This is a genomic window from Telmatobacter bradus (assembly GCF_048629425.1).
Classification (GTDB): domain Bacteria; phylum Acidobacteriota; class Terriglobia; order Terriglobales; family Acidobacteriaceae; genus Telmatobacter; species Telmatobacter bradus.
Window position 1 is genome coordinate 3281499 of sequence record NZ_CP184532.1, and the last position, 57671, is coordinate 3339169.

Consider the following 57671-nt stretch of genomic DNA (forward strand, 5'->3'; position numbering starts at 1 on the left):
TTCATGCAGGCGCAGGGCAGCGACGAAGAAGAAGCCGCCGTGGTGCTGGGCGCAGGCGGTTGGAGCCTCTTCTGGCGCGTGACCCTGCCCAACATCAAGTGGGCACTGCTCTACGGAACTATTCTTGCCGCATCGCGCGCCATCGGTGAGTTCGGCGCGGTCTCAGTGCTCAGCGGACACATTCGCGGCCGCACCACCACACTGCCGCTGGAAGTGGAGATGCTCTACAACGAGTACAGCTTTACGGCCGCCTTCGCCGCGGCCACGCTCCTGTCGCTGGCTGCGGTGGTCACGCTGGTGCTGAAAAAGATCATCGAAGCAACGTCGGGCATTCATGACCGGCACAAAGAGGAACAGGCATGAGCATTCACGTTGAAAAGATCGCCAAATCCTACGGCAGCTTTGAAGCACTCAAAAACGTCTCGCTGACCATTGAAGGCGGCGAACTGGTGGCGCTGCTGGGCCCCTCGGGATCAGGCAAAACCACGCTGCTGCGCATCATCGCCGGCCTGGAAACACCCGATGCCGGCTCCGTCGAACTGCACGGCGAAGAGGCCACGCACTTGAGCGCCGCCCGCCGTGGCATCGGCTTCGTCTTCCAGCATTACGCGCTCTTCCGTCATATGACGATCTATGAAAACGTGGCTTTCGGCCTGTGCGTGCAGCCCCGCTCGCTGCGGCTTGGCCGAAACGAGATCAAGGAACGCGTCAGCGAACTACTCTCCCTCGTGCAGTTGGATAGCTATTCCCGCATGTATCCTGACCAGCTCTCCGGCGGTCAACGGCAGCGTGTGGCACTGGCCCGTGCGCTGGCCGTTAAGCCCCGCGTGTTGCTGCTCGATGAGCCCTTCAGCGCGCTCGACGCCAAGGTCCGCAAGGATCTGCGCAACTGGCTGCGCCGCATCCACGACGAGCTGCATGTAACCACGGTGCTCGTCACCCACGATCAGGAAGAAGCGCTCGAAGTAGCCGACCGCGTGGCCATTCTGAATCGCGGCGCACTTGAGCAGTTCGGCACACCCCAGTCCATCTACGATCAGCCCTCTTCGCCCTTCGTCTATAACTTCCTCGGCAACGTGAATCTTTTTCACGGCCGTCTGCTGGCCGATCTCACGCCCTCGGCGCAGAATTCCGGCAAGGAAGATGAAAACACCATCGGCTTTGTGCGTCCGCATGAGTTTGAGATTCTGCGCGCCCAGCCCACCGGTAGCCAGGCGCTGAAGGCTCGCACCCTGCGCATCCATGCCGCCGGACCACTGGCCCGCATTGAATTGAGCGTCGCGGGCGGCCACAATCCCGTCACCGTGGAGCTGGCTCAGTCTGCTTATCGTGAATTGCAATTGAAGGAAGGCGAAGAGGTCTACCTGCAGCCCAAGGAGATTCGCGTCTTCAACGATTCCACCACCGGCGGGCTGCTCGAACAGGGTGCGGGAATTTAGTGGATTTGTCTCTGAAGACAGACCCTGCAGGCGGAATTCAATCTACCGTTTTTCGTCGCGCACAAGCTGGTAGCGGAACTGCATCTGCGCTCCCGCCGGAATGCGCTCCAGCCAGAACTCGTAGTCGCCGCTGCGGCTTTTGCGCGTGACGGTAACAAAGGGCCTGCTCTGCCAGCTTGTGCCGCCGGAAGAGACGGTTGAGTTATAGCCAGGGCCTATCAACCAGTGCGGCTTGACGGCCCACTCCATCTTGCCGCGATCAATGTCAAAGCCGTAACTCTGCGTGCGGTCCAGCGGCAGGGTCGGATAGCAGACCATCTCGGCGGTCAGATGCCTGCGCAGCTTGAAGTCGACGACCGTCCACAGCCACATGGAGCGCTCATTGTGGCTTCCCTCGCCCGCCGCCTGCGCCAGATAGATCTCCTGGCTCCAGTCGTAGTGGGAGTTGTGCAGCAGATCAGCGCCGCCGCCCACAAACCAGAGCTGATTCCGACCGTACCCAGTGTCGTAGTAGCCAATGTCGGGCAGAATCCAGCGGCCACGCATCTGCGCCCACTCGGCCATGCGATAGCCGATGACGCGCGGAGACTGCAAGGTCCCGGAGCCGCGCAAAACAAAAATGTCGGTGGTAGGCTGGCCAGACGCAGAGACTGGGGCCGGAGGTGGATGCGGAACCTCTGGTTCAGCAGCTAAAGGAAGAGCTGAAGAGAAGCAAAAAACGAAAATGCTACAGAAAAAACAAAGCCACTGCACAGACGGAAAAAACCTCACAAACCTCAAGGATTATATCGGTTCCTGCCGTATTGAATGGTGGGAAAATGCGCCTCTTCCCCTGACGCAAGTGCCGTCAAAAAAAGGAGTGTCCGAAATATGGACATTCGGGCAGAAATAGGGGGAAAACACAACCTGTTGGACCCAGCCTACCCCGTCCGCTTGCTCAGAAGCGAATCGCCACAGGAGGACCGATGAAGCGTGCTGAATCGGTTACAGGCAATGCATTAAGATGGCTGCATGCGCTTCTTCGCAATGCTTTCTCTGGCCGCACTTGTTCTGCTCTCCGGCTGCGGCTATCACACGCTGGGGCCGTCGGCTCACCTGCCAGCGGGCGTGCAAACGCTCGCGGTACCGGTCTTTGCCACCCACACCGATGCCTACCACACCGAAACCGCCATGACGCAGGCCGTCATTCGCGAATTCGTGCAGCGCACCCGGCTGCGCGTGACGGCCAGTGACTCAGCCGAGGCCGACGCCACGCTGCATGGCACCATTCTGAAGGAAGCCATCCTGCCCTACACCTACAATGCTTCCACCCAGCAGTCGTCGAGCTTTCTGATCACCGTGGTGGCCTCGGTCAAGCTGACAGCCCGCGATGGCCGCGTGCTCTATCAGAACGACAACTACGTCTTCCGCCAGCAGTATCAATCCACCACAGATCTGGCCACATTTTTGAAGGAAGATCCAGCCGCCACCGACCGGCTTTCGCGCGAGTTTGCGCGGCAGCTGGTGGCCGATGTGCTGGAAGGGTTTTAACGACAGAGAGCAGAGGACAGAGAGCAGAAACCTTGTGGACAGACCAACCGTACAAACTTTGCCAAGATAGGGTAATCAGGGTAGATCAAGGTGCTTCGGGATTGGTGGTTCCCAGGTCTGAAGATCCAGACCTGGGGCACCCAGTTTCAGAGGTCGATTCAGAGGTACTCTGCTCTCTGTCGTCACGCCTGCCCGGTCGCCATCAACGCCAGTAGCCAGACGTTCAGCGCGGCAATCAGGATGGCCGCAGCCCAGCCGAGGCGCTTCATCCAGGCGGTGTTGACGAACTCGCCCATCCATTTGCGGTCGCTGGTAAACAGGACCAGCGGAATGACCGCGAAGCTGAGCTGCACACTCAGAATCACCTGACTGAGGATGAGCAGCTTTTCACTGCCGGCCTCGCCGTAAAGCATCACCACCACCACGGCGGGCACAATCGCCAGCCCACGGGTGATCATGCGACGCAGCCAAGGCTGCACCTTCATGTGTACAAAGCCTTCCATCACTACCTGCCCGGCCAGCGTGCCGGTAATCGAGGAGTTCTGTCCGGCGGCCAGCAGCGCCACGGCAAAGAGCGTGCTTGCTCCGGCCGCGCCCACCAGCGGGCTGAGCAGCTTGTAGGCATCCTGAATGGCGGCTACGTCAAAGTGTCCGCTGCGATGAAAGACGGCTGCGGCCACAATCAGAATCGCACCGTTCACAAACAGGGCCAGGGTGAGCGCCAGAGCAGAATCAATGTTGCTCATCTGAATGGCTTCGCGTTTGCCCTCGGAGGTGCGCTCGTAGTTGCGGCTCTGCACCAGCGAGGAGTGCAGATAAAGGTTGTGCGGCATCACCGTCGCCCCCAGAATGCCGATGGCGATGTAGAGCATGCCGGGATTAGTGAAGATCTGGCTGGATGGCACAATAAAAGCCTTCATCGCCGTCCAGTGCTCAGGATGGCAGAAGAAGATCTGGATGGTGAACAACACCAGAATCGTGCCGATCAGCGTAATCACCAGAGCTTCCAGCGTGCGCATGCCGCGCTTCTGCAGCAGCAGCAACAACAGAACGTCGGCTCCGGTAATCAGCACACCCCAGACCATGGGAATACCGAAAAGCAGCTCCAACGCGATGGCTGAACCTATCACTTCCGCCAGATCACAGGCGGCAATGGCAATCTCCGCACCAATCCAGAGAAAAAAGCTGACCCTCTTGCCATAAGCCTCGTGGCAGATCTGGGCCAAGTCGCGTCCTGTGGCAATGCCCAGCTTCAGGCTCAGGCTTTGCAGCAAGACAGCCAGCAGATTCGAAACCATGATGGCGAAGAGCAGCGTGTAGCCGTAACGCGATCCACCAGCAATGTCGGTGGCCCAGTTGCCGGGGTCCATGTAGCCGACTGCGATCAGAAATCCAGGTCCCAAAAAACCAATCAGTCTGCGCCAGCCAATCAGAGACGGCGTAATGCGCACACTGCTGTTCACTTCCGCCAGCGAAGGCTCAGTCAGGAGCAGCGGGGCGGATTGCCGCCTCCTGAACAAACGGGCCGGGATGGGAAAGGGGATACTGCTCATACACAGGAGTATAGCGCAGCTAGTTAACCGAGGTTAACTAAATTATCTTACTTTTAATTATTTTATAATCTCCGCCCTGAGCCAGACCGCCTCGGCAGCCAGTCTTCCCAGCGTGCAACAACCTGTATCCAATTCAATCGCAAGAGTTTCATCGTAATTACGACGCACCACGCGCACCCGTTTCCCAGGTCCTATTCCAGACTCGTGCAGGAACTCCAGCAGCTTCGGGTCGCGCTCATGCAGACTGGCAATGCTGTAGTCGTGGTCAAGTTCAGCCTCACTCAGCCGCCGCTCGCCGCGTTTTTCCTTCACCGCAGGACTTTCGGGCAGCACTGGGTTGCCGTGTGGACAATTGCCGGCATCGCCCAATTTTTCTCGCAGCTTGGCCTCGAAGGCCGGGGAAACGGCATGCTCCAGCCGCTCGGCCTCCTCGTGGATCTCATGCCACTCCATGCCAAAGATTTCATTGAGCATGCGCTCAATCAGGTGATGACGCAGGGCGGTACGGTAGGCGGTTTCATGGCCAGCGGGGGTAAGCCGCACAATGCCGTCGCTGCCCACCTGTACAAAGCCATCGCGTTTCAGGCGCTTAAGGGCGTTGGTCACGGCCGGAGCACTCACGCCAAGCCAGTGCGCAAGAACGGCGGGAATGACCTCGCGCCCCTCGGCTTCGGCCTCCAGAATGGCCTTCAGGTAGTCTTCAGTCGATGTGGAAGTTGCTTCTTTCATACGCGTTGCTCAACCAGTCTAACGCGAACGGGGAAGATGGGTGGGATTGGCAGGGTTAGCAACACTGGCAGAAGGACAGATCCGCAGGGTAAGGTCACCCCGGAACCAAAGAGACTCTCTTCGGGTATGCGCCCAGGAAAGAAAATCCCCACGAAACAATTGCACTTGCAGGGGCCGGATGCGAGAATGGCAGCGCTATGCAAACTGCTGTACGACCCAGACTTGTGCCAAAAATCTGTCCGCATTGCGACGCGCTTTATCCTTCCCGCTTCACCATCTGCCCGGAGCACGGCTGTACCCTGGTGGAAGCCGGGCGTACCGTCCTGGTGATGCCACGCAGAAAACATTCAATGCTGAAGCAGTGCGCAGCCTTTCTGCAACAATTCAATCTCTCCCTTTGGCAGACCCTGCAGGGCGCGCTGCAGTGGCTGCGCAAGACCGCCTGAGACTCTTGCTCCCGCTTTGAAGAAGCGTCCCTCGGGATGGGCAGGAGTGGGAAAAGAGCGGTGTTCTTTCCGCCCAAAACAGGAAAACTTCCCACAATAAAACTTCCCTTCCCGCAGCAAGAAGCTTTCTCTCCAGTTTTCAGAAAAATTGTCGAACCGACAGTCTTTACTGGTTGAAGAACAGAGTCAGTTCCTGAATGAGTGTCTAAAAATCATACAGTCCTGCTCTTGCCATCTTGAACATTGGGGAGTTTGTTTCACACATGCGCAAACACTGGATTCGCCCGGAATTCCGCATACTTCTGGTTGCTGCATTTGCGTTCCTCCTTCTTGCCCGCCCTCTGTCTGCACAGGACAAGGAACCCTCCGCCAGCAGCGGACATTCCTGGGGCTACGTCTTCTCTTACCTTGGCGGCGCAGCCATTGGCGCAGCGGTTGGCATGCTCGGCAACGGCTCGCAAGACACCGCCAAGGCGAGCTTGATCGGCGGTGGTGCCAGCTCTGCTTTATATCTGATGAGGCACGACAGAGAAGACCCCGGCTATATGAAGGAAAACCTGTTTACCTACTCTACCCTGGGCCTTGGACTCGGCTGGGCTGTCTCCGGTAACTCCACCGGCGCCATCGCAGGCGGACTGGCCGGCGGTGGCGGTGCTTCGGTCTGGCTGACGCTGACGCGGTAGAACCGTTCTTCGAGCATTTTCGGAATATACGTAGACTTTTTAGGGGGCTTGCTAAGTGCCTTTTTCTTAATGAAAAAGGCACTTAGCATCCAGCTTTTGATCTACAGCAATTCCGAAGATGCTATCACCCCCTATCCTGCACGGATAGAGGGTGTAACAAAAAAGCGCGTCTGCCCCCAAACCTGGGAACAGACGCGCTTTTGCTTGCCTGGATTTTGCTCTACATCGCCTCGGGGCTTTCAATACCCAGCCAGCTGAGGGCCAGCACCAGCTCCCGCAGAGCAACTGCCGCCGTCGCCAGCAGGAAGGTGCGCCGCGCCGGATTCTCTTCGGTGAGGATGTGGTGATGGTGGTAGAAGTTGTTGAACTCCTGCGCCAGTTGGAAGGCATGCTTGGCCACGAAGGCCGGCTCGCTGGTGGCAATGCACTGCTCCAACACCTGGGTACGGCAACCAATGGCCAGCCACAGCGACCAGATAGAGGTGTTTTCCTCACCTTCAAGGAAGCGGTTCAGCACTGCCGCAGGCTGACCTGCTGACGCGCTGACTTGCTGACTCGCGAACTCTTCCAGCACGGCTTCGGGCGTGGTGCCAGCCTTGCGGAAGATGTTGCGGATGCGCACGCTGGCGTACTGAATGTACGGACCGGCCTCGCCCTCAAAGCTGAGCGCGTCCTTGAAGTCAAAGGCGATGACCGAGTTGCGCGTGAACTTGAGCATGAAGTAACGCAGCGCGCCAATGGCGATCTGCACGGCAATCTTCTGGCGCTCTTCTTCGCTGCGGCTGGCCTGGCGCTTGTTCACCTCTTCGAGCGTGGCGGCAATCAGCTTGTCGATCAGGTCATCGGCCTTGACGCCAAAACCCTTGCGGCCACTCACTTCAATGTAGGCGCGGCTCAGGTCCTCTTCCGCCACGGTGTAGCCAAGCTCAACGGCGCAACGCGGGGTGAGCGCCACCATCTCATAGCTGAAGTGGGTGTAGCGGTTGGCCTGATCCACGTGGCCCATACCGCGCAGCGCCTGAATCACGTTGGCCTGCGGGTCGCTCTGACGGGAGTCGATCACGTTGTAGATGGCGTTGGCTCCGCCAAAGTGGGGATGCTCGGCCTCGCCACTCTCGGTCGAAATCCAGCACTCATGCTTCGGATAGGTAAAGAACTTCTGGTAGCCAAAGTCCTTGCCAAGCAGGCCAAACTTCCACAGGTGGTAGGCAATGTCCTTGCCGACGTAAGTCACGGTGCCATTCGAGCGCACGATGACCTTGGCGTCTTCATTGGGACCATCTGCTTCAGCGGCTTTAGCCTCGTCGCCGGGGCGGGTCATCACCCAGCAACCTTTGTTTTTGCCGTTTTCCTCAAAGTAGAGCACACCGGTTTTCTTGAGCAGCTCAAAGGCTGAATCCCAGAACTTCAGGTGCAGAATCTCGCTCTCGCGGGGCAGGAAGTCGTACTCAATGTCGAGGCGCAGCATGGTTTCCAGATGGCGGCGCAGAACGGCGGTCGAAATCAGCTCAGCCAACTCGGCGGTTTCGTTGCCACCATGCTCGATCAGGTGCAGCGTCTCATAGCGCTTCTGCTTGCGCGCGGCGTTTTCTTCCTCGCTGCCGCTGGTGTACCACTGCGAGGTCTTGGCGTACAGATCCCAGCAATAATAATCAAAAGTCTCGGCCACATTGCCATTCACTGCGGCTTTTTCGCAACTCGCGATGAGCGCCTTCACATCGGCCGGCGACTTGCCAGCCAGATGCTGGAAGCCGACCACCACGTCCGCCACCTGCACACCGGTATTGTCAATGTAGTTCTGCACATCCACCTTGTAGCTGGCGGCACGCAGCAGGCGGACAAAAGTGTCGCCCAGAATGGCGTTGCGCAGATGGCCGATGTGGGCAGCCTTGTTGGGATTGATGCTGGTGTGCTCCACCAAAGCATGGCCCGCAGCACCTACGGTGGGAGTATGCTTGTCCGCATCGGTAAACTCGCGCACCGCCGCGCCGCGATCGAGCCGGGCATTGATGTAGCCCGCTCCGGCCACCTCAAAGGCGGCAAAGCCCGCCGGCTGGCCAAGGGCTTCAACGATCTCAGCAGCGATGACCCGCGGAGCCTTGCGCAGGCTGCGAGCCAGCTGCAACGCTACAGGCGTGGAAACCTCGCCGAACTTGAGGTCGGGCGGCGTTTCCAGCGGAATGGACTCTACGTCCAGATCGTACTTCTGCTTCAAAACGCCACGAATGAGTTCACCTAGCTGCTTTTGCAATTCCAGATACACGTCGAATGCCTCAAAAAATCCTGATCTTTCCCTCCGTATTCTACCAGCAGGCCAGTGCGGGCCAAGGTGGTGGCAGAGATTGTCCTGGGAGTGGAATATTGCACTGAAACCAGTGTTCATTCTGGGGCGAATCGGTTACATTGACTGGAATCAGGCAAGAGACTATTGCCGGTAAATGGCAGGCCGATATACGGTTTTGAAACGGGGCACAATGCGACCTGTCAGACTCAGATATACATTAATCGGAGTACTGGTCCTCTACGCCTGCCTGTTGATCGGCATCGTAATGTCCTATGCGATTGCCCGCGAGCAGGTGATTCACTCCGCCCAAAAGGTACTGTTCGACCTGAGCGCGCATAGCCTGCTCCAAACCAATCAAGACGCCCAGGAAATGGATGCCGCTCTCGATGCGGCCAACCGTCTGCCCACCGTCCGGTGTTCGGAAAAAGATCTGGAAGAACTACGCCGTCTGGTTTTTGACTCGGCCACGCTGAAGGATGCGGGAAGGTTTAAAGATGGCCAGTTACTCTGCTCGGCCGAGATTGGCCCGACGCATCTGGCTGCATTACAACTGCATCTTTTGCTGCGAACCTGGGATGGCATCGAAATTTACACCAACGGCGGCAAAGAGAATAGCCCACACATGCCCACCAGCATCGCGCACAAGGGCGATGCCTACATCTATGCCGGAGCAATAAACCCCATAAGCATGCACCCTGGCGGCATTGAAATTTTCGATGTGCTCTGGGATGCCGGTGGACATGCCGCGGGCATACCCGATCCTGCATTAAGCCGGATCTTCACCCAAACCGGCGTCTATCGCAACGCCAACAATCTCTATGCCACCAACTGCTCGACAGAAAGAAGACGCTGCCAGACGGCAGTGGAAACTGTCGCCATGGCCCTGCACGATGGGAGGCCGATGATGGAGACAGCCGTCTTCAGCGGCGGTGCGGTCGGCATTCTGCTCGGTCTGGCGCTGATTCTGTGGCGGCTGCGCACCCGCACCATGGAAAACCAACTGGCCCGCGCCATACGCAACAACGAACTTTATCTGGAATATCAACCCATCGTCCACATGAAAGACCACCGAATGCAGGGCGTTGAGGCGCTGTGCCGCTGGAAGGACGAGCAGGATGAGTCCATCTCGCCAGAGTTGTTCATTCCCATCGCTGAAGCCCGGCAGTGGATCCATACGCTGACGCGAAATATTTTCCGGCAGGCTATCGAAGAGTGGGCGGCTTTTCTGCAGCGCACCCCTGACTTCAAGATCAGCATCAACCTTTCGGCTTACTGTCTGCACGAGCCGGGCTTCGTGGCCTTTCTGCACAAGCTGCTGACGCGCTATGCCGTGCAACCGCAGACCATCGTGATTGAGATTACCGAGAGCGCCACGGCCAACGATCCCCGCATGATCGAGCAGATCCAGCAGTTGCGCTCCATGGGCCACGCCGTGCGGCTGGACGACTTTGGCACCGGCTACTGCAGTCTTTCCTATCTGCATCAGCTGAAGGTGGACGCCATCAAGATCGACCGCATCTTTACCCGCGCCATCGGAACCGATTCGGTAACCACGGGGATTCTGCCCCAGATTTTGTCCATCGCCGATAGCCAGGGACTGGACGTAATTGTGGAAGGCGTGGAAGAAGAAGCACAGGCCACCTATCTGAGCACCCTGTCCTTTCACGGCAAACTGATGGGGCAGGGCTGGCTCTTCGGTCGCCCCACTTCGGCGCAGAATATACGGACAATGCTCCTACGCAAACGGGAGAAGGCCGAAGAAAATGCTCCGGTCGGCGAACAGCCCCTCCCATAAAGACACTCTGGGCGGAATCGTGCTCAGCCCTGCTCCCCATCATGCCGTAAGATAGATGGAGCGCACGCCAGTGGAATGAGTAAGCCGCGCGCCCCCCATCCCATGAGCAAGACGAGCATAGAACGCTACTACCTGACCACGCCCATCTACTACGTGAATGCGCGGCCGCACCTTGGCCATGCGTATTCGACGATCGTCTGCGACGCCATTGCCAGACGCAAGCGGGCGCTGGGCATTGAGACCTGGTTCCTGACTGGCACTGACGAGCACGGGCAGAAGATCGAACGCTCGGCGGAAAAAGCCGGCCGCACCCCGCAAGAGTTCGCAGACGCCCTCAGCGCCGAGTTCCGCGGCCTGTGGGACAAGTTCGACCTGAGCTACGACGATTACATCCGCACCACCAGTGAGCGCCACAAGCGCGGTGTGCAGAAGCTGTTTGCCACCCTGCGCGACCGTGGCTACATCTACAAGGGCAGCTACACCGGCCAGTACTGCGTAAGCGACGAGGCTTATGTGGAGGGTCCGGCAGGCACCATCTGCCCCGACTGTGGACGCCTGACCGAGACGGTGAGCGAAGAGAACTACTTCTTCAAGCTCTCAGCCTTTGAAAACCGCCTGCTGAAGTTCTACGAAGAGAATCCCGGCTTCATCGCGCCCGAATCGACCAAGCGCGAGGTGATTTCCTTCGTGCGCGGCGGGCTCAAGGATCTCTCTGTCAGCCGCACCACCTTCCAGTGGGGCATTCCGGTTCCCGGCGACGAAAAACACGTAGTTTACGTGTGGCTGGACGCGCTGGCCAACTATATGACGGCGCTTGGCTACGGCTCGGAAAACGTCCAGGACCAGGAAAAATTCAAGAAATTCTGGCCCGCCGATGTGCATTTGATCGGCAAGGAAATCAGCCGCTTCCACTGCGTCTATTGGCCAGCATTTTTGATGGCTGCGGGCCTGCCCACGCCCAAAAGCGTGCGCGCCAACGGCTGGCTGATGTTTGATCAGAGCAAAATGTCCAAGTCCAAGGGAAACATCGTCCGTGCTGAGACGGTTCACGCCGTGCTGGGTGCGGACGCCCTGCGCTACTATCTGCTGCGCGAGATTCCCTTCGGCCAGGACGGCAATTTCAGCTTCGACGCACTGGTCCAGCGCTACAACGCTGACCTAGCCAACGGCTACGGCAATCTGGTTAGCCGCGTGGTCAATATGATGCACAAGTACTTTGGCGGCGTGGTGCCGGCTGCCGGTGCGCTGACCGAAGCCGAAATCGCCCTGCAAGCCTCCGCCGAGCGCACCTTAGCCGCATTTGGCCCGGCCTTTGACGCCTTTGACTTTGCCGAGGCACTCAAGAGCATCTGGACACTGGTGGCCGACACCGATGGCTACCTGACCGCCAACGCCCCGTGGAAGAAGCCCGCCGAGCGCTCCGACGAGGAACACACCGCTCTGCAGGCCCGCGTGCTGGCCACAGCCGCCGAGGCCATCCGCGTGATTACCGCGCTGGTATACCCGATTCTGCCCGCTTCGGCCGCCAAGGTCTGGCTGCAGATCGGCCAGGGCGAGATCAGCGAAGCCTCCAACACCGCATTCCTGACCAATGTTGCCTGGGGTGGACTGAAGCCCGGCACGACCTTTGCCGAGCCCGCGCCGCTCTTCCCCCGCGCCGACAAGGACGCTGTAGCCCGCATGGTCGCCCTCGAAGAAGAAGACAATCGCAGCGCAGTAGAAAGTGCCACGGCTGCCCCTTCGACAGAATCCACATTGGCTGCAACGACCAGCAAATCCGAAAAGAAGATCGAGAAGAAAATGGAAAATACGCCTGTTGTTCCCACGCCTGAAGTACTCTCAGCAGTCGGCCAAAAGTTAGCCCCACCGCAGGTGGCGCAGGCAGCCGAAGGCCAGTTAGCCCCACCGCAGGTGCCTCTGACGCCCGCTGATTTGCTGGCCGTCACGCCGGAAGCTCCCGCCGTGCAGGTGCTACCCGAAGGCTTTCCGCCTGCCGCGCCGCAGATCACCATCGGCGATGTGCTGAAGGTAGACCTGCGTGTGGCCCAGGTGCTGGTTGCCGAGCGTATTCCCAAGGCCGACAAGCTGCTGCGCCTGGAAGTCGATCTCGGCTACGAAAAGCGCCAGATTCTGGCCGGCATCGCGCAGTATTATGAGCCGGAACAGCTGGTAGGCCGCAAGATCGTCATCGTGGCCAACCTGGCTCCGCGCAAGCTGCGTGGCCTGGAGTCGAACGGCATGCTGCTGGCCGCCTCGCTGGAGAACAGCTCGCCGGTGCTGGCTGGCTTCCTTGAGGATGTGCCGCTGGGCGCACGCCTGAAGTAGTTTTTTCATGGCCCTGAAGCTTTTGCAGCCCGGCTGCGAAGGCTTCGGGGCCTTTTCTGTTCCTGCACTCCGGAGTGCCGGAACAGAAAATTCCGCCAGGAAGAGCCGACGATTCGATCTTTGGTCCTTCGTCACAGAACACCCTTGCACGAGGCTGATAAGTTCAAACCATGAGCGACCCCATCCATCCCAACGGCCCAAACGAACCAAATATGCCCCCCGAACCAAACCAGCCAACCCATCCGATTGCCGAGCTGACGGTGGACGATCTGGACCACATGCTGCACAACGCCCTGCTGACGACCATCGTTTTGGGCGTGCTGGGAGCGGTAGTGGCAGCCATCAGCGCGGGCTGGCGCAGTGGCCTGATGCTGGTGGTTGGCGCTGCCATCTCGGCGGCCAGCGTCCTTGAATGGCAGCGGCTGATGCGCGTCATCAATGCCCGTATGGATTCTAAGAAAACCCCGGCCAGTGCCCCAATTGTGGGCATCTTCTTTGTGCTGAGGCTCACCGTCTTTGCCCTGGCCATTTATGGTAGCCTAGTCTGGTTCCGGGGATCCGTGGCAGCGCTTCTTTGCGGCTTGGCGCTGGCGGTCATCGCCGTGGGGTGGCAGATTCTCAAGCTGCTGCGCGGTTGATCGCGGTAGTTTCCATCCGCCCCTAATTTGCCCCGGGCAGAAAGATTCTTCTCTTCATGACCGAATCGCTTGCTTTGACGCGCTTGTTGAATTCGCTCTTTGGCGGAGTAGTTGCTTCGCTGCTGCATACGGTAGGAATCCAGGTGGACGCCAAGTCTGCCATCAGCGACGCCTTTGCTTTGGAGCTGCTGGTGGCCGTCTGTCTGATTGCCTATTTTGCGCTGGTACGCGCCACGCTTTCGGTGGAAAAGCCCGGTGCTGTTCAGCAGGTGGCTGAAATGCTGCACGAGTTTATCGGTGGTCAGGCTGAGCCGATCCTGGGGCACGACGCCAGCCACTTCCAGGCCTTCTGCACCTGCATCTTCCTCTTTGTTCTGTTGAACAATCTGCTGGGCCTGATCCCGGGCGTACCCGCCCCCACCACCTCGCCGGTGGTGCCGCTGGGCTTGGCCGTGCCTACTTTCCTGCTTTACAACTTCATGGGCTTCAAACGGAATGGCTTTGGCTACATCAAGCAATTCTGCGGACCAATGCCAGCGCTGACGCCGCTGATGTTCCCCATCGAAGTGGTTTCGCACCTCGCCCGCGTCATGTCGCTCACCATCCGTCTTTACGCGAACATGTTCGCCGGCGATCTGGTCACCCTGGTCTTCTTCTCGCTGATCCCGGTAGCCATTCCCTGCGTCTTTCTTGGACTTCACCTGTTCGTTTCGATCGTGCAGGCCTTCGTCTTCACCCTGCTGGCGATGATCTACCTCTCGCTGGCCGTGGCGCACGAGCACTAGAAAGCAGCTTTCAGCTTCTAGCCAGATCGTCTGGGCTTGAGCAAGAAAAAGCTGGGAGCTAGAGGCTAGCAGCTAGAAGCTAAAACACATCCCGCCGGAGTCGCTTCCGCTCCGGGCCAACGGTAGCCGCAAAGTGTGAGGGGGCCAGCACGGTGAGCCTCAACCACCCACTGGCGGCAATTCAAAGGAATGCAGGAGAACACATGAAGAAGCTTCAGTATCTGTTCATGGCTCTGGCCGCTCTGCTGCTGGCCACCCCGGTTTTTGCTGATGGCGGTTCCGCCGCCCTGAGCCTGATCCCGGTGGGCGCTGGCCTCGGCATGGGTCTGGCTGCTGGCCTTTGCGGCCTCGGTCAGGGCAAGGCTGTGGGTTCGGCCGTTGAGGCTCTGGCCCGCAATCCTGGCGCTCGCGCCGGCATCTTCACCTTCCTCATCCTCGGCCTGGCCTTCATCGAGTCTCTGACCCTGTTCACGCTCGTCATCGTCTTCGCCAAGATGTAGTTCACCGCCCCTTCGGGGCAACAAGAAAGGCTCCCTTCGGGGAGCCTTTCTTATTGCCTTCAATTTCTTGTTTACCTACCGGTTCAACTCCGCCAGCAGCACCTTGGCCTTAGAAGCCAGGGTGTGGGCTCCGTCCACATCGCCCGAAGCCAGCGCCTGACGGGCCTGCTTCAGGAAGTCGCGAATGTGGGCCACGGTACGCTGGTCCTGGTCACTGAGCGAACGGTTGATGGAGCGCAGGCTGCGTTCGTCGGCGGCAATCTGCTCTTCGGTTTGGCGGCGATAGTCGCCCGGATTCCCCGAAGAAAGCTGCCCGATGGCGCTCACCCCATTGTTCGGCACAAACGCCATCTGCGGATGCTGATTGACGGGCTTTTTATGGTGCACGGGCGGCTTGGGCGTTTCCGCTGTCTGCTGCGCATTCTGTGCCTGGCTATTTTCCGCAGGCTTTTCCGGCTCTTGAGCAACCGGCGCGGGCGTACTCTCCAATCTGCCCAGCGCGGGCTCAGGAGCAGGCACGGGCTGACTGTTCACAGGAGGAGCAAGCGATTGCGTCTGTGCAGGACGGGAACGGTGAAAGCAGCCCGTCAAGACAAACGGCAGCACACACACGGCAAACCAACCTGGCAACCTCATCCAGCAAATCCTTCCTTATGTTTCTCATCCGCCGGTCGAGGATGCCGGCGTCCCCAGTCTGCGGCGGTAAGAGGAATTCTCAACTGGAACTCCGAGCCACAGTTCTTTTCTGATTGTACTTCGATACTCCCGTGATGTAACTGCAGAATGCGGTAGCTCATGGCCAAACCAATGCCGCTACCGCCGGTTTTCGTGGTGAAGTAGAGGTCGAAGATCTTCTCGCGAATCTCCTCCGCAATACCAGATCCCTGATCGTGGATGCGCAGCAAGGCAAACTTGCCCTCCTCCTCCAGGCTGACGTTCAGATCGCCGCCCTCGGGCATGGACTGAGCACCGTTCTGAACGACGTTCAAAACCGCCTGCTTGATCAGATCCGCATCGACGTTGGCGTGCATCGCCTCATCGGGCAGATGGCTGGCCAGATGCACCCGGTGCATGCGCAGTTCGTCGGTGGCCAGCGCCAGCACATCGCCCACCACGGAGCGCAGATCGTGCTCCCGCAGATCCAGCTCCACCGGACGCGAAAAGTCCACCAGCGTCTGCACCACGCGGTCCAACCGGCGAATCTCGGAGTCGATCACCTCCAGATGCCGCAGGGCCGGTTCGCCCGCCTCGCCAAGCTTGTTGCGCAGCAGTTCCAGATGCACCACGATGGCGTTGATCGGGTTCTTGACCTCGTGGCCCACCCCCGAGGTGAGCCGCCCGATGGCCGCCATGCGGCGCGAAAGCTCCAGTTCGGACTCAATGGCTTCCGCCGACTCCAGATCGTGCAGCGTGACCAGCGCGCCCAGTCCCTGGCGGTTTTTGTCGTCCTGAATAAAATCGAGTGAGGCCTGAATGCGGCGGCCAGTCTCGGTGCGGATCTCCACCTTGGCCAGCGGCTGACGGCTCTGGAAAGCATCGTCCAGCGTGCGACCGAGCACCGTCGTACGATCGAAGATTTGCCCGGCAGGCTGGCCCAGAATCGCCCCGGAGTTCTTTTGCAGAAAGCGCCGTGCGGCCTCGGAAACCAGCACAGCACGGCCATCGGCGGTAAACAGCAAAATGCCGTCCTGCAGGTTGCCGAGGATCTGATCCAGATTCTCCTTCAGCGCGGAGAAGACCTCCTCCACATTGCGCATGCGCTGGCCAATCTTTTCAATCTTGGTGGAAACCTGCTCGGCCAGTTCCTGTCGCGGCGCAGGGCTCTCCTCCTCGGCAGCCGGACTGATCAGGTCCAGCTGTTTGCTGATCTGCTCCATGGGGCGCAGAGCCAGATTGGAGAGCAGAAAGGCCGCCAGCAGAGCCAGCAGCAGCACAGCACCCATCAGCGTAACCGCCTCCGCCAGCCAGGGAGCATAAAAGGCCCGCAGCAGCGTGGTGCGCACGCCCACATGCACGCTCACAAAGGGGTCGCCATTGCGAGTTATATCCACCACCACGTCAAAGACGCGCGGCTCGCCAAAGACCCCGGTCGTCAGCGTGAGCGGATTGGCCGTAAGCAGCTGCTGGTAGTCGGGCCGGGGCTGCATTGGGCGGTCTTCAAAATCAGGGTTGGTGCTCAGAATGATGTTCTGCTGGCTGTCGACGATGTTCACGTCGTAGACGGTGAGCGAGTAGCGATTGACGGCCTCCATGACGGCCTGCAGACCGGCGTCATCGCGCACCACCTGGGCAGTCAGCCGCCGCAGCTCTTCCGGCTTGTTGGGGTCCACGCGGCGATTGCTCAGGCCATTTTCCAAAGCCTGCTTCAGAGCAAACTGCACCTGGTTGGCCACCATGCGATTGGTGTCGTAACTCTGCTGCACGGCCGCATGCAGCAACTGGCTGACGTAAACCAGCGACAGCAGCCCGGCAATCAGAAACACCAGCGCCGTAATGGCAATCACCAGCTTGGTCTTTAACCGCATTGGCCTTCTCTTCCTCGCAATTCGAAAATAGCTATCAGCTTTCAGCCCTCAGCTCATCATGCAAAGCGAAGCAGCATAACCTGCCACGATCTCCGTACAGTCAAGCAAAGCAGTTGGCCCCACCGCAGGTGGCGAAGCAGTTAGCCCCACCGCAGGTGGTGCCTACTCCTGGCCGCGGGCGTACTCCTTGAGCTTGTTGTGCAGGGTCTTCAGGCTCACGCCCAGAATTTCTGCGGCCCGCGTCTTGTTCTGCCCAGTGGCTTCGAGGGTGCGCTGAATCAGCATCCGCTCGGCCTCGTCCACCGTGGTGCCCACATGCAGCGGAATCGTCGCCTCATCGTAGCGAACGACCGTCGTAGCCTTGTCGCGACCAAAGCCCGGCGGCAGGTGGCCTGCGTCCAGCGGAGCCCCGTCGGGGCACAGAATCACGGCACGCTCGATGGCATTGCGCAGCTCACGCGCATTGCCCGGCCAGGTGTAGGTCATCAACCGGTCCAGCATCGACGGAGCTACGCCCGCCACCTTGCGGCCATGCTTCTGGTTCATCTGTTCCAGCATCGCCTCGGCCATCGGCGGCAGGTCTTCCAGGTGCTCGCGCAGCGGCGGAATGTGGATATTGAAGACGTTCAGGCGGTAGAAGAGATCAGCGCGCATGTGTCCACTGGCCACCGCGTCCTTGGGGTCGCGATTGGTGGCGGCTAGCACGCGCACGTCCACATCCTGCTCGCTCCGCGCGCCCAGTCGGCGCAGCTTGCGCTCTTCCAGTACGCGCAGCAGCTTGGCCTGCGTGCCGATGGGCATTTCGCCAATCTCGTCCAGCAATAGCGTGCCGCCGCTGGCCAGCTCAAAGCAGCCCGCCCGCCGCTCGGCCGCGCCGGTGAACGCGCCCTTTTCATGGCCGAAGATCTCGCTTTCAATCAGCGTTTCAGGAATGGCCGCGCAGTTGACCGCGACAAAGGGCCGCGTCTTGCGCGGACTCAGGTTGTGCAGGGTGCGCGAAACCAGCTCCTTGCCCGTGCCGCTCTCGCCGGTCACCAGCACCGACACATTCGAGGGCGCAACCTGCTCAATGAGCGCAAAAATCTCGCGCATGGCCTTGGAGCTGCCCACCATCGAGCCCAGCACGCCGCTCTCGCGCAGGCGGCGGCGGGCCACTTCCAGCTCGATTTCTGTCTCGCGCTGGCGGGTGGCGTTGGCCAGAATCGTCTTCAGCCGCGTGGAATCGACCGGCTTCTGCAGAAAGTCGTAAGCGCCCAGCTTCATGGCCTCCACGGCCTGCTGAATTGAACCCATGGCGGTGAGCACCACCACGGCCACCTTGGCGTTCGGCCCATCATCGCCGAGCCGGGTCAGCAACTCGATGCCATCCATGCGCGGCATCTTCAGATCGGTCACGATAATCGCCGGATCCCAGGCCAGAGCCTTTTCCCAGGCCTCCTGCCCATCGCGCGCCGTCTCGGTGCGATAGCCCCAGCCGCTAATCAGCTCAGCCAGACCCATCAGTGCGTGCGGTTCATCCTCAACGATCAGAACCTTCAGAGCCGTATCCATGCTTTTTCCTTCACTGCAATTCTAGCGGCAAAGGCAGGCCACAGCGAGTGATAGAGAGTGTGTCGCAAAGAGAAAACCAGCTTTCCCATCTCTCGCTTCTGAGAGATGGGAAAGCTGGTTCCCTTCCTGCCTGTCGAAGTTCTGCGGAATCCCAGGTCTGAAAATCCAGACCTGGGACACCATCTTCCGTGAAAATGTGGAAGGAGCCTTCCGCTTACGCTTCCCCGACTTTTTCGCTCAGCTCGGCCCAGCGGGCGTAAAGGATGTGGCTCTCCGTTTCGGCCTCTTCCAGCTCCTTAAGCGCAGACGAGAGTGCGGCGGCGTCGCAGGCTACCTTTGGATCCTCCACCTGTTCCCTGGCTGCGGCAAGGCGCTCATCGCTCGCCTCCACCTTCTCTTCAATCGAGGCAAACTCGCGAGCTTCCATGTAGGAAAGCTTCTTCTTCGCCGGTTTAGCAGAGTTAGATGGGGTCGCAGACTTTGCAGCCTTGCGGGCGCGAGTTTCTTCGTCTTCATCGAGTGAACGAATCCACTCTTCCCACTGCGCGTAGTCTGCAAAGCGGCCATACTTGCCACGTCCATCCAGACCGAGCACCGTGGTAGCCACGCGGTTCAGCAGATAGCGATCGTGCGTGACGAGCACCAGAGCTCCGGGAAATTCCAGCAGATTTTCTTCGAGTATTTCGAGCGTGGGAATGTCCAGATCGTTGGTCGGCTCGTCGAGCAGCAACACATCGGCCGGTTCCAGCATGAGCTTGGCAATCAGCACACGAGCCCGCTCACCACCCGACAGATTCTTGACTGGCTGATTCAGCTGCTCGCTCGTGAAGAGGAAGCGCGTGGCCCAGCTGGCCACATGCAGCACGCGGCCCTGATGAATCACCGAATCGCCTTCGGGAGCGAGGGCGCGACGCAGGGTCAGCTCCTCGTCCAGCTCGCGCATCTGGCTGAAGTAGACAATGCGCAACTGCTCAGCGCGGCGGATGGAGCCGGAGTCGGGCTCCAATTCCCCGCGCAACAGGCGCAGCAGCGTGGTTTTACCGCTGCCGTTGGGGCCCACAAGACCCACCTTGCTGCCCGCCGCCAGCAGAAAGTTGAGGTTCTCGACGATCTTCTGCGGCGCAACGCCCGCTTCCGTCGCCGGAAAGCTGTAGTTCATCTGCTCAAACTCAACCAGCCGCTTGGTCTTGCGCTCGCTGGCGTCAAAGTCGATGCCAGCGCTGTTCACAGTCGAGCGGGAGTCCATCTGGGCCAACTCGGCAATCAAGGCGTTGGCCGAGTCAATGCGGGCCTTGGATTTGGTGGTGCGGGCCTTGGGGCCACGACGCAGCCACTCGACCTCGGTGCGCACCTGGTTGCGCAGGCTTTCCTGCTGGCGGCTCTGCGCCTCCAGAAAGGCCTGTTTGTCTTCGAGGAATTTGCTGAAGTTGCCTTTGGCGCGGAACATGCCGCCCGCAAAAACGCGGTTCAGTTCCACAATCTGGCTGCAGGTGGATTCCAGAAAATAACGGTCGTGGCTGACCGTGACCACAGCAAAGTTGGCCGCGGCCAGCAGCTCTTCCAGCCACTCGATTCCGGCCAGATCCAGATGGTTGGTAGGCTCATCAAGCAGCAGCACATCGGGTGAGCAGACCAGCGCCTCCACAATGGCCAGACGCTTGCGCCATCCGCCGGAGAGGTTGGCGGCCTCGGCAGCCATATCGCTAAAGCCAGCGCGGCCGGAAAGCTCGTGCATGCGGCCTTCGCGCTCGTTTTCGTCCACATTGGCAGCCTTGAGCGCGTTCAACAGCACCTCGCGCACCGTCAGGCCGGCGGCAAAGCACGAATCCTGCGGCACATAGGCGGCGCGAGCCCGCTTGCGCACGGCCACTTCGCCCTCGTCCGGCGAAATCTGGCCGGCAAGAATGGCCAGCAGCGTGGACTTACCGCTGCCGTTGGGGCCGATCAGGCCGATGCGGTCACCCTCTTCAACACCGAGGGAGACGTTTTCGAACAGCGGCTTGGCGCCGTACTGCTTACGGAGAGACTGAGCATTGAGAATCGGGGGCATTCGAGATCGTTTCTGGTAGAGCGCTTGACTGCGGCACTCCCTGTTTTCAGGCTAACAGAAACGGCAAGTTGCCTGAACCGGGCAGAATTGCGCTCTTCCTTTTTCCGGGCAAAAGAAAACGGCAGACCCGAAGGCCTGCCGTCTGGTTGAAGCGGATTACTGATTGAGCGGTCGATCCGTCCAGAGCGCCTTGTCAGCCAGCGTCTGCACCGGGTAGAGGCGACCGGCCAGCAGCTGCTCCACCTTGGCCTGATTGGTGTCCTGGGCAAAGATCCACTTGCGGTTGCCAGTGCCCCACATCTTCGAGAGTTCATCCTCGCTGACGTCGATCTTGGGCGCATCCGGGTAGCAGGAGCCCCACAGAAGGGTAGAGCCCTCGCCGTGCTGTCCGCAGGGCTGAGTGACGATCAGGGCCGGCTTGCGACCGAGGAAGGTGTGGGTGTAGAAGATCACGCTGGAAGCGTCGGACTGATCCCCGTAGATGATGAAGGTATCCGTCGGCGCGCCCTGGGCGATGATCGTGTCCGCCATGCGCTTGGAACCAAGCATGGGATTGAAGCGGGCAAAGGCAATGTGCGCCGCCACCAGAAAGAGCGCGGTGGTAAGCGCCACGCTCACGGTGGCCTGCAAGTGCTTGCCCTTCATACGCAGCACCAAACCTACCAGCGGGCCAACCAGCAGAGCGAAAGCCGCCACTCCGGCAGGCAACCGCAGAGCGGCAAAGGCCGGACCGGTCAGGTCAAAGAGGTGCGACATGGCCAGCGTGTAGTCGCCTACGCCACGATGGGCCAGCAGGGTTCCAATATCGTCCACGTAGGGCAGGTTGCGGCTGGTCCACAAGCCCCAGAGGAGGGCGATGGAGGCCAGAATGCCCACCACGGCAAAGATCGCCTGTGCGCCGGTCAGCCATGCGGTGGAAAGCACCGAGGGGCTGCCATCGGCGGAGCGCTGGCGTTCAATGCAGGTAACAATCGCCGAAATCATGATGATCAGCGGTGCCCACACCATGAAGGTGTAGTACTCCTGGTTCGACGAAAGGGCGAAGAAGAAGAGCGTCCAAGCCGAGAAGAGGCTGAGCAGCCAGATAGTGCGTACGCGGAACTTGTGCTGGGCCATGACCGCACCGGGATTGTCGCGCATGGCGTTATCCAGGTAAAAGTCGATGGTGGTTCCAGCGTCGCGGTGCAGGTGATGCATCCAGCGGCCGCGCGTGCGCCATGCCGCCACCAGAGCCGCAGGCACAAACAGGCTCCAGGGGAAGATCCACACCAGGTGCAGCAACCAGTAGGCAATGTGCGGCAACTTGTTGTAGTCATGCGGGTAACGCATGGAGAAGAAGCGCAGCACGTGCTCGTTGATGAAGTAGAAGTAGAAGAAGCCGTGCACGTTGCCGAGCGTGGGATGGTTGCCCAGCGGATGGCCCTGATCAGGGTTGGCCAGCCCACACAGAATATGCCACGGAGCAGCAATGGCCAGATAGACCAGCAGCCCGGTGAAGGGCTTGACCTCACGCCAGCGACGCCACAGACCGGTCAGCGCCAGATAGGGGATGATTGCGCCAAAGAAGAAGACCGGGGCAATCAGACCCTTGGTGAGGGTAGCCAGCGCCACACAGGCCCACGCCCAGTAGAAGCGGCTCGGCTTGTTGTCCTCGAATCCCGTCAGGAAGCCGTAGAGCGCAACCAGCAGGAAGAAGCTCATGATCGCTTCGGGAATAATGAAGCGGATAAACAGAAATGCGCCCACACTGGTCAGCACGCCCAGGCCTGCATACAGGCCGGTACGTTGATCCCAGGCGCGGCGGGCCCACAGCCAGCTCAGCCAGGCCAGGCCAAGCATGGCCAGCGCGTTGGGCAGGTGGGTGGCAAAGGTATTCTGCCCGAAGATCTTGTAGACACAGCCGATTATCCAGTAAGGCAACGGCGGCTTCTCAATGTAACGAATGCCGTTGATGTAGGTGGTAACCCAGCTGCCCCCTTCCGAAATCGTCTGCGCACACTGTGCATGGGCGGCGTCAACGTCGTCCATCAGTGAAGGCGAAAAGAGGCTGGCAAACTGCACGGCGGCGAAGATTGCCGCTAAAAGCAGCCAAACGGTCAGCGTCGAAGGATTCTGCTGAGGACGTGAGTGCGTGTTTGTGTCAGTAGTCATGGGCATTTTTTCTATCGATAACAGGATAACAGCCTGATGGAAACCCTTAATCCCGCGAAATCATTCCCCGCAAAGAAAATTCACGGGTTGGACCACGGAATGAAACAGGGGAAACCAGGAACGTTCCCCTGCAAACGAAAGCCGGACGACTTGGTTTAAGACACTCAGCCGGCAGCAGCTTCGTGTATTGTGACGTTGGGTTGTTTTTTACCCTTCCGGTCCCCGTGCCGGACTCGTCCCGTTGCAAACAAAGGAAGAAAATGCCTACATTTGCCGCCATCGACATCGGATCAAACTCCTGCCGCCTGAAGATTGCCAAGGTTATAAACCACCAGCTACGCACGCTCGCCGAAGACCGCGAGGTCACGCGACTGGGCGCCAGCGTCTTTGAGAGCGGACTGGTTTCCCCCGAGGCCATGGCGCTGACCATCCGCACCCTCAAGCGCTTTCAGCGGGCCATCCAGTCCCACGGTGTGGACCAGATTCGCGTGGCGGCCACCGCGGCCCTGCGCGACGCACGCAACGGCGCGGCCTTTCAGGCCTGGGTCAAGGCCGAAACCGGCTGGACGCTGGAGATCATCTCGGGACTGGAAGAAGCCCGCCTGATTCATCGCGGCGTAATCGGCACGGAACCCGGCGCGGGCGGCCGCGTGCTGATGATCGACCTGGGCGGCGGCAGCTGCGAGGTCACGCTCAGCGAGCACAAACGCATTCTGGATACGGTCAGCCTGCCGCTGGGCGCGGTGCGCCTGACCGAGCAATTTCTGTCGAGCGATCCCGCTCCGGCCGACGGACTGGCCCGCATGCGGCAGATGATCAGCCGCGAGTTGCGCCAGGCCAAACGCAGAATCAAGCCGGAAGAAGTGGGGTTGGTGCTTGCCACCAGCGGCACAGCGGCAGCACTGGCGGCAGCCTGCGCTGAGGCAGCCAAACAGCCCTTCGTGCCTGCGGCAGTCAAGGTTTCCGCCAAAATCAGCGGCAAAATCGCCCCCAAAAAGCCCAAAAAACGCGCTGCAAGGCTGGAAAGCGCGGCCTCGCTCGATCTGGCTCCGGCCACAGCCGTGCGACGGCTGGCCAACCGGCTGGCCAAAATGACGCTGGCAGAGCGCGAGGCGGTTCCCGGCATTGGTCCGCGCCGCGCCGAAATCATCGTGGCCGGCTCCATGGTCTATGCCGAACTGCTGGAAACCTTCGAGTTGCACGGCTTCCGCTACTCCCAGCAGGGATTGCGCGATGGCATTCTGGCCCAGATGCTGGCCGAACAGGATCAGCGCGCCAGCGAACATCGCGCCTTTGAAAACGAGCGCTGGCAGAGCGTGCTGTTCACGGCCAACCGCTACGGTGTAGAAATGAAGCAGGCCGAGGCCGTGCGCGACCACGTCGTACAGCTCTTCCACGATTTGCGGCCGCTGCATGAGTTGCCTGCCGAGTACGAGAGCTGGCTCTCCGCCGCCGCCGTCCTGCGCGACACGGGCAAGTTCATCAACCACCAGGGCCACCACCGGCACACCCAGTACATCATCTCCAGCTCAGAAATTTACGGCTACACGCAGTTGCAGCGCACCGTCGTTTCGGCCATTGCGCGCTATCAGGGCAAAAGCCGTCCCCAGCCGGGGGATCGCGCCTTGCGCAACATCCCGCTTGAGGAGCACCGCAACGTGCATCGCGCCGTGGTACTGCTGCGGCTGGCCGTGGCCCTCAATCAGGATCGCGCCAGCGATGTACTGTGCGTAAAGGTCAGAATCCAGCCCAAACGGGTCTATCTGGAGCTCCAGCCCGGACGCTCGGGGGCCGAACTGGAACTCTGGTCGCTGCGCCGCGAGGACAATTACTTCCGCGAGGTCTTCGGCCGCGAGCTTTTTCCCACGATCGAGTAAAGGCCGCGCACCGTGCGAGGGTCCATGTGCCACTGCAGACGTGGTGGATGATGGTCCAGATCCACGCGGGCAATCGCGCCCTTGCGCATGCGGATGGCTGCGCCTCCATTGCCGGTAATCAGCTTGCCCAGAAACTGGAAGACGTTGGGATTGTGCCCGACGACCAGAATCGCCTCACGATTGGCGTACTTGGCCAGCATGGTCTGAAAGTCGCCGTAGCTGGCGTGGGGATTGAGCGCCTCGCTGATCTCCACCCGAGCATCGTAGCCCAGTTCGGTGCCCACAAATTGGGCCGTCTGCAGGGAACGCTTGAGCGGGCTCGACACGATCAGGTCCACCGAGACATTCATCGCGTTGAGGGCGCGCGCCATCAACATGCACTGTTCCTTGCCTTCTTTGATCAACCCACGCCGAGCATCGAGTACGGGATTTTCCCGCACCGTGCCAGCGCTGGCGTGCCGCATCAGATAAAGGATCATAAGTTATTGAACGGCAAGCAGTAAGAACTGCCCGTCCGGCTCCGAGGAATTGATTTTAACACGATTTTAATAAACACCCCCTCGCGAAGCTGACGGCAAGGAGTACGAGAGTGCAGAATATTGGCGTTAATCATTTACCGGTTTTGCAGCGTCTAAGTTATGTAGTGCTGCGCCAGGGCTGGACGGCAAACCAGCCTTCCGGCGTGGAGAAAGAAGCCTCCATGAAAGCTCGCAATCTGTTTCTGGCATTGGCTCTGGTTCTGTCGGCGGGCGGATTGGCCACGGCCCAGAACGAGAAGCAGGGAAAGGCCGTGGTGACGGTGCTGCCCAAACAGGAAAACGCACCTCCCGTCGCTGTAGCCGGACTGGATCTGGCCCTCTCCGTCGACAACCACAAGGCAAAAGTGACGGGCTTTCTCCCCTACAGCGCTCCCAATAACAAGATTGAGCTGGTGATTCTGCTCGACAGTGCGCAGCGCGGAACGCTGGGCCGGCAGCTGAATGAACTTGAGCAGTTCATCAAGGGATTGCCGCCCAACATCAGCGCGGCCTTTGCCTACATGCAGAACGGCAACGCCGCAATGGCCAGCCCGCTCAGCAACAATCCGGCTGAAACGCTGAAGGGGCTACATATGCCCGGCGGTTCATTGGGCTCCAGCGCCAGCCCTTACTTTTGCCTTTCGGATCTGGCCAAACGCTGGCCCTCGCAGGACGGAACCGCCCGTCGCGCGGTGCTGATGATCAGCGATGGCGTTGACCCTTACCACCCGGAAATCGACGATGAGGATCCGTATCTGGACAAATCCACCGAAGATGCCGCACGGGCCCATCTGGCCGTCTACTCCATCTACTGGAGAGATAACGTACATGTGAGCCTCACCGGCCATGACAGCTTTGTAGGCCAGAACATGCTGGCGCGGGCGGCTCAGGAAACCGGCGGTAAAAGCTTTTATATGGGAAGCGGCAATCCCGTCACATTTACCAGCTATTTTGACGAGCTTCTGCGCCGCTTCCGCAATCAGTACGAACTAAGCTTTACGGTGCCCGCTAACGGCAAGCAAGACGTAGGCGACCTGCGCCTGAAGCTGCATATTCACGATGCTGAGGTGGACACGCCGGAGAAGGTGCTGCTCACTCCGGTAGCAAAATAGCGCATGGAAAGCTGAAAACGTCCCCGGCAAAACGAATGAGAGAGGAAAAGCTCGTTGCGGAGGGAGCCGGGGCCTTCAGGCCCCGGAAGAGTCAAGCCTCTAAGGGAGGGCCTTCAGGCCCGGGCTTTTTTTAGAAAACAAAATCAGAAAACGTAATCAAAGAGCCCGCGGTTAAAGCCACCTACCGTAACAATCTCGCATTCATGGGCCTGAAGGCCCATGCTCCCTCCGTGACCCGCCCGACCTGCACGCAGGGACCCAAGCCAGATAAGATACAGACGATGGCGAAAGTTTCCCAGCACCTCATGGCCGACCCAACCAGCGGTCCGATTCCTCTGCCGAACAGAAGCGGTTTGGGCGCGGCGACGCTTCTGTTTTTTGCGCTTTTGGCTCCCCTGACGCTGGCCGCGCAGGCTCCGCCGGTTCCCGGCGCGGGCTTTGGCACACGTTACGTCGTCGTGCTGGACCCCGCGCATGGCGGCCAGGATGCAGGCGCACACCTGACTTTTGCAGGCGGCTCCGGCCAGGACGAAAAGTCTTTTGCTCTGGCTCTGGGAACCAAACTGCGGGCACTGCTTGCAGCCCGTGGTTTCACGGTCATTACCACCCGCGACGGAGATAGCGGCATCAGCGCCACGCAGCGCGCCGAAACCACCAACCGCGCCCGCGCCCAGGCCTGTTTGAGCCTGCACGCCACCTCCAGCGGCTCCGGCATTCATCTCTACGTCAGTTCACTGACGCCGCCGCCGGATGCAGTGCGTGTGTCCGCCTGGAAGACCGCGCAAGCCACTTACGTAACCCGCAGCCTGGCTCTGGCAGGCGTCATCAATGCCGCCATGACCAACGGCAGCCTGAGCATTACCATGGGCCGCACCGCCCTGCCCGGCATGGACAGCATGACCTGCCCCGCCGTAGCCGTGGAAGTTGCGCCCTCGCCTACCGGCAAGCAGACTCCGGGCAATCTGGACGACCCTGCCTATCAGACCCGCGTAGCCGACGCACTGGCTGCCGCACTCGTGCAATGGCGTTCGGAGGGCCAGCAGCCATGATTCCCCGCTATCAAAGCATTCTTTTTGGCGTTCTGTTGGTGGCTTCGGTCGCCATGGCGATTCTTCTGTGGCAACTGCTGGACCGCGCCCACCAGCGCCGCATGCAAGTGGACGACTCGGCTCCCACGCAGGCTCCGCTGGTGGCCCCCTCCGAGCAGGCCACGCTCTATGTAGCCAGTGACGCTGACAACGCCCTCGCCGCCCAGACGCTCTCCCTGCCGCTGCCCTCCAGCCCCGGCTCGCGGGCCCGCGTACTACTCGGCAAGCTGCTGGATCTGTACGCCGCACCCAACTCGCCCCATGCGGTTCCGGGCGGCGCTGCGGCCATTGCCCAGGTCTTTCTGCTACCGGCTGAGGCTCAACCCGGCGCTGCAGTTTCCACACCCACCAATCCCCCGGCAGTGGACGCCGCCGCCAACTCCGCAGCTTCCTCCTCTGCAGCTTCATCCACGACTACGGGCAGCACGCAGACTCCAACCGGTCCGCTGCTGGCCGTCGTTAATCTGACCGGCGCGTTTGTAGCCTCGCATCCCTCGGGGCTGGAAACCGAAACGCTCACCATGCTCTCGCTCACCGCCACCCTGCATGCGAATCTTCCTGAAATCACGCAGGTACGCTTTCTGGTGGATGGCCAGACGCGGGCCACGCTGGCCGGCCACGCCGACCTGACCCGCACCTATCTTGCCGATCAGGCCGCCCCCACGGAAGGAATTCATCCATGAGCTTCACCCCCGGCGCGTCCGCCCAAGGCGCGCCCACCATTGGCGTTTTTGACTCCGGCTTTGGCGGTCTTACTGTTCTGCGGGCGCTGGTGGAGCGCATGCCGCAGGCCCGCTATGCCTTCCTCGGCGACACGGCCCGTCTTCCCTACGGCTCCAAGTCACGCCGCACCATTGCCCGCTTTGCCGCGCAGAGCGCCCAGTTTCTAGTCAAGGAGCAGGGAGCGCAGTTTCTGGTGATTGCCTGCAACACGGCCAGCGCACTGGCACTCGACGCCATTCAGGATGCGGTTCCCGTCCCCGTCCTCGGCGTGATCCGCCCCGGCGCATCGGCCGCCCATGCTGCCAGCCAAAACGGCGATGTGCTGGTGATTGCCACCGACGCCACCGTGCAGAGCCACGCCTACGCACAGGCCTGCCAGGCGCTAGGCCTGCGCGCCCTGGAAAAAGCCTGCCCGCTGCTGGTTCCGCTGGTGGAAGAGGGTTGGACCGAGCACACCGTCACCGATCAGGTGATCCGCATTTACCTGCAAGAACTGCGCGAACAGGCCGCCGCCGCCGGACTCAAGCCCGACACGCTGGTGCTTGGCTGCACCCACTATCCGCTGGTGCGTCCGCTCATCGAAGCGGCCGTCCGCACGGGTGTGCGCGTCATCGACTCGGCAGAATCCACCGCCATTGAGGCCGAGCGCCTCTTCGGCAGCAACTTTCCGCCCGCTCCCGCCAACCATCAGCCCGAGCTGCGCTTCTTCGCCACCGATTCCATCGAGAAGTTCGAACGCCTCGGCTCCCGCTTCCTCGGCCGCCCGGTCCAGCACGTGGAACTGATCGACCTCGGCGGGTAGACAGAGAGCAGAGGACAGAGAGCCCAAAAGCAGGGTGCCCCGGGTCTGGATTTTCAGACCCGGGAAAGCACGAGCCTCAAAACTTGAACCACCCCGGGGCACCCTGCTTACTACTTGCTACTGACTGTTCTCTGTTCTCTGTTCTCTGCCCCGCTCCCACCACGTCATTCCATCCGGCTCGCGTCCGGCGTCGATGGTGGCCACGCGTTCCAGCTTCTCCAGGTCAACCACCGCCACAATGTGATCGCGTGGGCAGGCAATAAAGACGCGCTTTCCGCCCGGTTCCATCTGAATACCCGATGCGCCGCGCTCCTCGATGGGAATGCGCTTGACGACGGCGTGCGTGGCGGCATCGATCACCACCAGATCCTTGCCTTTGTGCGTCGTCACCACCACGCGTTTTCCATCGAGCGTGAACTTCAGCCGGTTGGCGCCCAGCACCCCCGCCTCAAAGCTCTCCACCACCTTGCCCGACTCCAGATCGATCACCGTAATCACGCCGTCCTGATTGCCAGCCCACAGCGTCTTCTCATCGGGAGCCACGGCAAAGCCCTCAGCTCCCAGACCGTCGGGCAGCAGCGTGTGTTTCCATCCTGCCGTTGTTCCATGCTGCGCGGCGGGCAGCGTATCGCGCACAAAAAGGCTCATAGTGCCGGAACCCGCATTGGAAGCGGCCATCCGCTGTCCATCCTGCGAAACCCACACCATGTGCGTATTGTCCTGCCCGGTACCTAGCACAGTGGTCACGCGGTTGGTCGCAGTGTCGAGCGCGGCAATCGCATTCGATCCGCCCGCCGTGAACCATAGCGTGTTGCCATGCAGAAACAGCCCGTGCGCACCCCGCAGCGGAGCAATGCTGACCGGCTCCAGCTGCTTTTGCGTCACCAGATCCACGCGCTGAATCGTGTCCAGACTCGCATCCTGATAGTTGGTCACGTAGGCCGTGCGGCCGTCAGGCGCCACCACCACCTCATGCGGATCTTCGCCGATGGGAATCGCTCCCACCCGCGTCAGGGTTACCGGATCAACGATGGCCAGCGCATGCGACTGCTTGGTGACCACCAGCAGATCGCCCTGCTGGGCTTCAACCGCTCCGGCAAACAACAAGGCAAGCAAGGGAAGAAAACGGGACAGGGACATGAGGACTCCAAGACAGAGAACAGAGGGCAGAAATCAGAGATCAAAGAACAGAGGTCAGGTCAGGGAGCGGAGGATGGAAAACAGCGAACAGCTACGGCTGTGCGGGTTGCTGCGGCTGCTGTTCGCCTTCATCCGCGGCTTCGCTGGCCTGTTCGGCCTGGCGTTCGGCGGCGGCTTCGCGTTCTACATAAATTTCAGTAATGCGTTTGCTCAGGCGGTCAATGGCCTGCTGATCATGGGCCACCAATTCCTTGCCTTCGGGATTGTCGCCCATCTCGGTCATGCGCTGCTTATGCGATTCGATCAGGCCCTGCAACTGGACGGGAGAGTTCCACTCCTGTTTTTCAATCTCGGCCTCGCGGTTGCCCGCCTGCACCAGTTCTCCATGCAGATTGGTACGACCTTCATCGACGGCACTGGGCTGATGGACAAGCGTCTTGTGCTCGGCGGACCAAATATTGAAGCCCACAACGCTCGCGGCCGTCAGACACAGAGCCACAGCGCCCGCCAAAAGAATCAGAATTGTAGCTTTGATCGACATGCTGTTCTTAGTGTAAAACGGCGAGCTTGCTTACAAGGTTTTAGGTGCTAGAAGCTAGAAGCTAAAGGCTAGAAGCTAACATCTAGCTCCTAGCCCCTGTTTTTTAGTACCCCATCACGTTATAGCCGCAATCCACGTAGATCACCTCGCCGGTAATGGCTGAGGAAAGATCGCTGGCAAGGAACAGAGCAGTGCCGCCCACCTCCAACGTATCTACATTGCGCTTGAGCGGAGCACGATCAGCGTGCGCCCTCATCATGTCGCTCAGGTCGCCCACACCGCGGGCAGCCAGCGTCTTGATGGGACCGGCTGAAATCGCGTTCACGCGGATATTGCGCGTGCCCAGATTCCAGGCCAGATAGCGGGTGGCCGACTCCAGCGCCGACTTGGCCAGTGCCATCACGTTGTAGTTGGGCACAACCTTTTCGGCCGCGTAATAGCTCATCGTCATGATGGAGCCACCGTCGGTCATCAGCGGGGCCGCGCCATGGGCAACGGCAATCAGCGAGTAAACGCTGACGTCCATGGCCACGCGGAAGCCTTCGCGGCTGGTATTCAGGAAGTCTCCCCGCAGATCAGCCGCCGGCGCAAAGGCCACGGCATGCACCACGGTGTCCAGCTTGCCGTACTTTTCCTTCAGCTGAACAAAAAGAGCGTCGATCTCGGCGTCATTTGAGACGTCGCACTGAAAACCGCTCGCTCCGGGAAGTTCGGCGATCAGGTCCTCAGCTTCGAGCTTCATGCGCTCGTTCTGGTAACAGATGGCCAGGGTTGCACCAGCCTGGTGAAGTTTCTGGGCGATACCCCAGGCGATGGACCGCTTGTTGGCCAGCCCGAAGATGACGGCTGTCTTGCCCGCCAGATCGATCATTCTCTGTTGTTCCTCCCGAGAGTTAAGCAGGTGCACATAGGGACGGGGAAGGCACCTTGCTTGTTTCAGAATACCAGCCATAACTGCCTCCGTGCGGGCTGGGGGCAAAACCGAAGTGCATTCCGGACAAAGAAAGGTTAAAATTGCGCTCCGGCATGAATGCTTTGGGGGATGCTTTTGGGACGGCATTGCAAGAATTTTTTGGTAGATAAGAAGTTTTTTCCCCGCAGCAATCACGCTTTCCCCAGAACGGACGATCTTCTACAAAGACATTTTCATTCCTCCCGGCGCATCCCTCATCCGCGCCGGGCTATACTTTTCACTGTTACAGCGATTCAGAAACCTCTAATGTGCGAAGGGCAGCAATCCCCCAGCAAAGAAATTCGCACTCCCACAAAGATTTCTGAACCGCTCAAGAAGGAGCATTTCTGTATGTCGTCGCCCGCTGTTGCCTACGCACGCGAAAATCATTCCCGTTTTCTTGATGAATTAAAGTCGTTGCTGCGCATCCCCTCGATTTCCACGCTTCCCGAACACGATAGCGACTGCCGCAAGACGGCCGAAACACTGGCCGCCGAGCTGAAGCGCATCGGCTTTGAGAACGTCCGGCTGATTGAAACCGTGGCCCATCCGCTGGTATATGCCGACTGGCTCCATGCCGAGGGCAAGCCCACCGCGCTGCTCTACGGCCACTATGACGTGCAGCCCGTTGACCCCATCGACGAGTGGATTACGCCTCCCTTTGAGCCCACCGAGCGCGACGACAATCTGTATGCGCGCGGCGCGGCCGACGACAAGGGCCAGGTGGTGGCGCAGGTCAAGGCGCTGGAATCGCTGATGGCCGCGAACGGCAAGCTCCCCATCAACGTCCGCATCCTCTTTGAGGGCGATGAGGAAGTGGGCGGCGAAGGCATTGAAGCTTACGTAGCCTCCAAACCGCCCGAGCTGAAGGCTGACTTCGCTCTGATCTCCGACACCGAACTCTTTGCGCCCGGCCTGCCCACGCTCTGCGTTGGTCTGCGTGGCATGATCTACACCGAAATCGAAGTGCGCGGCGCCAAAAACGACCTGCACTCCGGCATGTACGGCGGCGCGGCACCGAACCCCTTCGTCAGTCTGGCCCAGATGCTGGCCAAGCTGAAGGACGAGGAAGGCCACATCCTCATCCCCGGCTTCTATGACGACATTATTCCGCCCAGCCCCGAGGAACTGAAGGCCTGGCACAGCCTGCCCTTCGACGAAGAACACTACCGTATTACGGAAGTGGGTTCGAAGAAGCTGGTGGGTGAACCCGGCTACACCGTGCTTGAGCGCACCTGGGCCCGTCCCACCCTCGACGTGCACGGCATTCCCGGCGGCTTTACCGGCACCGGCGCCAAGACCGTGATTCCCGCCAAGGCGCTGGCCAAGGTTTCCATGCGTCTGGTTCCGGGCATGGTTCCGGCCAAGAGCTTTGAGCAGTACAAAGCATACGTTGAGTCGATCGCGCCCGCAGGCGTCGAGGTCACGGTGCGCCTGATCAACTCCGGCGATCCCTGCCTGATTCCGGTCAACAACAAGTACATTCAGGCCGCCACCCGCGCCCTGCATGAAGTCTGGGGCAAGGACACGGTCTTCATCCGCTCCGGCGGCTCCATTCCCATCGTGGGCGACTTCGACCGTCACCTGAACGCGCCCAGCGTGATGATGGGCTTTGGCCTGCCCGACGACAATATTCATGCACCCAACGAGAAGTTCAGTCTACACAACTACAAGCTCGGCATTGAGTCGCTGATCCGCTTCCTGGAGGAAGCCGGAAAGTAATTCAGCCCCATTCCGACCCAGGAAAACGCCGGTTCCCCAACCGGCGTTTTCCTTTTACCCCCTATTAGATTCCGAAAACACCTTCCGCCCCGCCTTTCGCGTAAGCTGGAACGGAGCCATGTTTGATTGCCTGACCAACCCAGAAAACTGCGCGGCGGAAAAGACTGAACTCGCCGCCAACGATCCCCTGATCCAGTTCGAGCACGTTTCCATCGCCTTTAATGAGCGGCCCGTGCTTGAAGATGTGAGTTTTTTCGTCAATCGCGGCGAAACACTCTGCATTCTGGGCCGCAGCGGGGTGGGCAAATCGGTTTCTCTGCGTCTGTTGATGGGCTTTCTCAAACCCGACTCCGGCTCCATCCGCGTCGGCGGACAGCAGATCAACGCCCTGGACGAAGAAAGCCTGCGCCAGATCCGCAAGCATGTGACCATGGTCTTCCAGAACGGCGCGCTCTTTGATTCGCTCAGCGTCCGCGAAAACGTGGCCTTTCCGCTGCGGGAGCGGGGCGATCTGAGTGAAGAAGCGATTCTGGCCGAGGCCGACCGGCTCATCCGGCTGGTGAATGCCGAAGACGCCGTGGATGCGCTGCCGGCCAGCCTCTCCACCGGCCGCAAACGCGCCGTGGCCATTGCCCGCGCCCTGGCGGCCAATCCCAAGGTCGTGCTCTACGACGAACCCACCACCATGGTCGACCCGATCATTGCCCGCAGAATGGGCGACCTGATCCAGCAGCTCAAGGTGCAAACCGGCTTTACCAGCATCGTGGTCACGCATGACATGCGCTTTGCCCGGCGGCTGGCTGACCGGGTTCTCTTCCTCGATCAGGGGAAGGCGCATTATTTTGGTTCGCTGCAGGGCTTTCTGGATCTGCAGGATGCAACGATCCGGCAATTCCTGGAGCTGGACGCGTACAGGTTACCAATGGACACGGCCAACTGAAAGCCCGTAATTAGCCTACTTTAACTTTTTACTTGAACTTGGCACCTGTTTCGGCGAAGCTGGTACCAGTCTAGTTCATTGCATAAGCCCATAAGCCAATGATGCGCTGTGAACGGACTTCCTGCCGCGATCAAGGATTCATATGTAGCGGGAAGAACATTTGGCAGTTTGTTTATGTATCTATGTTTTATTGATTTTGTCCAAAAAGTTTGAAGCATTTCGAGTTTTCCGGCATCTTCTCATCGACTGGCTGAGGTGCGCAGAAATTGCGCTGAAGATTCCGTTCAGCCTGTTCCGCTTTTTCGTAGAGATTACGACTAGAAAATGCAATAGAGTGTGTGGGATAGCCCACTGCGAGCAACCATATAGCATTTTCGGAATTGGTGTAGACCGAAAGCTGGATGCTAAGTTTCTTTTTCCTCAAGAAAAAGGAATCTTGCAAGCCCCTTAAAAAGTCTACGTGTATTTCGAAAATGCTCTAAGCAAGCAGAATCACATCCAACCCCTTAGCGTATCCGGATGGTGACTACGCTCCCTGCAACCATGTGTTGCAATATTTTCCCTAACAGTTTCCAAGGTGAGGTCTGTAATCGATGGCGACTTCAGAGTTCTGGCAACGGATTACGGCAACGCTGGCCGCTTCCCATGAAGCGGAGGGCTTGCAGACAGGCTCGTCTGCACCTGCCAGCCGGGGCACAACCAAACTCTGGATCCTGCTCGATGTGCTGACTGTGCTGATTTCAAGCACCATCGCCACGCTCTTCGAGTTCCATCTGGAGCCATTCTGGGGGGCGCATCTCTTCTGGCGTGGAAGCCTGATTCAGGGCCGTTCGACTGGGCTTCTGCTGGCTCTGCTGTGCTGGTTCACGCTGATTCTTGTCTTCACCAGCCGTCGCTTCAACATATACAACCCAAAACGCTTAAGCAGCTTTCTGCATGAGCAGCGACTCAGCCTGCAAGCTTCCATGATCTCGGCCCTGGTGCTGACCGGAACGCTCTATCTGGTGCATGCCGACGATATTCCGCGCGGACTGGTGCTGATCACCATCAGCTTTGTGGCCGTGCTTTTGGGGCTGCGCCGCTTTGTCTACAGGATTCTGCTCTATCGCCGTTACGAACAAGGCCTGGGAACGCGCAATGTGCTGATTGTCGGCTCTGGCCCGGAAGCGCTGGCGCTGCGGCATCACCTGAAGAGCATGCGCAACCTCGGCTACAACTTCAAGGGCTTTGTGGAAGCGCCCGGAGCGCATGAGGGCTTTCCCGCCGCCACCGCCAGTGAGGTGATTGGCTCCATCGACGCTCTCTTCCAGAATGCCCGCAAGCAGTTCATTGACGAGATCTTCCTCACCTCGCCCTGCGACCGCGACGTGGTGCAAAGCGTCTATGAGCAGGCCCGGGTGCTGGGCGTGGACCTGCGCGTGGTTCCCGATATGTACGACGGCCTGGCCTGGAACAGCCCCATCGAGTACATCGGCCAGTTCCCCACCATTCCGCTCTACTGCAACCGCTCCCATGATGTGGGTCTGGCCCTCAAGCGGCTCTTCGACATTGCCTTCTCCGCCACAGTGCTGGCGCTGACTTCGCCCCTGCTGCTGCTGCTGGCGCTGGCCGTCAAGCTGGATTCGCCGGGGCCGGTCTTTTATCACTCGGAGCGCATCGGCAAAAAAGGCCGCGTCTTCCGCTGCTCCAAGTTCCGCACCATGGTGCAGGACGCCGAACAGCGCCGGGCCGAAGTTTCGCACCTGAACGAACGCGATGGCGTGCTGTTCAAAATCAACAACGACCCGCGCATTACCCGCCTGGGCCGCTTTCTGCGCAAATACTCACTCGACGAGCTGCCCCAGTTCTTCAATGTGCTGCGCGGCGACATGAGCGTCGTAGGCCCGCGTCCGCCCATTGCCAGCGAGGTAAAAAAATACAACCTCAGCCACCTGCGCCGCCTGCAGGTGACGCCCGGAATCACCGGCCTGTGGCAGGTGCAGGGCCGCCGCGATCCGTCGTTTGCCAGCTACGTATCGCTCGATGTGGCTTACATTGAAAACTGGAGCATCTGGCTGGACTTCAAGATCGTCATACGCACGGTCTTTGTGGTCTTTGCCGGAACCGGTTCCTAGGGTTAGGGTTCTGCCTCTGAAGTTCTCATCAGAATCCAGACTGTCCTCCTGAGCGACCGCAGGGAATCGAAGGATCTGCGGTTGCTTTTTGGCTCTGCCAAAAGGAACCCTGGCTCCAAAGGCACATCAACTTCTACGGAAGCTCCTTGAAGAACAACCGCAGATCTTTCGACTCCGTTTAGCCCAAAAAACGGCCAAACTACGCTCAAGATGACAGAGCAATCAGGATGCGAACTTTCGCATGACAATTCCATGTTTTTGGGAGGGAGCAGGGGCATTCATGCCCCTGAATCCATCGCAAAACGCGCATGGCTTTAGCCGCGGGCCTTTTGCATGCAGTGAAAATACCCGTGCCTGAAGGCATCTTCCCCAGCAAATCTCATTCAGGGGCATAAATGCCCCTGCTCCCTCCCAAACAACCCACAAACAATGCAATACACTGGATACGTGAAGATTGCACTGGCGCAAATCGATCCTACGGTGGGAGATTTCACCGGAAATCTGGACAAGGTCCTTACCACTGCCCGTCGTGCGGCCGCAGCTGGGGCACGGCTCACAGTTTTCTCTGAGCTGGTTCTCTGCGGCTATCCTCCAGCCGACTTCCTGGAGAAACCCAGCTTTCTGGCCCGCTGCCGCGCTGTTATGGACGAACTGGCCGAGGCTACCCGCGAGCTGCCCACCGCCATTCTGGTCGGCGTGGCCCTCAAGGCTCCCGAAGGCAGCGGTAAACCGGCCGTCAACGCCGCCGTCCTCCTCGACAAGGGCAAGATCCTGCTGGAGCAGCACAAGCGGCTGCTGCCCTTTTACGACGTCTTTGACGAGCAGCGCTACTTTGCTCCGGCCAAGAGCCAGCAGGTGGTTGAGCTCGACGGCCTGCGGCTGGCTGTTTCCGTCTGCGAAGACGCCTGGAACGACAAAAACTTCTGGCAGAAGCGGCTCTACACCGTCGATCCGATGGAAGAACTGCGCCAGCAGCATCCGGCCATTCATATCAACCTTTCTTCCTCGCCTTTCTGGCACCTGAAGCGCGGCGTACGCCGCCAGATGCTCTCGGCCCTCGCCCGCCGCGATCAGATTCCCGTGGTGCTGGTCAATCAGGTGGGCGGCAATGACAGCCTGATCTTCGACGGCTCCTCGGTGGCCTTCAACGCCCAGGGTGAGCTGGTGGCGCAGGCCGCGTCGTTTGCCGAGGATCTGGTCATCGTCGATCCCTTCACCGCCGCGCCCATCCCCGAGCCCGAGGACGACGACACCGAAGCCAGCTATCGCGCATTGGTGCTGGGCACACGCGACTACGTGCGCAAGTGCGGCTTCAAAAAGGCGCTCATCGGCCTGAGCGGCGGCATCGACAGCGCTTTGGTGGCCGTGATTGCCGCTGAGGCGTTGGGCCCGGAGAACGTGATTGCCGTAGGCATGCCCAGCCCCTACTCCTCGCAGGGCTCCATTGACGACAGCCGGCAGCTCGCCGCCAAGCTCGGCATTCGCTTTGAGGTCATTGCCATCGGCGATCCCTTCAACCAGTTCCAGAGTGCTCTGGCACCGATGTTCGCGGGGCTCAAGGCTGACGCCACCGAAGAAAACATCCAGTCGCGCACCCGTGGCTGCCTGCTGATGGCGCTCTCCAACAAGTTTTCCGCGCTAGTGCTTACCACCGGCAACAAGAGCGAGATGGCGGTGGGCTACTGCACCCTCTATGGCGATATGGTGGGGGCTCTGGCCGTCATCGGCGATCTGGTTAAAACCCGCGTCTACGACCTCTGCCGCTGGATCAACCGCATCGAGGAGATCATCCCCGATGCGATCCTGACCAAGCCACCCTCGGCCGAACTGCGTCCCGACCAGAAAGACACCGACTCGCTGCCGCCGTATGATGTTCTGGACCCGATTGTGGAGGCTTACGTGGAGCGCTACGAAACGCCCGAGCAGATTGTGGCCAGCCACGGCTTTCCGCTGGAGCTGGTGGAGCGCTTTGTCCGCCTGATCGAGCGCAATGAATACAAGCGCCAGCAGGCCGCGCCGGTGCTCAAGGTTACCGCCAAGTCTTTCGGCATGGGACGCAGATTTCCCATTGCTGTCAAGGTTCAGGTATAAGCTAATTCTGGGCAATTTTCCGCCCATATTGAAGGAGAATCCGCTTGATTCGTTCGTCTGTTCGTACCGCCAGCATCAGCCTTGCCGCGCTGCTTGCGCTGTCTTTGCCCACTCTTGCCAAGGCCCAGACCGAGGTTCCGGCAGCACCCGAGGCTCCTTCCGCTCCGACGGCTGCTCCGGTCTTCCCGAAGCCCGATCCGGCCAACTTTACCGCTGCTACCCCCACCAAGCAGACCGTGGAAGATTTTCTGCGTGCTAGCTGGGGCTATGAAGATAACCGCATCTGGCAGGTACAGGCCATCCTGAAGACCCCCATCGAGGGCGTCAGCAAGGTTGTGGTCCTGATCGGCGACAAGACGGGTAAGGAAAAGCCCCAGGGTCTGGCCTTCTACGTCATGGCCGATGGCAAGCACATCATCTCTGGCGACTCCGTGGTGGACTTTGGCTCCAAGCCCTTTGCTGACCTGCGTGAAAAACTGCAGAAGGAAGCCAATGGCCCCTCCCGCGGCGCCGTCAACAAGGATCTGGAGATCGTCGAGTTTGCTGACTTCCAGTGCCCGCATTGCAAGGCTGCCCAGCCCAACATGGACAAGCTGGTCACCGACTATCCGCAGGCCCGCATCGTCTTCCAGATCGACCCCATCGCCCAGATCCATCCGCAGGCCGTCAAGGCCGCATCCTTTGGTCTGTGCGTGGCCAAGCAGGTCGGCAGCACCGCCTTCTTCCAGTTCGCCTCGGCCGTTTTTGATGGCCAGGATGGCCTGGAGACCGCCGACGGCGCACAGCTGACCCTGAACAGCGCCGTGGCCAAGGCCGGTGCCGATGCCGCCAAGATCGCCGCCTGCGCCAGCTCCGCCGATACCAAGGCTGCCGTAGACGCTTCGGTCAAGCTGGCCGAGAGCATTGGCATCAATCAGGTTCCCACGCTGGTCATCAATGGCCGCCAGGTACCCGCCAACGCCCCCTACGACACGCTGAAGAAGATCGTAGACTTCCAGATCCAGCTCGACGGTCTGAAGAAGTAGTTCTTCACTTGTTACAAACACCCCCCTGCCCGCTGCATGCGGACAGGGGGGTTTGCTTTTGCGCGGCTCTTTGAAAATGATTTTGTACTATCGCATTCTCGGTCGAAGACCGAGGGATATGAGTAACTCGACGATAATGCGTAAATCTGGATGAGCCAACTTGTGGGGCCAATCCTGAAGGACATAAAGCACGTCCCGTCTTTTGACATTTGAGCCTTCAACATATCCCCAAAATACGAGCGACGACTCTGGGAGCCCTTTTGTTGTCAGATCGTTCTCCGAAACTCAGACAGTTCATCTCATTGCAGGCTTTGCTTTTGCCATCTAATATTTAAAATCATCTTCCGATCTGCGGACCACCCTACTGATCAGACCTTCACAGGTGTTACATGGCTGAGAAAAGCACGACCGCATCTAATCCGGCTCGAACTCTAACTGGCTTCATAGAGAAGTTTGAGCAATTTGCTAAGCCGTCAAGGCATGTATATGACTTGAAATGCTATCGGGGCCAACGTGACGCTTCTTGGCCAATTGTAGCGGGTATATTCCGACGCGATTATGGAGGACTTCTACGGAATGAGAAAAGGGCAATTCGCGATCTGATCTCAGTTCATCCTAACGAGTTTGCATCCGACGAAACTATGTTCGACAAACTTGTCCGGATGCAGCATTTTGGTTTGCCGACTCGATTGCTGGACGTTACTCATAATGCATTGGTCGCTCTTTATTTTGCAACCGACCCGGGACCTGAAGGTAGCAAACCGACCAACGGTAGCGTCATTGGTTTTGCAATTCCAGAGGACCGCGAGAAGTACTATGACAGTGATTCAGTAAGCTGTATAGCCAATTTGGCCAATATGACTTCAGATGAGAAGGATGCGATTGATCGGTTGAAAGAGTCATTGATAGATCTTCCCGAAGACGAGCAAATTGCAACATTTAATCAAGATGATGTGATTAAACGACTTCATCAATTTATTCGGTCAGAAAAATCGTATTTTCTGTCAATTATCAACCCTATAGATTTGTTTAAGCCCTACTATATTCATCCAAAAATGAGTAACAGGAGAATCGTGGCGCAATCTGGAGCCTTCATCTTGTATGGCATAGAGCCATCCAAGGAAATATTCTTTCCGAAAATGATTGAACCAACACCATTTCTTGTCCCTCAGAAATCGAAGGCCCGCATTCGAAAGGCACTTGAAAACCTCGGCATCAACGAAAGCACACTATACCCCGAGATCGACAAGGCTGCGGCACGGATCAAGAACAGTTGGGTCTGACAACGGCGAAATAAAGTGCTGAATTTGCAAGCGATTCTATCGTAAGCCTCAGAGGCTTGCTCAGCTTTTAAATCTTCCGCCACTTGTCCCTTCCACCAACATTGGTGTCACGGACGCGCTCAACGTGGACGGCTGCATCCGGGTTCATTGCACGAGCCCGCTCAATGGCTTGAGCTTGGGTCGGGAGAATTGCGCTGGCCCTTTCCGAACCAGGTTTTCTTACTGCATAATCTCCTTGTTCACGCCTTTCGATATACACTTCACCCTTTGCCATGAAAGCCCCCTTTCCTGCGGGTAGAATACACCGAAAAGCAGCGCTGACGCCACATTGAGCTCGCCGGCAGTCTGCAGGTCTGCGTTCAGTGATGCGGATTGTTAGAATGTTGCCAACACCCCAACTCTCTCAAACAATAGAGTGCCCCCAAAGGCACGCAGGGAATCTGCCTCATGTGCTCAGCTGAGTCACGCGAAGCAGTTGGCCCCACCGCAGGTGGTCGCGCAAAGTCACAAGTAAGGATATGATCGGGGAATGTGTTCATGCCATTTCCCTTGCCTTTGGGCAGTCCGGGCTGTGCCCGGAGGGGGTGATGCATGTCACTGTGATTCATGAATGGGAGACATAGGATCGAGCAGTGGGTATCGATAGAAATTTATCGTATGGGTTAAGTGGAGCGCCGCGTCAGACGTCGTCCATCCCGCAGGCCAGCCTGCGGCGGCTGCCCCAGTACCACCACTACCTGATTGAGCTGGAGACCAAGGGGATTCTGCAAGTCTCCGCCAGCCTGATTGGGCGGGATTTGAATTGCGTGCCCGTGCAGGTGCGCAAGGATCTGCAGTACACCGGCATTGTGGGCAAACCCAAGACCGGCTACACCGTGCGTGAGCTGATTCAGGCCATTGAAACCTTTCTCGGCTGGAACAACGTCAACGAGGCTTTTCTGGTGGGCGTCGGCAATCTGGGCACGGCCCTGCTCGGGCACGAGCGCTTTTCCAAGTTCGGCCTGCGCATTGTGGCCGCCTTTGACCGCGATCCCTCCAAGGTCGGGCAAAAGATCTACGACAAATCCGTCTTCTCGCTCGACAAGCTTTGCGATCTTGCGCCACGCATGAGCATTCATCTGGGCATCATCACCACCCCGGCCGAGGCTGCACAGGAAGTGGCCGATCTGATGGTCGATGCCGGAATTCTGGCCATCTGGAACTTCAGCCCGGGCAGGCTGCGCGTGCCCGATCACATCTTTGTGCACAACGAGGACCTGTACGCATCGCTGGCCTCGCTGTCCTGGAAGCTGGCGCGACGGTTTCATGTTTCAGCGCAGGAGGACGATGCCGTCCCCACTGCCGAAGCCGCGCCCGAAGAGCAGGAGATCGCCGCCGAAGAACTGGCGCAGGACGATCTGGTGCTGGAGATGGAAACCGAGAGCCGCGACTAGCGACGCCCCCTGCAAGAACGCCGGGAAGCCTCCGCGCCCAGCTCCACTCCCGCATTGTCGTGTTCATCCTGGCCAGCGATTTGCTCCGGCACTGGAGGTTTCACGGCCGTGAACTGCGCACTTCCTCACTCGCTACAAAACCATGTCATTCCCTGCCCTGCCTGCGCTCTGCGTGGGCTTGGGCATAGCTGTGCGTCTGCCGCACGGCTTGCCCCGCTGCGTGACTTCCAAACAGATGAGGACAATCGATGATGGAAGCGGAAAACGATCCGGTGGAAGTGAAGATCTGCATGGGCAGCAGTTGCTTTGCCCGTGGCAACGCCGAACATCTGGCCCTGCTGAAGAAGCATGCGCTTTGCCAATGCGGAAAGTTGAAGCTGACCGGCTGCCTCTGTCAGGAGCATTGCAAGCAGGGACCAAACATGGCCATCGGCAACGAAGAACATCATGGCGTAAGTACCGCCGAGCTGCGCGACCTGCTGCAGCAGCTTGAAAGGAAGCAGTAGCCATGGGGCAACACGACACCGTCCATCGCGACGCAATCTATACCGAGCCGCGCGAGTGCCAGGACTGCCATAAGTGCATTCGCGAGTGCCCGGTGAAGGCCATCCGCGTGCAAGACACCGTGGCCCGCGTAGTGCCCGAGCAGTGCATCATGTGCGGCAACTGCGTGCTGGCCTGCCCGCGCAACGCCAAGCAGGTGCGCGATGATCTGCCTGCCGCACAGCAGTTGCTCACGAGTGGCCGCCGCGTGGTGGTTTCGCTAGCACCATCGTTCGTCAGCCAGTTCCCCGGCATACGGCCCGCACAGCTGATTCAGGCGCTCAAGCGGCTGGGCTTTTATGCCGTATCGGAGACGGCGCTGGGCGCGCAGCAGGTTTCAGCCAGCGTGCGTACGCTGATGAACTCCGAACCCAAGCAAGCGTGGATCAGCTCGGCCTGTCCGGTGGTGGTGGACTACATCAGCAAATACAAGCCGGATTGCCTGCCTCATCTTTCCGCGATTCTTTCGCCGCTGCTCAGCCATTGCAAGCTGCTGCGCGCGCACTTTGGCGAGGACGTGGCCATCGTCTTCATCGGCCCTTGCATTGCCAAAAAGAAAGAGGCCGAGCAGCATCCCGAGTTGCTTGACGTGGTGCTCACCTTCGAGGATCTGGAGCACTGGCTCAACGAGGAAGGCATTGCTCTCGATGCGCTTCTGACCACCGCCGCTGACTGCTTTGAGCCAGCCGCCGCGCAGGAGGGAGCACTCTATCCGATTGAGGGCGGCATGGGGCGCGGCATCGTTGGATTGAGCAAGGATGCGGATGCACGCTTCATGTCCTTCTCCGGGCTGGCCAACATTGAACAGGCGATTGCCGGCATCGATGCGTGGAAGCTCGACGAGAGTCTTTTTCTGGAGATGACGGCCTGCGCGGGCTCCTGCGTGAATGGGCCTAAGGCGCGGCGCAATGCTTCGGTGGCACAGCGTCGCTATAACATCGTGAGTTATGCAAGCACGGCGGAAAATCCTGAAGAAGCAAGCGTGCGCACCACGCAGACTTATGCTCCGCGCCCCATCACGCAGGACGAGTACACCGAGATGCAGCTGAAGGAGGCTCTGCGCACGGTTGGCAAATACACCAGCGAGGACGAGCTGAATTGCGGCGGCTGCGGCTACGACTCCTGCCGCGAGTTTGCCCACGCGCTGATGGCCGCCAAGGCCGAGCGCATGATGTGCGCCACCTATACCCGCAAGCTGGCGCAGAAGAAAGCCAATGCCCTGCTGCAACGCATGCCTTCGGCCGTAGTGATTGTGAATGACCAGCTGAAGATTATCGAGTGCAATGCGAATTTTCTACGCCTCTTTGCCGAGGATGTAGAGTCACCCGCGCAGCTTGAGGGCATGGCACTCACCGGACTGATTCCGAGCGTGAGCCTCTTCCGCCGCGTGCTGGAATCGGGCGAAGACATTGTGGGCCACGATGTGCGCTTTGAGCGCAGCATTCTGAATGCCAGCATCTTCACCATCGAGCCGCATTCGGTGGTGGGCGGCATCTTTCAGGACATTACCGAGCCCGCATTCCAGAAGGAACAGATCATCGAACGGGCCCGTGAAGTGATCCAGAAAAATCTGAAGACCGTGCAGCAGATCGCTTATCTGCTGGGCGAGAATGCTGCCGACTCCGAGATCATTCTGAATTCCATTGTGAAGTCCTTCAGCCCCGAGGACGCCGACGAGGATGCGCCGGGAGGACAGCATTGAGCGCCTTGCCGGAGAGCTTCATTGAAGTGGACAATTGGCAGCGCGCCAAGAGCGGGCAACTGATTTCGGGCGACGTCTTCCTCTCGGAAAACGTGAAGGAAGAAGGCCGCATCGTCTCCGTGCTCACCGATGGACTGGGCAGCGGCGTAAAGGCCAGCGTGCTAGCCACCATGACCGCGACCATGGCGCTGAAGTTTGCCGCCAGCCCGATGGAGTTTGAAGTCTCCGCCGAAACCATCATGGACACACTGCCGATCTGCAGCGTGCGGCAGGTGAGTTACTCGACCTTCACGCTGGTGGACGTGGCCAGCACCGGCGAAGTGCGCATCATGGAGCACGGCAATCCGCCGTTTCTACTGGTGCGGCCCTCCGGCGATCTGTTGGTGGAGAAAACCGAGTTCCGCCCCAAGCGCTGGCAGGATCGCGTGATCAGCTTCTCCAACTTCACCGCGCAACTGGAAGACCGCATCGTCTTCTTCTCCGATGGAATTACGCAGGCCGGCATGGGCAACCGCAACACGCCGCTCGGCTGGGGTCTGGAAAACGTGGAGACGTTTGTGCACGAGCAGATCCACAAGGACAGCTACATTTCAGCGCGTGAACTGGCGCGGCGTCTGGTGGCGCGGGCCGAAGAAATCGACGGCCGCAGCGCCAAGGACGACATTACCTGCGGCGTGGTCTACTTCCGCAGTCCGCGCACGCTGCTGGTGCTCACCGGAGCGCCCTTCAACTTCCATCACGATCGCGATCTGGCCCGGCTTGCCACCACCACACGTGGACGTAAAGTGATCTGCGGAGGAACCACGGCCAACATCCTCGCCCGCGAACTCGACCGCGAGGTCAAGATGGACATTGGCCAGCCGCTCGACGCAAAAATCCCTCCCACCGCGCGCATGGAAGGCTTTGACCTGGTCACGGAAGGCACGCTCACCCTCGGCGAAGTGCTGCGCCTGCTGGAAGAAGGCACCATGCCTGAAGAGTTGCAGCCGAATGCCGCTGTGCGGCTCACGAAGATGCTTGTGGATAGCGACATCGTGAACTTTTCCGTAGGCACACGCATCAACGAAGCCCATCAGGACCCGAATATTCCGGTGGAACTGGGACTGCGTCGCACCATCGTCAAACGCATCGCCAGCCTGCTTGAAAAGAAGTATTTGAAGAAGACTTCGGTGCAGTATTTGTGATGAGCGGGGTTAGAATCCGCTTCAAATCCGGGTGCCCCACCCTCGCCACGCCTTTGTTTTTGTGGCTAGGGTAGGAAAGCACTAACTTCATCAATCCAAGAACTAAAACTACTTCGAAGATTCCCTCGTTTTTTCGATGTATTTCTGCCGACATGCAGGCAATGGATCTGCATCTCCCGCTGCTGGGTCAGAAGGTGTGAGAAGCGCGGCCAGTGCAAGGACTCCATCGACCTTGCCGTAGGGCGCAAGGGAGGGTTCCAGGTAAATGCCGCGCGGCCTAGCCAGATTCTTATCGGCGACGTTGGCGTTTTTCGTGGACCCGCAAAGACCATTCGTCGTAACCCATGAATCGCCCCCACGGTCGGTCACTTCCAGGCTCACCCGTTGCTCGGCAGGAATGTACATTGCGGCAACATCATAGCCAAACATGCGATTTTGCATGGCATGAATGTTCCCCACAAGAATCAGAACAAGGCGATCCGGTTCGGCTTGACCAATGGAAAGCAGCGTACGACCTAGCGAAGCATCTCGCGCACCGGGACCGGATTCACTGGTTGGAGCATCGAATGCAGCGATCTTCAAAGAGGGTTGCTGCACATGTAATTCACGCAAAGCCAGCAAGAGGCGGAGCATTGCCTTGCTGGCGCGGCCATCCACTCCGGTCTGCCAGCCAGGTTGCTGCAACAAACTCTTCTTCGCGGCTTCCAAATCTTTGCCTTCCAGAATCGAGCCAAGCGATTCCTGTTCACTGGATGGTCGTTCGAGCGCGACAGTAACCTTTCGCCCATGCGCCAGAGCATCGCAAACCAGATCGTAAAAAGCGACCGAGGTCTCGTTGCTGCCATGCATTTCGCCTACAAAAAGCCAATGAAGATTAGGGCGTGCCCAGAGCTGTTCTGCTCCTGGAATTGGTTTGCAAGGTTGTGCGAACGCATGCAGGTCAGCGACAAGGCAGAAGAGAGCAACACAGTTGAGCAGACGCATGCAGAGACTCCTTGGATGAAGAACAACGGTAGAGTTCTTCCACTCTGACGCAATCCCTTGCTGATCCGTGAGCAATGTTTTCCTGAAGGACATAGAGTTCATTCCTCATCTCCTGTTCCTTGCCTATATCCTTGCAGACCGCAGCCATTGTGCCTTCTCAGGTCCCAAAATCGGGACCTGGGGCACTTGGCAAGTCAGCAGTATCGACTACGCAGGACATTCACGTCCGGAGGGGGCGGGGGCATTCATGCCCCCGAATGAGGCCAGCCGGAAAACGCGCCTTCAGGCGCGGGTATTGATCGCTGCTCACAAAAGGCCCGCGGCTAGAGCATTTTCAGAATACACGTAGACTTTTTAAAGGGCTTGCAAGGTGCCTTTTTCTTGAGGAAAAAGGCACTTAACATCCTGCTTTCGGTCTACAGCAATTCCGAAAATGCTATAAAGCCTGCGTATTTTGCCATGTATTCAGGGACATAAATGCCCCTGCTCCCTCCCGGAATAACAAGAACCACAACACAAAAGAGAAAACGCCCGAAGACTTGCGTCTTCGGGCGTTTTGCTTGTTTTGCGCTGGACTTAGCGGTCCGTGCAGGAATAGCAGGGATCGCAAGAAGCCTGGATCAGCGGTGAATCGGCCAGTTCCTGACCGAGCACGGCCAGACGCACCGTGGCCATGTTCATGAAGGTAGGCGTGCGGACGCGGACGCGGGTCGGAATGTCGGTTCCATTCGCGGTGATCTGATAGAGCACCTCGCCACGCGGTGCTTCCACACGGCTGACGCCGGTTCCCTCGGGCACCTTGAACTTGCCCGCAACGGGCTTGGTCTGGATGGGGCCTTCGGGCAGCGTGGTCAGAGCCTGACGCAGGATGTTACAGCTCTCGATCATCTCAAGGGCGTGAACGATCAGGCGGGCACGCACATCGCCAGCTTCCTCCACCGGAACCTGAAACTGGAAGCGGTCGTAGGCAGCGTAGGAAGCGGCCTTGCGAATGTCCTGACCAATGCCAGAGGCACGGGCCTGCGGACCGACTGCGCCCATGGCGTAAGCCTGTTCCTTGGTAAGAATGCCAACACCCTTGCAGCGCGCTGCCACGGTACGGTCTTCCACAAAGATCGGGATGATGTACTCGCGGATGCTGTGCTCAAGGTCACCGAGGATGGCGAGAATGGCATCAGCGTTTTCAATGTCGCGATTGACGCCGCCGATGCGGTTCATGCCGTAGTTGACGCGGTTGCCGCTGATGGCCGACAGAGCATCCATGACCTTTTCACGCATGGTGAAGCAGGCCATGAAGATGGTCTTGAAGCCGATCAGCTTGGCGGCCACGCCGGCCCACAGAAAGTGCGAGTGCAGGCGCTCCAGTTCGCACAGAACGGTGCGAATGTAGAGAGCGCGCTCGGGCACTTCCAGGTCCATGATCTTTTCGGTGGCCTGGCAAAAGCTCATGGCGTGCACGTTCGAGCAGATGCCGCAAACGCGCTCCACCAGCGTGATGCCCTGCAGGTAGTTGCGACGCTCGGCCAGATACTCGATGCCACGGAAGTTGAATCCGATGGTCATCTGAGCATCAAGGACGGTTTCGCCCTCGCAGGTCAGATCGAGCTTGTAGGGCTCTTCCAGTGCGGGGTGGTAGGGGCCGATGGGAATCTTATAGCTCATTCCGTCACCTCCTTCGGCAGAAGCACGCCGGGCTGGTCGCCCTTGCGCAGCATGAGGGGCTCAAGGCTCGCGCGGCCGGTGAATTCAACGGCGAAGTATTCGTAGTTTTCGCGCTCGGCCCAATCCGCTCCGGGAACCAGATCGACAATGGATTCGAGCTTGTTCTCGGGGCGGAGCACCTTGAAGCTGAGCAGCTGGCCGTTCAGATCCCACTGGTAGTCCAGGCGGACTTTGCCTTCGGCCTGCGGCGTGGATGTGATGGCCACAAAGCGGGCCTGCAGTTCGATGAGCCGGGCGGTGGTAGAGCGCAGGTTGAAGTTTTCCGGGGTGGTAAGCCACCAGGAACCCTTCTCCCAGCTCCAGCCTTCGCCCAGGCCGAGCGTCTGGAAGTTCTGTGCAAGATCAACAGTCGTTGTTGCCATGGAAGATCCTTTGTGTATCAGTGCGCTTAAACAGCCGGGGATGGAACGGCAACGGCAGCTTCGGCAGGCGTGGCCTCCGTTGCAGCCGGTGCGGCAGAAGGAGCAGCAGGCGCGGCGGCGGCAGGAGCCGGACGCGGCGCGGGCTTCTTCTTCTCCATCTCGTAGGTGACCTTGAGCTCGCCCATCGTAGCGTAGAGCGGCGGCAGCTTGGATTCGATGCTCAGAGTTCCAGGCTTGCAACGCTCGATGCAGCGGGCGCAGAAGGTGCACTTGCCGGGATCGTAGCTCCAGCTGTAGGTGTTGGCCTCACGCTTGACTTCGATTGCGCCGGTCGGGCAGATGTAGGCGCAGGCCGCGCAACCAATGCAGCGGGTCTCATCGTTGTGAATGAGGCCGCGATACTCACTGCTGGTGCACTCATGCTTGTGAGGCAGCTCATAGGATGCAGTGCCAGCCCGCAAATTCTGGAGGATCAGACGAAGGATGTTCATAGGTGGAACCTCATCGCCGCAGCCGAACCCAGAGCGAGCACGGCCAGGACTGCGGCCCAACGCCAGTAGAAGTTAATGGAGCGCTGCAGGGTGAGACGCGCCGTGGCACCAGCCACAACCGAGAGCACCAGAACTTGCACAAGGCAGCAGAGGAAGAAGGCCGGAGCGTAGATCCACCAGACGAGCGAAGGAGGAAGCACCAGCACGCTGACCAGACCGGTAAGCGTCAGCCATTCCAGGGCGTGCGCCAGTTCCCACATGCCGAGGGCTGCACCAGCATACTCCGTGAGCGGACCGGCATAGATCTCCTGCTCAGCCGCAGAGGTCGAGAAGGGATTGAGCCGCAGCTTGGCGGGAATGGTCAGAAAGATGGCCAGCACACCGATCCAGTGGCCCGGATTCAGCGAGGGACCAGCCAGCTCGGTCAGGTGGAAGCTGTGCGCCGTCATGGCAATGGTGACGATGCCCAGCAGCAGCACAACGTTGTTGGCCACGCTCAGAATCGCTTCGCGGATGGCGCCGATCTCTCCATAGATGGAGCCGGAGGTGAAGCCAGCCAGGATGAAGCAGATCGACGGCAGCTCCAGCAGGGCAACCATCAGCACAAAGTCGCCAGAGAAGCCGCTGGTGGGATTCTGACAAACCGGCAGCAGAGCCAGAGCGCCAATCAGCGCAATGACGCTGACGGCCGGATAGAGGCGCAGCAGCGTGCCTTCCAGCCCATCGCGGGCAGGCGTACGCTTGCCGCAGAGCTTGACGAAGTCCCAAAAGGGCTGCAGCATAGGCGGACCAATGCGACGCTGCATGCGCGCCACGGCCTTGTGCTCAGCCCAGACAAAGAACCATCCGGCCGGCACGGCAAACAGCAGTCCGGGAAAGAGGAAGAGGCGAATCAAACCAGCAAAGTTCATACGGTCTCCTTTGCCTCTTCGCGGACGCCACGGTCGGCAAGAATCTGAGCGGCCTTGAGGATGCCGTCGATGATCGCGTCCGGATGCGGAGGGCAACCGGGCACATAGACGTCCACAGGAATGTGCTTGGACAGCGGACCCTCGATCACCGGGCTGCCGGCAAAGACGTTGCAGCTGGCGCCGCAAGAGCCGATGGCCACCACGGCCTTGGGCTCGCAAACCTGCGCGTACGCGGCCTTGACCGCGCTCAGCGTGTTGCGAGTGACCGGGCCGCTGATACAAAGAATATCGGCGTGACGGGGGCTGCCCTCCAGGTGAACGCCCACCTGCTCCACGTCGAAACGCGGAGACAGGCAAGTGATCAGCTCAATGTCGCAACCGTTGCAGCTTCCACTGTTGATGTGGAAGATGCGCGGGCTCTTCAGGCGGGCTTTGTGCATCAACGATTGAAGAATGCTCATTACAGACCTCCAGCGAGCGCAAGCAGGGCGTTCGGGAAGACGCCGCCCAGAATCAGCACGGCAATCAGCACGACGATGACCAGGCGAACCGCCCAGGATTCATGCGCAGGGTTAGCCACCACCGGCTCGGTTTCAGTGGGTCCCCACCAGAACCGGGTCAAGCAGAGTACATAGGCTATCAGCGCAAGCATCGATGAAAAAATAAACCCGGCAAGGAGACAATGGTCTGTGTTGGCAGCAGAGAGGTAAAGCCTCCAGCGGCCTGCAAAACCCACCATTGGTGGCACCCCGAGCATTGCCAGCATACCGGCCAGGAAGCCAGCTGCACTTACCGGGTAGCGCGAAGCCAAGCCTCGAACCTCTTCGCGCAAGTTTCCATCGGCCTCGGGAGCACTGATGGAAACAAAAAGCAGGGTCTTTGCGATGGCATGGGCGGCAGCACCAAGAAGCGCACCCTGCAGGCCGATTTCATTGGCCGTCAGGACGCCCAGCAGCAGGAAGCCCATGTCTTCGATCGTGGAAAATGCCAGAAGCCGCTTCATGTTGCGCTGCGTCAGCATCAGCAACGCGCCCAACAGGGAGCTGGCCAGCGCCAGACCGATCCAGAGACCGGCAGGCTGCAGCATGGCGGGACGCTCCAGCGCGGCCTGATAGAACTCGCCAAAGGCGACCATATCGACCACGGCGATGATAAGACCCATCACCAGCGCAGGAACTTCTTCCGCCACAGCCGGCAACCAGAGCAGCGCCGGAACGATGGCCAGCTTGAGCACGAAGCCCGCCAGCAACAACGCCACGGCCCAGCCGGACTGCGACTGCGCAAGCGCCAGTTCACCACCGCAGATTCCCACGGCAGAAAGCAGCACCACGCTCAGGTAGATTCCAGCAGCACGCTTGCTTGCCACGCGCCAGATCAGCAACAGGGCCAGCACGCTCGAAAGCTCGAGCAGGCCGGTGCGCTGCATGGGCACCTTGACCAGCGCGGCAGCCACAGCGGCAATACCGCTGAGAGCTGCCAGCGGAAACTGCTTGCGGAAGGACTTCTGCGCCAGAATGGCCACCAGCAAAGCCACCAAAGCCAGACCGCAGGCAGCGGCCAGCAACAGCGGCAGGCTGGAAGCGGCAGTCTCATGGACCACAGCGGCAGCGCCCGGAACCACGGCGGCGAGTCCGGCAGCCAGTGCCACGAAGGCCACCACTGCATAGACTGCGGCATAGCTCTCGATTGCAGAGGCGATCTTGCCTACACAGCCGGAAATGCCTTCCAGCACCGACCAGACGCCGAGGTAGACCTTGTCCACTTCCGTAATCCGGTAAATGGGAGCCCAGGCCTTCTTGAGGATCAGGCTGAAGTCGGAGGCCGGCATATGTCCGTTGCCTGCCAGCGGCTCACCGCCGGTGAAAGCGGCTACGACACCACCCACTTCAAGGGTCATTCCGCCAGCAGCGGCGGCCGTCACGCGGGCGCGGCTCATGCCGGCCATCACGTAAATGATCAGACCCACTACAGCCGAAGCCACAGCCAGAATCAGGCCGGTGGAAGTCCACCAGGAACCTGCGGCCGGCGTCAGACCGAACCAGCTGACCTGAACCGGGCTCATGCCAAAGAGCGGCAGAATCGGATTCAGAACATAGTTGACGGCCAGCTGCGGAGCCAGACCCATCACGATGCTGCCCGCGGCAAAGAAGCGCAGCGACCAGACCATGGTGGCCGGCGACTCGTGCGCATGCTCACTCTTGGGCGAAGCCGGACCAAGGAAGACAGCCGAAGTTGCCTTGACGCAACTAAAGACCGTGCCAATAGAAACCACCCAGGCCAGCAGAGCCGGCACAACCTGCCCCGCCTGCAGAGCTGCGGTATACAGCAGCCACTTGCTGGCAAAGCCGCTCATGAAGGGCACGCCCATCATGGAGCCAACGCTGATCAGCCAGGTAATGGTAGTGTGCGGCATACGCCGGGCAAGTCCGCCCAGCTCGTTCATGTCGCGGGTATCAGTGGCATGCTGAACCGAACCGGCCGCCAGAAAGAGTCCGCCCTTGAAGAGCGAGTGATTCAGGCAGTGCAGCAGTCCGGCAACAATGCCGAGCGGCGTGCCCAATCCAATACCGGTAATAATGTAGCCAATCTGGCTGACGGTATGGAAGGCAAGCATCCGCTTCAGGTCATGCTGGATCATGGCGTAAACCACGCCCACCACCATGGTGACCGTACCCAGCCACATCATGACCATGCACCAGCTAGCCGGCCAGGGGCCGAAGGAGTGCATACGGGCAGCCAGATACACACCGGCCTTGACGTAGCAGGCGGCATGCAGCAGGGCGCTGACCGGAGTCGGCGCGTTCATTGCTTCGGGAATCCAGGTGTGCAGCGGGAACTGAACGCTCTTGGCCAGCAACGCTACCAGCATCAGCGTATAAACGCCGCCGGTAAAGGCGTGCGACACGGCCGGATCGGTCCAAAGGGCGCTGCCGGTGCGGCTATAGATCGTCAGAATGGCTGCCAGCAGGCCGTAACCGGCCAGATGGGTCATCAGCAGCACTTTACGTGCGCCTGCCACCGACTGGGGCTTGTCATACCAGAAGCCAACCAGCGAGAACGAGCACAGGCCCATCATCTCCCAGCACAGGTACAACGGGAACAAGTTGGCGCTATAAACCAGACCCACCATGCCGAAGATAAAGGTAAGCATGAATGCGTAAAAGCGGGTCGCGCTCTTGTCGTGCGCCATGTAGCCGATGGAGTACAGCAGCACGGCCGATCCCAGCACGGTTCCCATGGCGGCGAACATCAGGCTGAGGTTATCGACGTGGAAGACCAGGGTCAGAGGGCCATCCCACGAGGTGGAAACCCAATCGATCGGACCATGGGCACGGACCTGCAGGAAGGCAAGAACCACAGCAACGAGGCTGGGAAGGCTAAAAAGGAATGCCAGAACACCCTTCGCGGTTGAAGAAAGGAGTTGGGAAACCAGAAGTTGAACCGCAATGCCTGCCACCAGAGGTAGAAAGGCCCACAAAATCAGGGATTGGGAAGAGACGCTCATCGCCCGCCTCGCATGGATAACCTTCTTCGAATGCCGCAAGTTCGCGGCAGAATGAGTTGCCACAAGCTGCATGATGTTATTCACGCAACCATACAGATTATAGAGGAAATCTTCCTCATTTTGGGACCGCGTCTTACCTTATAAGACGCGAAAATGGTCTGACCACGCTTCCAAACAGCGAAGTTCTTTAATTCTTTCCAGTTGCATTTTCATTATTTGAGATTGATTTTCCCCAGGGAGGATCTGGGGATGCCTCATGGCCTGCCGACCGGAAGAACAGGGAATTTCACTGCTGTTTCGGTCCCAGGCAAAGCAGAAGGAAGGCCAGCCAGCCACCCCTGCTCCACCTGGAACCATCTTCTTGCAAAATCAGATCTTGTTAGAACTTACATGCCGTCTGGTGCGCCGCCCTTCGTCACAAGGGCGGCGTCCGTTTCCAGCCTGTGTTCTACTTCGACTCTGCTTTTGCTGTTACGCCGCTCGTTTCCAGCACCTTGACTTCCACCTTGGCCGTCACCTTGTTCTTCACAACGGCTTTGGCAGCAGTCTGCTGGTTGCGTTCGGCGAGCTCGACAAAGGGCCGTCCATAATAGCTGTCTTCAAGGATGGCCCGGAACTCGGCAATTAGGGGGTAGCGAGGGTTGGCGCCGGTGCACTGGTCGTCAAAAGCATCCACGGCCAGGGCATCGAGCTTGGCGAAGAACTCAGTCTCGTCCACGCCGGCTTCCTTGATGCTGGCCGGAATGTCGAGCTGCTTTTTCATGCCATCCACCCAGGCGATCAGGTTCTCGACCTTTTCGTCGCTGTTTTTGCCACCCAGTCCAAGAGAATCAGCAACTTCGGCATAGCGGCACTTGGCCTTGGGGCGATCGTACTGGCTGAAAGCCGCCTGCTTGGTCGGATTATCGTTGGCGTTGTAGCGGATCACGTTGCTGATCAGCAACGCGTTGGCAATGCCGTGGGGCAGATGGAAGGCCGCGCCCAGCTTGTGTGCCATGGAGTGGCAAGCGCCCAGGAAGGCGTTGGCAAAGGCCACGCCGGCCAAAGTTGCGCCGTAGTGTACCTTCTCGCGGGCCTTCGGATCCGATGCGCCGTTCTTGTAGCTGCTGGGCAGATACATCTGCAGCAGCTTGAGGGCCTGCAGAGCCTGACCGTCGCTGAACTCATTGGCCATGATGGAGACATAAGCCTCCAGCGCATGCGTTACGGCGTCGATTCCGCCTGCCGCCGTCAGACTCTTGGGCAGATTCATCACCAGATTGGCATCAATAATGGCCATGTTCGGCGTCAGCTCATAGTCGGCAATGGGGTACTTCTTGCCCGTGGCGTCGTCGGTAACCACAGCAAACGGAGTCACTTCAGAGCCCGTGCCGCTGGTGGTCGGTATGGCGATCATCTTGGCCTTGATGCCCATTTTCGGGAACTTGTAGATGCGCTTGCGGATGTCCATAAAGCGCAGAGCCAGATCCTCGAAGTCCACTTCCGGGTGCTCGTACATGACCCAGGCAATCTTGGCCGCGTCCATCGGGCTGCCACCGCCAAGCGCCAGAATCACATCCGGCTGGAAGGCGTTCATGACATCCACGCACTTGCGCACCGTGCTCAGGTTGGGGTCGGCCTGCACCTGATAGAAGGATTCGACCTCCATACCAATCTTCTTCAGCTGCTCGATCAGGTCATCGGCCATGCCGGACTTGAACAGGAAGCCGTCCGTGACGATCAGTGCGCGCTTCTTTCCGATGATCTCCTTGAGCGCCTCGGGAATGCAGCCGCGGCGGAAGAAGATCTGGCTGGGCAAACGGTGCCAGAGCATATTTTCGGCCCTCTTGGCGATGATTTTCTTGTTCAGCAGATGCTTCGGTCCCACGTTCTCACTGATGGAGTTACCACCCCAGCTACCGCAGCCGAGCGTCAGGCTGGGCGACAGGCTGAAGTTGTACAGATCGCCGATGCCACCGTGCGAGCTGGGCGTATTCACCAGAATGCGGGCCGTCTTCATCTTGTCGCCAAAATATGCGATGCGCTCCTTCTGGCTGTCCTGGTCGGTGTAGAGCACACTGGTATGACCAATGCCGCCCAACGCCACCAGTTTGGCAGCGATTTCAACGCCGTCCTTGAAGTCCTTGGCGCGATAGAGCGCGAGGATGGTGGAGAGCTTTTCGTGCGCAAAAGGCTCGTCCATCTCTGCCCTGGTCACTTCGCCGATGAGCACCTTGGTGGTGGGAGGAACCGTGATGCCGGCAATTTCGGCAATCTTGGTGGCCGACTGGCCAACGATCTTGGCGTTCACGCTGCCATTCACCAGAATGATCGCGCGCACCGCATCCAGTTCCTTGCCCTTCAGGATGTAGCCGCCATGGCGGTCAAAACGGTCACGAATGGACTCGTAGATGGCATCAACGGCAATCACCGCCTGCTCACTAGCGCAGATCACGCCGTTATCAAAGGTCTTGGACATCAGAATCGAGGCGATTGCGCGCTTCTGGTCGGCCGTCTCATCGATGAGCACCGGTACATTGCCAGCACCTACGCCAATGGCTGGCGTGCCGCTGGAGTAGGCCGCATGCACCATGCCCGGTCCACCGGTGGCCAGAATCAGCTTGATGTCAGCGTGCTTCATCAACTGGTTGCTGAGCTCGACCGTGGGCTCGCTGATCCAGCCAATAATGTCTTCCGGAGCGCCGGCGCGTACAGCGGCTTCCAGCACTACGCGGGCTGCGGCAGCGGTGGACTTGCGGGCGCGGGGATGGGGGCTGATGATGATGCCGTTGCGCGTCTTCAGGCAGCAGAGCGTCTTGAAAATGGCCGTCGAGGTCGGATTGGTGGTGGGAATGATGCCGCAGATGATGCCCATCGGCTCAGCCATGGTGATAGTGCCGGCTTCGTCGTCCTGAGAGATCACACCGCAGGTCTTCTCGTCCTTGTATTTGTTGTAGATATACTCGCTGGCGAAGTGGTTTTTGATCACCTTGTCTTCCACCACGCCCATGCCCGTTTCCTTCACGGCGAATTCGGCCAGAGGGATGCGGGCGTCGGATGCTGCCAGAGCGGCCGCGCGGAAGATGGTGTCTACCTGCTTCTGCGAGTAGGTGGCAAACTTCTGCTGAGCGGCTTTGACGCGGGCGACCAAAGCTTCCAATTCCTCGGTCGTAGCCACACGGTTCTTCTGTTCCTCGTTCATTGCCAGTAGCGCTTCGAGATTCGTCATGGTAATTCGCTCCTCATAGGCTTGTCGGGAGGTTCTACCCTCCTCCGGAGAGGTTCGGCCCCGGAGGTGTTTCCCTCATCTTTGTTTGTTATCGGCGAAAAACGCGCTATCCGATAAGGTTTTATCGATAAGCCTGGATCGAGTGTAGGAAATGCTGATTTTTCCCACAGTGACCGCCGTCACGAACTCATACCAGCTCATAAAATATAAGCCATATCATGAGACGATCCACGCATGTTAGTTTATTTTCAATAGCTTATAGAACGATATTGATTCGATAAAAAATGATCGAAAAAACTCAGTCGTCCAGCATTGTGGGACTTCACCCCTTCTGGCCTTACATTTTCAAGGTGATTTCTACCCTTGATTTCGGCAGAAAAGGACAAAAAGTTTAAAAAAGAGTCTGTGAATACGACAAAAAGCCCGGCGTCTGAGCGCCGGGCTTGGGCAGTTTTACAGAAAAACGGACTCAGGCAATCGCCTGGAAGGGTGCGGCGCTAAAGTCGAAGCCCGTGCGAGGCAGAGCAAGTGTCTGCATGCATTCGTAGGACTGATCCATGGCCTGACGACGTGCCTGCCCTGCGAAATAAAGCACCTTCTCCAGGATCGATTCCATCTTCCGGACATCGGCCAGCTGCTCCAGGCAGTTGGCAAAGTTGGCCAACGCCTCCGGGCTCTGCCACTCTTCAGGAAGGTTGAGAACCTTCTTCCAGA

At 59.2% G+C, this 57671-nt stretch carries 49 protein-coding genes (2 of these 49 cut by a window edge); 26 read left to right on the forward strand and 23 right to left on the reverse strand.

Annotated elements, in window-relative coordinates; translation table 11 throughout:
• On the forward strand, window positions 1-363 hold the end of the coding sequence (gene cysW, locus ACOBR2_RS13510) for a sulfate ABC transporter permease subunit CysW (RefSeq protein ID WP_420236639.1). 498 nt of this gene lie to the left of the window's left edge; only the last 363 of its 861 coding nucleotides appear in the window; its start codon lies beyond the left edge, outside the window; it ends in the stop codon at window positions 361-363.
• Entirely contained in the window at window positions 360-1439 is a 1080-nt protein-coding gene (locus tag ACOBR2_RS13515) for a sulfate/molybdate ABC transporter ATP-binding protein (RefSeq protein WP_420236640.1), read from the forward strand. The genes cysW and ACOBR2_RS13515 overlap by 4 nt, the downstream gene beginning before the upstream one ends.
• Before the next feature lie 42 nt (window positions 1440-1481).
• Here the strand turns inward: ACOBR2_RS13515 and ACOBR2_RS13520 are convergent, their stop codons facing one another.
• Window positions 1482-2033: a hypothetical protein gene (locus ACOBR2_RS13520; protein ID WP_420236641.1), complete on the reverse strand. Its 552-nt coding sequence runs from the start codon at window positions 2031-2033 to the stop codon at window positions 1482-1484.
• Between the two features lie 25 nt (window positions 2034-2058).
• Between ACOBR2_RS13520 and ACOBR2_RS13525 the strand changes: the two genes are divergently transcribed.
• Entirely contained in the window at window positions 2059-2331 is a 273-nt protein-coding gene (locus ACOBR2_RS13525) for a hypothetical protein (RefSeq protein WP_420236642.1), read from the forward strand.
• A 119-nt stretch (window positions 2332-2450) separates the two neighbouring features.
• The gene (lptE, locus tag ACOBR2_RS13530) at window positions 2451-2969 is read left to right on the forward strand and encodes an LPS assembly lipoprotein LptE (RefSeq protein WP_420236643.1); all 519 of its coding nucleotides are present in this window, start codon (window positions 2451-2453) and stop codon (window positions 2967-2969) included.
• A gap of 182 nt (window positions 2970-3151) precedes the next feature.
• On the opposite strand, the gene ACOBR2_RS13535 is transcribed toward lptE, so the two are convergent.
• On the reverse strand, window positions 3152-4522 hold the full coding sequence (locus ACOBR2_RS13535; RefSeq protein ID WP_420236644.1) for an Nramp family divalent metal transporter: 1371 nt from the start codon (window positions 4520-4522) through the stop codon (window positions 3152-3154).
• Window positions 4523-4579: 57 nt separating this feature from the next.
• Window positions 4580-5251 carry a metal-dependent transcriptional regulator gene (locus ACOBR2_RS13540; protein ID WP_420236645.1) on the reverse strand — a complete coding sequence of 224 codons (672 nt, stop codon included), beginning with the start codon at window positions 5249-5251 and terminating at the stop codon, window positions 4580-4582.
• Window positions 5252-5475: 224 nt separating this feature from the next.
• Between ACOBR2_RS13540 and ACOBR2_RS13545 the strand changes: the two genes are divergently transcribed.
• Together ACOBR2_RS13545 and ACOBR2_RS13550 are read left to right on the forward strand one after the other, a co-directional pair.
• Window positions 5476-5697: a hypothetical protein gene (locus ACOBR2_RS13545; protein ID WP_420236646.1), complete on the forward strand. Its 222-nt coding sequence runs from the start codon at window positions 5476-5478 to the stop codon at window positions 5695-5697.
• A gap of 263 nt (window positions 5698-5960) precedes the next feature.
• Window positions 5961-6380 carry a hypothetical protein gene (locus ACOBR2_RS13550; protein WP_420236647.1) on the forward strand — a complete coding sequence of 140 codons (420 nt, stop codon included), beginning with the start codon at window positions 5961-5963 and terminating at the stop codon, window positions 6378-6380.
• 220 nt (window positions 6381-6600) lie between these two features.
• Here the strand turns inward: ACOBR2_RS13550 and ACOBR2_RS13555 are convergent, their stop codons facing one another.
• Window positions 6601-8643, reverse strand: a complete 2043-nt coding sequence (locus ACOBR2_RS13555; protein WP_420236648.1) for an arginine--tRNA ligase — start codon at window positions 8641-8643, stop codon at window positions 6601-6603.
• 211 nt (window positions 8644-8854) lie between these two features.
• Between ACOBR2_RS13555 and ACOBR2_RS13560 the strand changes: the two genes are divergently transcribed.
• From ACOBR2_RS13560 to ACOBR2_RS13580, 5 genes are all read left to right on the forward strand, one after another.
• Window positions 8855-10459 (forward strand): EAL domain-containing protein, encoded by a 1605-nt coding sequence (locus ACOBR2_RS13560; RefSeq protein WP_420236649.1) that lies wholly within the window; start codon window positions 8855-8857, stop codon window positions 10457-10459.
• 75 nt (window positions 10460-10534) lie between these two features.
• The gene (gene metG / locus ACOBR2_RS13565; protein WP_420236650.1) at window positions 10535-12784 is read left to right on the forward strand and encodes a methionine--tRNA ligase; all 2250 of its coding nucleotides are present in this window, start codon (window positions 10535-10537) and stop codon (window positions 12782-12784) included.
• A 170-nt stretch (window positions 12785-12954) separates the two neighbouring features.
• Window positions 12955-13422 (forward strand): hypothetical protein, encoded by a 468-nt coding sequence (locus ACOBR2_RS13570; RefSeq protein ID WP_420236651.1) that lies wholly within the window; start codon window positions 12955-12957, stop codon window positions 13420-13422.
• Between the two features lie 56 nt (window positions 13423-13478).
• Complete coding sequence (atpB, locus tag ACOBR2_RS13575) at window positions 13479-14207, forward strand: F0F1 ATP synthase subunit A (protein WP_420236652.1); 729 nt, start codon at window positions 13479-13481, stop codon at window positions 14205-14207.
• 203 nt (window positions 14208-14410) lie between these two features.
• A complete protein-coding gene (locus ACOBR2_RS13580; RefSeq protein WP_420236653.1) occupies window positions 14411-14707 on the forward strand; it encodes an ATP synthase F0 subunit C in 297 nt (98 codons plus the stop codon).
• A gap of 75 nt (window positions 14708-14782) precedes the next feature.
• Here the strand turns inward: ACOBR2_RS13580 and ACOBR2_RS13585 are convergent, their stop codons facing one another.
• The 5 genes from ACOBR2_RS13585 to ACOBR2_RS13605 all read right to left on the reverse strand — a co-directional run bounded on the left by ACOBR2_RS13585 (window position 14783) and on the right by ACOBR2_RS13605 (window position 22984).
• Complete coding sequence (locus ACOBR2_RS13585; protein WP_420236654.1) at window positions 14783-15343, reverse strand: hypothetical protein; 561 nt, start codon at window positions 15341-15343, stop codon at window positions 14783-14785.
• Window positions 15340-17232: a two-component system sensor histidine kinase NtrB gene (locus ACOBR2_RS13590; protein WP_420236655.1), complete on the reverse strand. Its 1893-nt coding sequence runs from the start codon at window positions 17230-17232 to the stop codon at window positions 15340-15342. Before ACOBR2_RS13590 ends, ACOBR2_RS13585 begins: the two co-directional genes overlap by 4 nt.
• 162 nt (window positions 17233-17394) lie before the next feature.
• A complete protein-coding gene (locus ACOBR2_RS13595) occupies window positions 17395-18783 on the reverse strand; it encodes a sigma-54-dependent transcriptional regulator (protein WP_420236656.1) in 1389 nt (462 codons plus the stop codon).
• Between the two features lie 214 nt (window positions 18784-18997).
• Window positions 18998-20833 (reverse strand): ribosomal protection-like ABC-F family protein, encoded by a 1836-nt coding sequence (gene abc-f, locus ACOBR2_RS13600; protein WP_420236657.1) that lies wholly within the window; start codon window positions 20831-20833, stop codon window positions 18998-19000.
• A gap of 156 nt (window positions 20834-20989) precedes the next feature.
• Window positions 20990-22984 carry an ArnT family glycosyltransferase gene (locus tag ACOBR2_RS13605; RefSeq protein ID WP_420236658.1) on the reverse strand — a complete coding sequence of 665 codons (1995 nt, stop codon included), beginning with the start codon at window positions 22982-22984 and terminating at the stop codon, window positions 20990-20992.
• A 260-nt stretch (window positions 22985-23244) separates the two neighbouring features.
• On the opposite strand from ACOBR2_RS13605, the gene ACOBR2_RS13610 reads away from it, so the two are divergent.
• On the forward strand, window positions 23245-24861 hold the full coding sequence (locus tag ACOBR2_RS13610; RefSeq protein WP_420236659.1) for a Ppx/GppA phosphatase family protein: 1617 nt from the start codon (window positions 23245-23247) through the stop codon (window positions 24859-24861).
• Here ACOBR2_RS13610 and sixA read toward each other — a convergent pair.
• Window positions 24813-25340: a phosphohistidine phosphatase SixA gene (sixA, locus tag ACOBR2_RS13615; protein ID WP_420236660.1), complete on the reverse strand. Its 528-nt coding sequence runs from the start codon at window positions 25338-25340 to the stop codon at window positions 24813-24815. The two genes, ACOBR2_RS13610 and sixA, sit on opposite strands and share 49 nt — an antisense overlap.
• Before the next feature lie 110 nt (window positions 25341-25450).
• On the opposite strand from sixA, the gene ACOBR2_RS13620 reads away from it, so the two are divergent.
• The 4 genes from ACOBR2_RS13620 to murI all read left to right on the forward strand — a co-directional run bounded on the left by ACOBR2_RS13620 (window position 25451) and on the right by murI (window position 29104).
• Entirely contained in the window at window positions 25451-26491 is a 1041-nt protein-coding gene (locus ACOBR2_RS13620) for a hypothetical protein (protein WP_420236661.1), read from the forward strand.
• 281 nt (window positions 26492-26772) lie between these two features.
• Complete coding sequence (locus ACOBR2_RS13625; RefSeq protein WP_420236662.1) at window positions 26773-27540, forward strand: N-acetylmuramoyl-L-alanine amidase family protein; 768 nt, start codon at window positions 26773-26775, stop codon at window positions 27538-27540.
• Complete coding sequence (locus ACOBR2_RS13630) at window positions 27537-28262, forward strand: GerMN domain-containing protein (protein ID WP_420236663.1); 726 nt, start codon at window positions 27537-27539, stop codon at window positions 28260-28262. Before ACOBR2_RS13625 ends, ACOBR2_RS13630 begins: the two co-directional genes overlap by 4 nt.
• Window positions 28259-29104 carry a glutamate racemase gene (gene murI / locus ACOBR2_RS13635; protein ID WP_420236664.1) on the forward strand — a complete coding sequence of 282 codons (846 nt, stop codon included), beginning with the start codon at window positions 28259-28261 and terminating at the stop codon, window positions 29102-29104. The genes ACOBR2_RS13630 and murI overlap by 4 nt, the downstream gene beginning before the upstream one ends.
• Before the next feature lie 117 nt (window positions 29105-29221).
• On the opposite strand, the gene ACOBR2_RS13640 is transcribed toward murI, so the two are convergent.
• The 3 genes from ACOBR2_RS13640 to ACOBR2_RS13650 all read right to left on the reverse strand — a co-directional run bounded on the left by ACOBR2_RS13640 (window position 29222) and on the right by ACOBR2_RS13650 (window position 31656).
• On the reverse strand, window positions 29222-30244 hold the full coding sequence (locus ACOBR2_RS13640; protein WP_420236665.1) for a YncE family protein: 1023 nt from the start codon (window positions 30242-30244) through the stop codon (window positions 29222-29224).
• 91 nt (window positions 30245-30335) lie between these two features.
• Window positions 30336-30785 carry a hypothetical protein gene (locus ACOBR2_RS13645; protein WP_420236666.1) on the reverse strand — a complete coding sequence of 150 codons (450 nt, stop codon included), beginning with the start codon at window positions 30783-30785 and terminating at the stop codon, window positions 30336-30338.
• Between the two features lie 103 nt (window positions 30786-30888).
• The gene (locus ACOBR2_RS13650; RefSeq protein WP_420236667.1) at window positions 30889-31656 is read right to left on the reverse strand and encodes an enoyl-ACP reductase FabI; all 768 of its coding nucleotides are present in this window, start codon (window positions 31654-31656) and stop codon (window positions 30889-30891) included.
• 432 nt (window positions 31657-32088) lie between these two features.
• Between ACOBR2_RS13650 and ACOBR2_RS13655 the strand changes: the two genes are divergently transcribed.
• The 6 genes from ACOBR2_RS13655 to ACOBR2_RS13680 all read left to right on the forward strand — a co-directional run bounded on the left by ACOBR2_RS13655 (window position 32089) and on the right by ACOBR2_RS13680 (window position 40912).
• Entirely contained in the window at window positions 32089-33459 is a 1371-nt protein-coding gene (locus ACOBR2_RS13655) for a dipeptidase (RefSeq protein WP_420236668.1), read from the forward strand.
• A gap of 118 nt (window positions 33460-33577) precedes the next feature.
• A complete protein-coding gene (locus ACOBR2_RS13660; protein WP_420236669.1) occupies window positions 33578-34399 on the forward strand; it encodes an ABC transporter ATP-binding protein in 822 nt (273 codons plus the stop codon).
• 593 nt (window positions 34400-34992) lie between these two features.
• Complete coding sequence (locus tag ACOBR2_RS13665) at window positions 34993-36513, forward strand: sugar transferase (protein ID WP_420236670.1); 1521 nt, start codon at window positions 34993-34995, stop codon at window positions 36511-36513.
• A 447-nt stretch (window positions 36514-36960) separates the two neighbouring features.
• Window positions 36961-38604 carry an NAD+ synthase gene (locus ACOBR2_RS13670; protein ID WP_420236671.1) on the forward strand — a complete coding sequence of 548 codons (1644 nt, stop codon included), beginning with the start codon at window positions 36961-36963 and terminating at the stop codon, window positions 38602-38604.
• Window positions 38605-38648: 44 nt separating this feature from the next.
• Complete coding sequence (locus tag ACOBR2_RS13675; protein ID WP_420236672.1) at window positions 38649-39629, forward strand: thioredoxin domain-containing protein; 981 nt, start codon at window positions 38649-38651, stop codon at window positions 39627-39629.
• Between the two features lie 389 nt (window positions 39630-40018).
• Window positions 40019-40912, forward strand: a complete 894-nt coding sequence (locus ACOBR2_RS13680; protein WP_420236673.1) for an FRG domain-containing protein — start codon at window positions 40019-40021, stop codon at window positions 40910-40912.
• Between the two features lie 67 nt (window positions 40913-40979).
• Here the strand turns inward: ACOBR2_RS13680 and ACOBR2_RS13685 are convergent, their stop codons facing one another.
• Window positions 40980-41186 carry a DUF2188 domain-containing protein gene (locus ACOBR2_RS13685; RefSeq protein WP_420236674.1) on the reverse strand — a complete coding sequence of 69 codons (207 nt, stop codon included), beginning with the start codon at window positions 41184-41186 and terminating at the stop codon, window positions 40980-40982.
• A 358-nt stretch (window positions 41187-41544) separates the two neighbouring features.
• Between ACOBR2_RS13685 and ACOBR2_RS13690 the strand changes: the two genes are divergently transcribed.
• The 4 genes from ACOBR2_RS13690 (at window position 41545) to ACOBR2_RS13705 (ending at window position 45774) form a co-directional block, all read left to right on the forward strand.
• Window positions 41545-42345 carry a redox-sensing transcriptional repressor Rex gene (locus tag ACOBR2_RS13690; protein ID WP_420236675.1) on the forward strand — a complete coding sequence of 267 codons (801 nt, stop codon included), beginning with the start codon at window positions 41545-41547 and terminating at the stop codon, window positions 42343-42345.
• A gap of 248 nt (window positions 42346-42593) precedes the next feature.
• Window positions 42594-42851 (forward strand): (2Fe-2S) ferredoxin domain-containing protein, encoded by a 258-nt coding sequence (locus ACOBR2_RS13695; RefSeq protein ID WP_420236676.1) that lies wholly within the window; start codon window positions 42594-42596, stop codon window positions 42849-42851.
• 2 nt (window positions 42852-42853) lie between these two features.
• Window positions 42854-44590, forward strand: coding sequence for a [Fe-Fe] hydrogenase large subunit C-terminal domain-containing protein (locus ACOBR2_RS13700; RefSeq protein ID WP_420236677.1), 1737 nt, complete (start codon window positions 42854-42856; stop codon window positions 44588-44590).
• Window positions 44587-45774: a SpoIIE family protein phosphatase gene (locus ACOBR2_RS13705; protein ID WP_420236678.1), complete on the forward strand. Its 1188-nt coding sequence runs from the start codon at window positions 44587-44589 to the stop codon at window positions 45772-45774. The genes ACOBR2_RS13700 and ACOBR2_RS13705 overlap by 4 nt, the downstream gene beginning before the upstream one ends.
• Before the next feature lie 108 nt (window positions 45775-45882).
• On the opposite strand, the gene ACOBR2_RS13710 is transcribed toward ACOBR2_RS13705, so the two are convergent.
• The 9 genes from ACOBR2_RS13710 to ACOBR2_RS13750 all read right to left on the reverse strand — a co-directional run.
• Window positions 45883-46623 (reverse strand): hypothetical protein, encoded by a 741-nt coding sequence (locus tag ACOBR2_RS13710; RefSeq protein WP_420236679.1) that lies wholly within the window; start codon window positions 46621-46623, stop codon window positions 45883-45885.
• Between the two features lie 711 nt (window positions 46624-47334).
• Window positions 47335-48420, reverse strand: coding sequence for a nickel-dependent hydrogenase large subunit (locus ACOBR2_RS13715; RefSeq protein WP_420236680.1), 1086 nt, complete (start codon window positions 48418-48420; stop codon window positions 47335-47337).
• A complete protein-coding gene (locus tag ACOBR2_RS13720; protein WP_420236681.1) occupies window positions 48417-48842 on the reverse strand; it encodes an NADH-quinone oxidoreductase subunit C in 426 nt (141 codons plus the stop codon). The genes ACOBR2_RS13715 and ACOBR2_RS13720 overlap by 4 nt, the downstream gene beginning before the upstream one ends.
• 26 nt (window positions 48843-48868) lie before the next feature.
• A complete protein-coding gene (locus ACOBR2_RS13725) occupies window positions 48869-49333 on the reverse strand; it encodes a 4Fe-4S binding protein (protein ID WP_420236682.1) in 465 nt (154 codons plus the stop codon).
• Window positions 49330-50244, reverse strand: a complete 915-nt coding sequence (locus tag ACOBR2_RS13730; RefSeq protein WP_420236683.1) for a respiratory chain complex I subunit 1 family protein — start codon at window positions 50242-50244, stop codon at window positions 49330-49332. The genes ACOBR2_RS13725 and ACOBR2_RS13730 overlap by 4 nt, the downstream gene beginning before the upstream one ends.
• Window positions 50241-50705, reverse strand: a complete 465-nt coding sequence (locus ACOBR2_RS13735; RefSeq protein WP_420236684.1) for an NADH-quinone oxidoreductase subunit B family protein — start codon at window positions 50703-50705, stop codon at window positions 50241-50243. Before ACOBR2_RS13735 ends, ACOBR2_RS13730 begins: the two co-directional genes overlap by 4 nt.
• On the reverse strand, window positions 50705-53749 hold the full coding sequence (locus ACOBR2_RS13740; protein ID WP_420236685.1) for a proton-conducting transporter membrane subunit: 3045 nt from the start codon (window positions 53747-53749) through the stop codon (window positions 50705-50707). The genes ACOBR2_RS13735 and ACOBR2_RS13740 overlap by 1 nt, the downstream gene beginning before the upstream one ends.
• Window positions 53750-54197: 448 nt before the next feature.
• On the reverse strand, window positions 54198-56957 hold the full coding sequence (adhE, locus tag ACOBR2_RS13745; RefSeq protein WP_420236686.1) for a bifunctional acetaldehyde-CoA/alcohol dehydrogenase: 2760 nt from the start codon (window positions 56955-56957) through the stop codon (window positions 54198-54200).
• 469 nt (window positions 56958-57426) lie between these two features.
• Window positions 57427-57671: the 3' end of a hypothetical protein gene (locus tag ACOBR2_RS13750; RefSeq protein ID WP_420236687.1), read on the reverse strand. Its footprint extends 649 nt past the window's final position; only the last 245 of its 894 coding nucleotides appear in the window; the start codon falls outside the window, past its right edge — the gene reads right to left on this strand; its stop codon occupies window positions 57427-57429.

Coding starts and splice junctions, on each gene's coding strand:
- ACOBR2_RS13515 (WP_420236640.1), top strand. CDS start 360: ATGAGCATTCACGTTGAAAAGATCGCCAAATCCTACGGCAGCTTTGAA.
- ACOBR2_RS13525 (WP_420236642.1), top strand. CDS start 2,059: ATGTCGGTGGTAGGCTGGCCAGACGCAGAGACTGGGGCCGGAGGTGGA.
- lptE (WP_420236643.1), top strand. CDS start 2,451: ATGCGCTTCTTCGCAATGCTTTCTCTGGCCGCACTTGTTCTGCTCTCC.
- ACOBR2_RS13535 (WP_420236644.1), bottom strand. CDS start 4,522: ATGAGCAGTATCCCCTTTCCCATCCCGGCCCGTTTGTTCAGGAGGCGG.
- ACOBR2_RS13540 (WP_420236645.1), bottom strand. CDS start 5,251: ATGAAAGAAGCAACTTCCACATCGACTGAAGACTACCTGAAGGCCATT.
- ACOBR2_RS13550 (WP_420236647.1), top strand. CDS start 5,961: ATGCGCAAACACTGGATTCGCCCGGAATTCCGCATACTTCTGGTTGCT.
- ACOBR2_RS13560 (WP_420236649.1), top strand. CDS start 8,855: ATGCGACCTGTCAGACTCAGATATACATTAATCGGAGTACTGGTCCTC.
- metG (WP_420236650.1), top strand. CDS start 10,535: ATGAGTAAGCCGCGCGCCCCCCATCCCATGAGCAAGACGAGCATAGAA.
- ACOBR2_RS13570 (WP_420236651.1), top strand. CDS start 12,955: ATGAGCGACCCCATCCATCCCAACGGCCCAAACGAACCAAATATGCCC.
- atpB (WP_420236652.1), top strand. CDS start 13,479: ATGACCGAATCGCTTGCTTTGACGCGCTTGTTGAATTCGCTCTTTGGC.
- ACOBR2_RS13580 (WP_420236653.1), top strand. CDS start 14,411: ATGAAGAAGCTTCAGTATCTGTTCATGGCTCTGGCCGCTCTGCTGCTG.
- ACOBR2_RS13585 (WP_420236654.1), bottom strand. CDS start 15,343: ATGAGGTTGCCAGGTTGGTTTGCCGTGTGTGTGCTGCCGTTTGTCTTG.
- ACOBR2_RS13590 (WP_420236655.1), bottom strand. CDS start 17,232: ATGCGGTTAAAGACCAAGCTGGTGATTGCCATTACGGCGCTGGTGTTT.
- ACOBR2_RS13595 (WP_420236656.1), bottom strand. CDS start 18,783: ATGGATACGGCTCTGAAGGTTCTGATCGTTGAGGATGAACCGCACGCA.
- abc-f (WP_420236657.1), bottom strand. CDS start 20,833: ATGCCCCCGATTCTCAATGCTCAGTCTCTCCGTAAGCAGTACGGCGCC.
- ACOBR2_RS13605 (WP_420236658.1), bottom strand. CDS start 22,984: ATGACTACTGACACAAACACGCACTCACGTCCTCAGCAGAATCCTTCG.
- ACOBR2_RS13610 (WP_420236659.1), top strand. CDS start 23,245: ATGCCTACATTTGCCGCCATCGACATCGGATCAAACTCCTGCCGCCTG.
- sixA (WP_420236660.1), bottom strand. CDS start 25,340: ATGATCCTTTATCTGATGCGGCACGCCAGCGCTGGCACGGTGCGGGAA.
- ACOBR2_RS13625 (WP_420236662.1), top strand. CDS start 26,773: ATGGCGAAAGTTTCCCAGCACCTCATGGCCGACCCAACCAGCGGTCCG.
- ACOBR2_RS13630 (WP_420236663.1), top strand. CDS start 27,537: ATGATTCCCCGCTATCAAAGCATTCTTTTTGGCGTTCTGTTGGTGGCT.
- murI (WP_420236664.1), top strand. CDS start 28,259: ATGAGCTTCACCCCCGGCGCGTCCGCCCAAGGCGCGCCCACCATTGGC.
- ACOBR2_RS13640 (WP_420236665.1), bottom strand. CDS start 30,244: ATGTCCCTGTCCCGTTTTCTTCCCTTGCTTGCCTTGTTGTTTGCCGGA.
- ACOBR2_RS13645 (WP_420236666.1), bottom strand. CDS start 30,785: ATGTCGATCAAAGCTACAATTCTGATTCTTTTGGCGGGCGCTGTGGCT.
- ACOBR2_RS13650 (WP_420236667.1), bottom strand. CDS start 31,656: ATGATCGATCTGGCGGGCAAGACAGCCGTCATCTTCGGGCTGGCCAAC.
- ACOBR2_RS13655 (WP_420236668.1), top strand. CDS start 32,089: ATGTCGTCGCCCGCTGTTGCCTACGCACGCGAAAATCATTCCCGTTTT.
- ACOBR2_RS13660 (WP_420236669.1), top strand. CDS start 33,578: ATGTTTGATTGCCTGACCAACCCAGAAAACTGCGCGGCGGAAAAGACT.
- ACOBR2_RS13665 (WP_420236670.1), top strand. CDS start 34,993: ATGGCGACTTCAGAGTTCTGGCAACGGATTACGGCAACGCTGGCCGCT.
- ACOBR2_RS13680 (WP_420236673.1), top strand. CDS start 40,019: ATGGCTGAGAAAAGCACGACCGCATCTAATCCGGCTCGAACTCTAACT.
- ACOBR2_RS13685 (WP_420236674.1), bottom strand. CDS start 41,186: ATGGCAAAGGGTGAAGTGTATATCGAAAGGCGTGAACAAGGAGATTAT.
- ACOBR2_RS13695 (WP_420236676.1), top strand. CDS start 42,594: ATGATGGAAGCGGAAAACGATCCGGTGGAAGTGAAGATCTGCATGGGC.
- ACOBR2_RS13700 (WP_420236677.1), top strand. CDS start 42,854: ATGGGGCAACACGACACCGTCCATCGCGACGCAATCTATACCGAGCCG.
- ACOBR2_RS13710 (WP_420236679.1), bottom strand. CDS start 46,623: ATGCATGGCAGCAACGAGACCTCGGTCGCTTTTTACGATCTGGTTTGC.
- ACOBR2_RS13715 (WP_420236680.1), bottom strand. CDS start 48,420: ATGAGCTATAAGATTCCCATCGGCCCCTACCACCCCGCACTGGAAGAG.
- ACOBR2_RS13720 (WP_420236681.1), bottom strand. CDS start 48,842: ATGGCAACAACGACTGTTGATCTTGCACAGAACTTCCAGACGCTCGGC.
- ACOBR2_RS13725 (WP_420236682.1), bottom strand. CDS start 49,333: ATGAACATCCTTCGTCTGATCCTCCAGAATTTGCGGGCTGGCACTGCA.
- ACOBR2_RS13730 (WP_420236683.1), bottom strand. CDS start 50,244: ATGAACTTTGCTGGTTTGATTCGCCTCTTCCTCTTTCCCGGACTGCTG.
- ACOBR2_RS13735 (WP_420236684.1), bottom strand. CDS start 50,705: ATGAGCATTCTTCAATCGTTGATGCACAAAGCCCGCCTGAAGAGCCCG.
- ACOBR2_RS13740 (WP_420236685.1), bottom strand. CDS start 53,749: ATGAGCGTCTCTTCCCAATCCCTGATTTTGTGGGCCTTTCTACCTCTG.
- adhE (WP_420236686.1), bottom strand. CDS start 56,957: ATGACGAATCTCGAAGCGCTACTGGCAATGAACGAGGAACAGAAGAAC.